36 protein-coding genes and 7 tRNA genes are annotated in these 45,887 nt (G+C 46.8%); 32 read left to right on the forward strand and 11 right to left on the reverse strand.

The features are described from left to right. The first annotated feature begins 46 nt into the window (after positions 1-46). From HPY28_RS28785 to mnmL, 8 genes are all read left to right on the forward strand, one after another. Positions 47-137 (forward strand) — tRNA-Ser (locus HPY28_RS28785). A gap of 10 nt (positions 138-147) precedes the next feature. Next, positions 148-224, forward strand: a tRNA-Met gene (locus HPY28_RS28790). A gap of 17 nt (positions 225-241) precedes the next feature. Continuing rightward, a tRNA-His gene (locus HPY28_RS28795) sits at positions 242-317 on the forward strand. Positions 318-326: 9 nt separating this feature from the next. Next, a tRNA-Cys gene (locus HPY28_RS28800) sits at positions 327-400 on the forward strand. Positions 401-405: 5 nt separating this feature from the next. Further along, positions 406-482 (forward strand) — tRNA-Arg (locus HPY28_RS28805). Positions 483-956: 474 nt separating this feature from the next. After that, a tRNA-Leu gene (locus HPY28_RS28810) sits at positions 957-1,041 on the forward strand. Between the two features lie 298 nt (positions 1,042-1,339). Beyond that, positions 1,340-2,578 carry a glycosyltransferase family 2 protein gene (locus HPY28_RS28815; RefSeq protein ID WP_007724131.1) on the forward strand — a complete coding sequence of 413 codons (1,239 nt, stop codon included), beginning with the start codon at positions 1,340-1,342 and terminating at the stop codon, positions 2,576-2,578. Positions 2,579-2,753: 175 nt separating this feature from the next. Beyond that, a complete protein-coding gene (gene mnmL / locus HPY28_RS28820) occupies positions 2,754-3,722 on the forward strand; it encodes a tRNA modification radical SAM protein MnmL/YtqA (protein WP_069852441.1) in 969 nt (322 codons plus the stop codon). Between the two features lie 47 nt (positions 3,723-3,769). Here mnmL and HPY28_RS28825 read toward each other — a convergent pair whose 3' ends face one another. Further along, positions 3,770-4,498 (reverse strand): glycerophosphodiester phosphodiesterase, encoded by a 729-nt coding sequence (locus HPY28_RS28825; RefSeq protein WP_083261745.1) that lies wholly within the window; start codon positions 4,496-4,498, stop codon positions 3,770-3,772. Positions 4,499-4,594: 96 nt separating this feature from the next. After that, positions 4,595-4,909: a sporulation protein YjcZ gene (yjcZ, locus tag HPY28_RS31020; protein ID WP_106836696.1), complete on the reverse strand. Its 315-nt coding sequence runs from the start codon at positions 4,907-4,909 to the stop codon at positions 4,595-4,597. Here yjcZ and ablB point away from each other — a divergent pair. Further along, entirely contained in the window at positions 4,857-5,711 is an 855-nt protein-coding gene (gene ablB / locus HPY28_RS28835; protein WP_017247766.1) for a putative beta-lysine N-acetyltransferase, read from the forward strand. The two genes, yjcZ and ablB, sit on opposite strands and share 53 nt — an antisense overlap. Positions 5,712-5,715: 4 nt before the next feature. Here ablB and HPY28_RS28840 read toward each other — a convergent pair whose 3' ends face one another. Beyond that, entirely contained in the window at positions 5,716-7,260 is a 1,545-nt protein-coding gene (locus HPY28_RS28840) for a PucR family transcriptional regulator (protein WP_174231881.1), read from the reverse strand. Between the two features lie 156 nt (positions 7,261-7,416). Between HPY28_RS28840 and HPY28_RS28845 the strand changes: the two genes are divergently transcribed. The 7 genes from HPY28_RS28845 to HPY28_RS28875 all read left to right on the forward strand — a co-directional run bounded on the left by HPY28_RS28845 (position 7,417) and on the right by HPY28_RS28875 (position 14,845). Next, positions 7,417-8,769: an aspartate aminotransferase family protein gene (locus tag HPY28_RS28845; protein WP_017247768.1), complete on the forward strand. Its 1,353-nt coding sequence runs from the start codon at positions 7,417-7,419 to the stop codon at positions 8,767-8,769. A 16-nt stretch (positions 8,770-8,785) separates the two neighbouring features. After that, positions 8,786-9,478: a 3-oxoacid CoA-transferase subunit A gene (locus HPY28_RS28850; RefSeq protein ID WP_174231882.1), complete on the forward strand. Its 693-nt coding sequence runs from the start codon at positions 8,786-8,788 to the stop codon at positions 9,476-9,478. Continuing rightward, complete coding sequence (locus HPY28_RS28855; RefSeq protein WP_174231883.1) at positions 9,460-10,137, forward strand: 3-oxoacid CoA-transferase subunit B; 678 nt, start codon at positions 9,460-9,462, stop codon at positions 10,135-10,137. Before HPY28_RS28850 ends, HPY28_RS28855 begins: the two co-directional genes overlap by 19 nt. A gap of 33 nt (positions 10,138-10,170) precedes the next feature. Then, positions 10,171-11,451: a peptidase gene (locus HPY28_RS28860; RefSeq protein WP_017247771.1), complete on the forward strand. Its 1,281-nt coding sequence runs from the start codon at positions 10,171-10,173 to the stop codon at positions 11,449-11,451. A gap of 96 nt (positions 11,452-11,547) precedes the next feature. After that, positions 11,548-12,966 (forward strand): aldehyde dehydrogenase family protein, encoded by a 1,419-nt coding sequence (locus tag HPY28_RS28865; RefSeq protein ID WP_026042998.1) that lies wholly within the window; start codon positions 11,548-11,550, stop codon positions 12,964-12,966. Between the two features lie 67 nt (positions 12,967-13,033). Beyond that, positions 13,034-13,122: transfer RNA gene (locus HPY28_RS28870), tRNA-Ser, on the forward strand. Positions 13,123-13,279: 157 nt separating this feature from the next. Next, positions 13,280-14,845 carry an acyl-CoA synthetase gene (locus HPY28_RS28875; RefSeq protein ID WP_174231884.1) on the forward strand — a complete coding sequence of 522 codons (1,566 nt, stop codon included), beginning with the start codon at positions 13,280-13,282 and terminating at the stop codon, positions 14,843-14,845. A gap of 66 nt (positions 14,846-14,911) precedes the next feature. Here the strand turns inward: HPY28_RS28875 and HPY28_RS28880 are convergent, their stop codons facing one another. Beyond that, on the reverse strand, positions 14,912-16,960 hold the full coding sequence (locus HPY28_RS28880) for an exo-beta-N-acetylmuramidase NamZ domain-containing protein (RefSeq protein ID WP_174231885.1): 2,049 nt from the start codon (positions 16,958-16,960) through the stop codon (positions 14,912-14,914). A 223-nt stretch (positions 16,961-17,183) separates the two neighbouring features. Here HPY28_RS28880 and HPY28_RS28885 point away from each other — a divergent pair, with 223 nt between their 5' ends. The 7 genes from HPY28_RS28885 (at position 17,184) to HPY28_RS28915 (ending at position 25,833) form a co-directional block, all read left to right on the forward strand. After that, positions 17,184-18,014, forward strand: a complete 831-nt coding sequence (locus tag HPY28_RS28885; RefSeq protein WP_173624254.1) for a copper amine oxidase N-terminal domain-containing protein — start codon at positions 17,184-17,186, stop codon at positions 18,012-18,014. A 75-nt stretch (positions 18,015-18,089) separates the two neighbouring features. Continuing rightward, positions 18,090-18,704: a YhcN/YlaJ family sporulation lipoprotein gene (locus tag HPY28_RS28890; protein ID WP_217368932.1), complete on the forward strand. Its 615-nt coding sequence runs from the start codon at positions 18,090-18,092 to the stop codon at positions 18,702-18,704. A gap of 122 nt (positions 18,705-18,826) precedes the next feature. Then, a complete protein-coding gene (locus HPY28_RS28895; protein ID WP_173624255.1) occupies positions 18,827-22,033 on the forward strand; it encodes an ATP-binding protein in 3,207 nt (1,068 codons plus the stop codon). A 129-nt stretch (positions 22,034-22,162) separates the two neighbouring features. Next, positions 22,163-22,732 (forward strand): TetR/AcrR family transcriptional regulator, encoded by a 570-nt coding sequence (locus HPY28_RS28900; RefSeq protein WP_026042999.1) that lies wholly within the window; start codon positions 22,163-22,165, stop codon positions 22,730-22,732. 44 nt (positions 22,733-22,776) lie between these two features. Continuing rightward, positions 22,777-23,967 carry an HlyD family secretion protein gene (locus tag HPY28_RS28905; protein ID WP_173624256.1) on the forward strand — a complete coding sequence of 397 codons (1,191 nt, stop codon included), beginning with the start codon at positions 22,777-22,779 and terminating at the stop codon, positions 23,965-23,967. Next, positions 23,957-25,135, forward strand: coding sequence for an ABC transporter permease (locus tag HPY28_RS28910; protein WP_173624257.1), 1,179 nt, complete (start codon positions 23,957-23,959; stop codon positions 25,133-25,135). The genes HPY28_RS28905 and HPY28_RS28910 overlap by 11 nt, the downstream gene beginning before the upstream one ends. A 185-nt stretch (positions 25,136-25,320) precedes the next feature. After that, positions 25,321-25,833 (forward strand): DUF3907 family protein, encoded by a 513-nt coding sequence (locus HPY28_RS28915; protein ID WP_173624258.1) that lies wholly within the window; start codon positions 25,321-25,323, stop codon positions 25,831-25,833. Positions 25,834-25,863: 30 nt separating this feature from the next. Here the strand turns inward: HPY28_RS28915 and HPY28_RS28920 are convergent, their stop codons facing one another. Then, positions 25,864-26,043, reverse strand: a complete 180-nt coding sequence (locus HPY28_RS28920; RefSeq protein ID WP_017247781.1) for an anti-repressor SinI family protein — start codon at positions 26,041-26,043, stop codon at positions 25,864-25,866. 198 nt (positions 26,044-26,241) lie between these two features. Further along, positions 26,242-26,571, reverse strand: a complete 330-nt coding sequence (locus tag HPY28_RS28925; protein ID WP_017247782.1) for a helix-turn-helix domain-containing protein — start codon at positions 26,569-26,571, stop codon at positions 26,242-26,244. A 618-nt stretch (positions 26,572-27,189) separates the two neighbouring features. Between HPY28_RS28925 and HPY28_RS28930 the strand changes: the two genes are divergently transcribed. The 8 genes from HPY28_RS28930 to HPY28_RS28965 all read left to right on the forward strand — a co-directional run bounded on the left by HPY28_RS28930 (position 27,190) and on the right by HPY28_RS28965 (position 38,310). After that, positions 27,190-28,032: a hypothetical protein gene (locus HPY28_RS28930; protein WP_174224863.1), complete on the forward strand. Its 843-nt coding sequence runs from the start codon at positions 27,190-27,192 to the stop codon at positions 28,030-28,032. Between the two features lie 22 nt (positions 28,033-28,054). Next, entirely contained in the window at positions 28,055-29,458 is a 1,404-nt protein-coding gene (locus HPY28_RS28935) for a glycosyltransferase family 2 protein (RefSeq protein WP_174224862.1), read from the forward strand. A 26-nt stretch (positions 29,459-29,484) separates the two neighbouring features. Further along, positions 29,485-30,297: a response regulator transcription factor gene (locus HPY28_RS31025; RefSeq protein ID WP_371736807.1), complete on the forward strand. Its 813-nt coding sequence runs from the start codon at positions 29,485-29,487 to the stop codon at positions 30,295-30,297. Between the two features lie 26 nt (positions 30,298-30,323). Beyond that, complete coding sequence (locus HPY28_RS28945; protein ID WP_173624262.1) at positions 30,324-31,685, forward strand: nucleotide sugar dehydrogenase; 1,362 nt, start codon at positions 30,324-30,326, stop codon at positions 31,683-31,685. A gap of 44 nt (positions 31,686-31,729) precedes the next feature. After that, positions 31,730-33,562 (forward strand): glutamine--fructose-6-phosphate transaminase (isomerizing), encoded by a 1,833-nt coding sequence (gene glmS / locus HPY28_RS28950; RefSeq protein ID WP_174231886.1) that lies wholly within the window; start codon positions 31,730-31,732, stop codon positions 33,560-33,562. 109 nt (positions 33,563-33,671) lie between these two features. Further along, positions 33,672-33,830, forward strand: coding sequence for a YwzD family small protein (locus tag HPY28_RS28955; RefSeq protein ID WP_017247788.1), 159 nt, complete (start codon positions 33,672-33,674; stop codon positions 33,828-33,830). Positions 33,831-33,852: 22 nt separating this feature from the next. Continuing rightward, complete coding sequence (gene glmU, locus HPY28_RS28960) at positions 33,853-35,229, forward strand: bifunctional UDP-N-acetylglucosamine diphosphorylase/glucosamine-1-phosphate N-acetyltransferase GlmU (protein ID WP_174231887.1); 1,377 nt, start codon at positions 33,853-33,855, stop codon at positions 35,227-35,229. Between the two features lie 39 nt (positions 35,230-35,268). After that, positions 35,269-38,310, forward strand: a complete 3,042-nt coding sequence (locus HPY28_RS28965) for a hypothetical protein (protein ID WP_174231888.1) — start codon at positions 35,269-35,271, stop codon at positions 38,308-38,310. A 129-nt stretch (positions 38,311-38,439) separates the two neighbouring features. Here HPY28_RS28965 and HPY28_RS28970 read toward each other — a convergent pair whose 3' ends face one another. From HPY28_RS28970 to HPY28_RS28990, 5 genes are all read right to left on the reverse strand, one after another. After that, on the reverse strand, positions 38,440-39,840 hold the full coding sequence (locus tag HPY28_RS28970; protein ID WP_174231889.1) for a S8 family peptidase: 1,401 nt from the start codon (positions 39,838-39,840) through the stop codon (positions 38,440-38,442). 85 nt (positions 39,841-39,925) lie between these two features. Next, positions 39,926-40,696, reverse strand: coding sequence for a Cof-type HAD-IIB family hydrolase (locus tag HPY28_RS28975; RefSeq protein WP_173624267.1), 771 nt, complete (start codon positions 40,694-40,696; stop codon positions 39,926-39,928). Between the two features lie 110 nt (positions 40,697-40,806). Beyond that, positions 40,807-41,922 (reverse strand): ABC transporter ATP-binding protein, encoded by a 1,116-nt coding sequence (locus HPY28_RS28980; protein ID WP_017247792.1) that lies wholly within the window; start codon positions 41,920-41,922, stop codon positions 40,807-40,809. Between the two features lie 112 nt (positions 41,923-42,034). Further along, complete coding sequence (locus HPY28_RS28985; protein ID WP_174231890.1) at positions 42,035-43,042, reverse strand: PucR family transcriptional regulator; 1,008 nt, start codon at positions 43,040-43,042, stop codon at positions 42,035-42,037. Positions 43,043-43,084: 42 nt separating this feature from the next. Beyond that, on the reverse strand, positions 43,085-43,984 hold the full coding sequence (locus HPY28_RS28990) for a metallophosphoesterase (protein WP_026043001.1): 900 nt from the start codon (positions 43,982-43,984) through the stop codon (positions 43,085-43,087). Positions 43,985-44,144: 160 nt separating this feature from the next. Between HPY28_RS28990 and acsA the strand changes: the two genes are divergently transcribed. Further along, a complete protein-coding gene (gene acsA / locus HPY28_RS28995; protein WP_026043002.1) occupies positions 44,145-45,860 on the forward strand; it encodes an acetate--CoA ligase in 1,716 nt (571 codons plus the stop codon). The last annotated feature ends 27 nt before the right edge of the window (positions 45,861-45,887 follow it).

Below are 45,887 nucleotides of genomic sequence, written 5' to 3' on the forward strand. Positions count from 1 at the left end.
TTCTTAGCAATCATGCATATCTAGTTTTGAAGGTGCATATAATCACGGAGAGTTACCCAAGAGGCCGAAGGGGACGGTTTGCTAAACCGTTAGTATGCGCAAGCGTAGCGAGGGTTCGAATCCCTCACTCTCCGCCATTTTTATTTTGGCGGCGTAGCTCAGCTGGTTAGAGCGTTCGGTTCATACCCGAAAGGTCGGGGGTTCGATTCCCTCCACCGCTACCAAACTACATAAAAATATGGCGGTCGTGGCGAAGGGGTTAACGCACCGGATTGTGGCTCCGGCACTCGTGGGTTCAAGTCCCATCGATCGCCCCATAACAACATGGGAGTATAGCCAAGGGGTAAGGCACGGGTCTGCAAAACCCTTATCCCCGGTTCAAATCCGGGTACTCCCTCCATTTTAGTCCCAGTAGCTCAGCAGGATAGAGCAACGGCCTTCTAAGCCGTCGGTCGGGAGTTCGAATCTCTCCTGGGACGCCACGCCTTTTCAAAAGATAGCCTCCTTAGGACGTTGTGGCGTCCGCAGGAGGTTTTTTTCGTAGAAGATATAAAGTGTCTTTCAGGATACAAACAAAAGCATGTGATGAGACAAATAGCCTATTTCAAAAAAAAGTTAAAAAACTTTCATCCAAAATTGGAAATATTTTGTCTGACTTGTCATAAATTATGTAAAAAAATCACAGAATATGGCTCCTTTTCTATTCGGAAAATGTGACGAAACAATGATATTTTTGTAGAGATGCGTTTGCATTCTTTCAAAATTTTTGCGACATGTAACTTTCTTTTTCGACAAACGTATCTACTAGAAGACTGAGCAATAAAAAAGATAGTTTGACAGGAAAAATATGGGCTCCATCAAATCGAAAACGATATTGACTTGCGAAAATTGATTGTGTATACTCAAAAACGTACTTCGTGTCAACAGAAAAACACGAGTAAAATCAGCGTTTATAGGCGGTCGTGGTGGAATTGGCAGACACACCATCTTGAGGGGGTGGCGGGGCGACCCGTGCGAGTTCGAGTCTCGCCGACCGCACCAATCCCGAAAACAATCAGGAAGAAATGGAAACGAGCGTTTGTATTTTTCTAAATAAATGGAGCCTTTTTCGACAAGGGCTTTTTTTTCTGCCAACTGCCAAGCACTGTCGAATAGAAAGAGAAAAAGGTGGGAAAGGTGATAGCAGTGCCTTATTTTTTCCCACTTTTGGGTCATTGCTTATGAATCGCATTTGATGTAAACTGCCAATTGAGAGAAAAACAATAGAGAAATGTTGGAAAAACAACACTACCTAAATTCAGATCAGACCCAATCTGGTTTAGGTCGAGGAGAAGAACCCATGAGTGTAATTAGAGAGATCATTGAGGGATTATTCATCGGATTTACGTCTGCGGTGGGTGTAATCGGCACATACCAAACACTGGTTTCTTGTGCAGGCCTGTTCCGCAAAAAAGAGCAAGTAACAACAGAGCCGCAAAAGACGTTTGCTGTGCTCGTGGCAGCTCACAATGAGAGCGCCGTAATTGCTCCGCTTATTGAAAACCTGAAGAAACTCGACTATCCACGTGAAATGTACGACATCTTCGTCATTTGCGACAACTGTACAGATAACACGGCAGAAATTAGTCGGGCGCATGGTGCAATTGCATGTGAGCGTTTTGACACATCCAAGCGTGGGAAAGGCTACGGCATCGAATGGATGCTGGAGAACCTCTGGGCAAGACCTAAGCAGTATGACGCTGTCGTCATGTTTGATGCTGACAACTTGGTTGAGAAAAACTTCCTGAAAGTAATGAATGACCGTCTCTCCAAAGGGGCGCGTGTAATTCAAGGCTACCTCGACTCCAAGAACCCGTTTGATTCCTGGATTACGCTGTCCTATGCGGTTACCTACTGGTTTACAAACCGTATGTGGCAGTTAGCTCGTCACAATTTGGGACTGCCGAACACTTTGGGCGGAACGGGCTTGTGCATTGAGAGCAACCTGCTCAAAGAAATGGGCTGGGGAGCAACCAGTCTCACGGAAGACCTGGAATTTGCAACACGTTGTATTGAACGCGGTATTTACCCGACATGGGCACATGACACCAAGGTCTGGGATGAAAAACCGATTGATTTAAAATCGTCGATGCGCCAGCGTTTGCGTTGGATGCAAGGGCACTACGATGTGGCAGGACGCTACATCCGCGCTGTCTTGTTTAATGGTTTGAAGTCAAGAAAGCTGGGAATGCTTGATGCAGCCTTCTACCTCTTCCAACCGATGTATGTGCTGATGGTGACGATGATGTCGGTATTGTTCTTGGCAAGATTTTTTGATATCGGTACGCTGACAACAGTATCCACGATCTTGCCTACATGGCTGGTATACGGTTCTACTGCCGTGTTCTACCTGTTGCCGATCTTGGCCCTCTATTTGGATAAAGTTCCGTGGAAGGGGTATTTCGGGCTCCTCTTACTACCATTCTTTTTCCTGACCTGGCTTCCGATTATGTTTTACGCGTTCTTTACGAAGAAAAACCAAGAGTGGAGTCACACCTCTCACACACGCGCGATTCGTATTGAGGAGATCCAGCAATAGTGACGTAAACAAGCAAAACCACAGGGGGAATATTCACCTGTGGTTTTCCTATTATCTTAAAGTAGCGAGACCGTTGCCGAATTTGGTATAATGACGTGATCAAGCAAGTAGCGTTCGCCAACGGGATTAAGGCACCAGCGCCAGACGTAGCGGTGCCCATAGGAGGAAAACAGCAATGAAGCTCGCGACAGATATTCACAACAACGACGTCCCATTGTTGTGGGGCGATAAACGATACCATACATGGAATAATCATTTAAGAGGAACTTTTCACGAAAAGATTTTTAAGGTTCCATTGGATGGCGGTTTTAGTTGTCCGAATCGGGATGGGAAAGTAGCGACAGGCGGCTGCACGTTTTGCAGTGCGAGAGGATCTGGAGATTTTGCTGGTGATCGCAGAATGGACCTGGAAAGACAGTTTCATGATGTGAAAAATCGCATGCATGAGAAATGGCCGCAAGCCAAGTATTTGGGCTTCTTCCAAGCGTACACGAATACGTATGCACCTGTAGAGGAGCTGCGGGAGATGTACGAAGTCATCCTCCAACAAGAAGGTGTAGTTGGGCTCTCCATTGCCACACGTCCTGACTGCCTGCCTGACGATGTTGTGGAGTATTTGGCTGAATTGAATGAGCGCACATATTTGTGGGTGGAGCTCGGTCTACAGACAGTTCATGAGCACACAGCCCAGTTAATTAATCGAGCACACGATTATCAATGCTACGTGGATGCTGTAGAGAGATTACGCAAGCACAACATTCGTGTATGCTCACATATCATCTACGGATTGCCAGGAGAGAGCCAAGAAGAGATGATGCAGACGGCAGATGCTGTGGCACATCTCGATGTGCAGGGGATCAAGATACACCTGTTGCATCTGCTGCGCAAAACGCCGATGGTGAAGCAATATGAAGCAGGTCTTTTGGAATTCCTGTCACAGGAAGAGTACACAAAGCTCGTTGTGGATACATTGGAAATTTTACCTCCAGAGATGATCGTCCATCGAATCACTGGGGACGGCCCACCTGATCTCTTGATTGGACCGATGTGGAGTCGCAAAAAGTGGGAAGTTCTGAATGGCATTGATGCAGAACTGAAAGCGCGGAATAGCTGGCAAGGAAAGTTTTTCGTGCCACGTACGTAAGGATGCAGCAACAAAAAGGGAGCCTTTTTAAGGGCTCCCTTTCTTTTTTATAAATTGCGAATCAGATTTCTCGCACGCTTCGGGTAATTGGTGATCAGACCATCTACACCACAGTCAATGGCTCGTTGAATTTGCCGACCACTGTTCACCGTCCAGCTCAATACTTCAAAATGATGCTCCTTTGCTTGTTTGACCAAGTCTTCCGTCAATTGATCATAAGGGACGTGCAATTGATCAGCTCGATAGCTGCTGGCTACTTCCCAGGGCTTGACGAGTGGTCCAACGTATAAAAGTCCCGTCCTTTGCGTGGCATCCAATTGCTTAATTCGTAAAAGGCTGTCGAAGTTAAACGCTGAAATGATGGTTCGCTCTGTTAGCTGATAACGTCTGATTTGTTCGATGACGAGCTCCTCTAAGTGGGGTTGATCGAGGAAGAAATTTTTCAGCTCGATGATGAAGCGCAGTGGTGTGTCGACAAACGTCTGGAATACCTCCTGCAAGGTTGGGATGTGGGCTTTTGGTACTCGCATAGACGAGTCTTTATCCGCACGTAGCTGACGCAGTTCACGCAATGTGTATTGGCGCACCATACCGGAACCATTGGTCGTGCGTTCCAGGCTATGGTCATGAATGACAACCAGCTTATTATCACTGCTGAGCTGGACGTCCAATTCGATCCCATTAGCTTTTCGTCGGACGGCTGCTTGAAAGGATCCCATCGTATTTTCCGGAAACAGGCCGGAAGCGCCACGATGGGCATAGATAAGTGGGGGCACGAGGGCTTCCTCCCTTCTCGAGCGTGTGATTCCCTATTACCATGATATGTAAAAGGCCCCTCGATACGACCTGACATGAGAGGCATCTCCAGAAGTCTATCCGATTACGACGAGTACGATGACCAAAAGGACAAAGAGGACAAGGATCAGGGCAAAATTGTTATTGCAGCTCACAAAAAACACCCTCCTTCTCGCACATGAAGCATCTACTTTTATGGTATGAAGAACGAGTAAATATGACCCAACAGAATGCCCACCCTGTGTTTTTTTGTGCATGAGGAACGCTTTTTTATACAGATTGGCAGATGACGGCTTTACTTGTTTTGCTACAATGAGAGGAGGAGTACTGTAGGGGAGGATGAAGACCGTGATAAATGTTGTAGGCGCACAGGACGCTGGCGACCTGATCATTGATCGACAAAATCGCCGGGTAAAGCTGCACGTATATGAACCATCACAAATCGAGCAGTGGGATCGGGTCATGAAGGAGCTGGCCGAAGAGTCAGAGGCAACAAAAGTGATTGTGTACGGGAAGAAACAAGATGTTTCACAATGGCAATCCCTTGGTTACGAGCTGGAGGGAACCATCGATGGTTTTTTTCAAGGGGAAAACGCACAGATGCTCACCTGCTATCTGACAAAAGAGCGGGCCACCTCTGGTGCAGCAAAACTTGCCGAGGAAATTCTTACGTTGAGCTTGTCACGAGCGGGGGGTACGATAGAGAAAACTTTACCCGAGGGATACCACCTGCGTGAAGCAACGGAGGCAGACACGAAGGAATTGGCTTTTTTGTATGGACTGGTATTCGCGACGTATCCTACACCGATGAACGATCCGTCCTACATTCTAAAAACCATGCAAGAAGGCACCATCTATTATGTCGTTGAATTTGACGGCAAGATTGCATGTGCTGCGTCAGCTGAAGTATCCGAACGATTTGGTTCAGCGGAAATGACGGATTGCGCGACCGATCCAGACCATGCGGGGAAAGGTCTCCTCCAACCGTTGTTTATCGCGCTGGAACAAAGGATGGAGGAGGCGGGGATTTACTTTTTATACACCTTGACCCGGGCACAATCTGCAGGAATGAATGTGACGGCTGCCAAAATGGGCTATGCTTACCGCGGGCGGTTGATTAACAATTGCACGATTTTTTCAGGATATGAAGACATGAATATATGGGTAAAGCCACTTCGTCCGACGAGGGAATAACAGGCTACCTGTTTGTAGGATACAACTGCTGTTGCAGACGACGGGCCATCAGGGCCAACTGAAGCTGCCAGCGTTGATGAGCATCCTCCAGGCGGTAGCCTGTTTTTTCTTCAATCTGGGTCAACCGGTACTTGAGCGTATGTCGATGGATATACAAGGCTTGCGAAGTCTGTAGACCGTTTCCATTTTGGGCCAAATACACTTCAAGTGTTTCGAGAAGCTGTTGATTGTATTTCGTATCATAGCGAATTAATGGCTCTAGCAATGGGTTCCACAGGCGGAGCAAGCTATCTTTTTCACGATGGTACGGAAATAAAAACTGATAGCCCTGCATATCCCGGTATCGCAGAATTTGCGGGGATTGGGCCAACAGCGGATACGCTTGGAGAGCAAACATCGCTTCTTCGGAGGCACTGACGACGTTTGGCAATTGCTCACAGGGATTGCTCAAGGCGATCTGTAGGTCAAGAGAAGGGTGCAACCCTCTCCAGCGGGAAGTGAGCTGTTCCAACAAGCGCAGGCTCGTCTCATCATCCGGCAAAATAAATAAGAGGCAATGTGGACGCTCGCGTAGTAAATAAGAGCGCTGATGACGGTCGCTAAGCCTCCGCATCAATGTAATGACACTTTGATGCATGTCTCCAAGCAGCGTCTGATCGGCTACCTCTACGCGAACAGCGACACAGAGATGATGTCCAGCAAGCGGGTACCCCAGCATGCGACAACGGCTCTCCAGCTCCGTATGGGTCATCTGCTGCCCGTTTAGCAACTCCTCCACAAAATCCCCTTTTAACCGCCATTCCGTTGCGGCTACTGCCCTTTCCTTTACATATTCGAGTGCACATAAGGTAGAGGCATGCTGTAGAGCGACGTCATCGAGCTCTTTCCAGGTGTGCTCGGGCTTCGTTAAGGTCAACGTGCCAAAATGCTCGCGATTGGCGCGAATCGGTACACGATGCGAGATTTCCTGGGACTGCTCATGCGGCAGTGCTTCCGAGCTGCCATGCTGTGTGACTTCGAAGCCTAATGCATCGATGAGCGACACGACGCCTCCGGTAAGTGTAGCGAGCTCGCCAGCGATGGCGGGAAGGCCTCCTTTGGACAGGGCAGCGTCAATCATTCGATTGTGAATCGCCGAGGAATAGGCCAGCGTCTCAAATTGGCGATTCATGATCGGCTGCAAGATAGCTTTGGTGATGATCGAAAAGTTAATCTCCGTGGGAATTTCAATCAATGGAAGTTGATAGTGATCCGCCAAAGACAAAAACGTCTCGGGAATTTCTCGTAAGTAAAAGCCCGTATGAATCGCAACGCCACTCAGCTTTTGCTTCGCCAACGAAGGAATAAAAGAAGCGAGCTTTTCCATGTTTTCAGCCAGCCCAAAGCCGGTTGTAATCAAAAATTCGCCTTCCTGCAAGCGACTCGTATCCTCCAGCACCTCGACAATAGTCACCCAACGAATCGGATTGTCCAGTCCGCCTGCTCCTGCGATCAGCCTGGTGTGAACCATGTCCGGCAGTTGTAGTGCTTCTTTTATCGTGATGGTCATCAGGCATCTCCTCCAAAAGCCTCGGTAAAGGTTCTCTTATACAAAATGTACAAAAGATTTTGTCTCTTTGCCATGTTTTTTTGCCAGCACGTAGGATGGCTCTTGCGTGCTGCTCAGCTAGGATAGAGGTAGAGAATAAGCGAGGTGGCGACGAAAATGACGAAAAGCTATGTAATCAAGCCTGAATTGGGCAAAGAGTATCCGGTAATTTCTCACGGAAAAGGCATCTATCTTTACGATAAAGAAGGGAATCGTTACATCGACGGTTCCAGTGGAGCGGTGACGGCAAGCATTGGTCACGGTGTAGAAGAAGTGGCTGAGGCGATGTATGCGCAAGCCAAGGAGGTTTCCTTTGTATACCGCTCGCATTTTAGCAGCGATGCTGTGGAGAAACTGGCTGCGAAGCTGGCTGAGTGGGCACCAGGCTCACTGAACTGGACATTTTTTGTCAGCAGCGGTTCGGAAGCAACAGAGACTGCACAAAAAATCGCGATTCAGTACTGGCAAGAAAAAGGAAGACCTACGAAAAATCGGATTATTTCCCGCTGGATGAGCTATCACGGGATTACAATGGGTGCACTTTCGATGTCTGGACATGTCTTGCGCAGAAAGCGGTTCACCTCATTATTGGCTGACTATCCGGCGATCACAGGACCATATCCGTATCGTAAACCAGAAGACATGTCCCTCGAAGCGTATGCGCTTGCGTGTGCAAACGAGCTGGAGACCGCGATTTTGCGCGTCGGACCTGAGCAAGTAGCGGCATTCATCGCTGAGCCTGTCATCGGCGCTTCTGGTGGGGCTGTAGTGCCGCCAAATGGTTACTTCCAACGCATTCGCGAGATTTGCGACAAGTATGAGGTTCTGTTTATCGCAGATGAAGTGATGACAGGGGTAGGTCGCACGGGGAAAGCATTTGGGATCGACCATTGGGACGTCGTACCTGACCTGATGGCATTGGGTAAAGGGATGAGTGCCGGTTATACGCCAATGGCTGCTACGATTGTCTCGGACGAAATCATTGAGACCATTACAAAAGGCAGCGGCTCGATTATGGCAGGACATACGTATAGCGCCAATCCACAATCTGCTGCTGTTTCTCTGGCTGTCCTCAACTATGTGGAGAAGCATCAGCTAGTCGACAAAGCAGCAGAACAAGGTGCCTATTTGCTTGCCCGCCTAAAAGAACTGGCTGACGAGCTCCCGTTGATCGGAGATGCACGTGGTCTTGGTATGCTGTGCGCGCTGGAATTAGTGAAAAACAAGCAGACAAAAGAGCCGTTTGCACTTTCACAAGGGGTAGGCGGGAAGGTCATTGAAAAAGCATTTGAAAAAGGCTTGCTTATTTATCCGGCAATGGGCGGAATCGAAGGGGTGGCAGGAGACGCTGTCATCATCTCACCTCCACTGACCATTACTACGGAGCAAATCGATGAGCTGATATCTCTGCTGAAAGAAGCGGTGGTAGCTGTTCAGCAAGAGCTCCAAGACAAGGCACTGATCGGATAGAGGAGGAGGAACGAGAATGACAAACCGATTTGAAAAGGTCGTCTCCCTGTCCGAAGTGCTCACCCATTTTCACGATGGGATGACGCTGTTGGCAGGGGGCTTCGGTGGGGTAGGGAACCCGCCTACGTTGATTCAGGGGATTTTGGATAGGGGCGTGCGTGATCTGACGTTGATCAGTAACGATACTGCTTTCCCGCATATCGGAATCGGCAAGCTGGTGACCGAAAAGCGCGTTAAAAAAGTCATTGCTTCACACATTGGCTCAAATCCGAACGCAGGGGCCCAAATGACGGCTGGAGAGCTGGAAGTAGAGTTCTGCCCGCAGGGGATACTTGCAGAGCGTGTACGGGCAGGTGGAGTCGGTCTGGGAGGCATTCTATCGGATGTCGGTATCGGGACGATCGCGGAAAAAGGGAAGCAGAAGGTCGTTCTGGATGGAAAGGAATACCTGTTGGAGACACCGCTTACTGCCGAAGTGGCTATCGTACATGCGAAAAAAGCGGATCGCTTTGGCAATTTGGTGTTTGATACAAGTGCACGCAATTTCAATCCGTTAGTGGCGATGGCGGGAGACATTACTATCGTGGAAGCGGATGAGATTGTAGAGGTAGGCATGATCGACCCGGAAGAAATCGTCACCCCGGGCGTTTTTGTGAACTTTATTGTCCAAAGTGAAGGGGTGAACTGGCAATGGGCATGGGAGAAGTAAAAGAAACAGAGAGCTATCGTGAACGAATTGCCCGCCGCGCAGCGTTGGAAGTAGAAGACGGCATGATTATTAATCTGGGAATCGGCATTCCGACATTGGTTGCGGATTTTATCCCAGCTGACAAGCGGGTCATGTTTCATGCTGAGAACGGCATTCTCGGTACAGGACCAAGCCCTGCGAAAGGCGAGGAGAACGCCATGCTATGCAATGCTGGCGGTTTTCCTGTCACGCTCGCCACAGGGGCATCCTTTTTTGACAGTGCGACTGCTTTTGCCATCATCCGTCGTGGACTGTTGGACATGACGATTTTAGGGGTCCTGGAAGTAAGCCAAAATGGTGACATTGCCAACTGGATCGTTCCAGGCAAACGCGTCCCAGGCATGGGAGGAGCTATGGAGCTGGCACAAAAGGCCAAGAAGGTCATGGTTGTGACCACGCATCTGGATAAAAACGGACGTTCGAAAATCGTTCGGGAATGTTCACTGCCGTTAACTGCGACAAAAGCAGCGGATTTGATCATCACGGATATGGCAGTAATGGAGGTCATGCCAGATGGGTTGTATCTGCGAGAAGTCATGTATCCTTACAGTGTCGCTGACGTGATTGGAACAACGGAAGCAGAGCTCAAGATGGACGGAGAGGTTGGCGTTTTCCGCTAAGCAAAGACAAAAACCATGGAACGGGGGAAAAACATGGCAAACTGGCAGGTGCTTATTCGGGAGCAATTGGAAAAAGATCGCGAGGCGGCTGTTCAACTGCTACAGCAATGGGTAAAAAGCCCGAGCGTACAAGGCGAAGAGCAATCCATCCAGCAAAGCATTGCAGAGCTTTTGGGGCAGATGGGGCTGGACGTTGACTTATGGGTTATGGAAGGCGAGGAGCTGGTGTCACATCCGTATTTTGTCTCCCCGCGCACAACGTTTGAAGGTAGCCCGAATGTCGTCGGTGTGTGGAAGGGTCAAGGAGATGGGCGTTCCATCATTCTAAACGGACACGTGGATGTAGTGCCTGAGGGCGATCTGGCACAGTGGAGCGATGCTCCGTTTAGCGGGAAGGTTGTGGACGGCAAGCTTTATGGACGTGGAGCAACAGACATGAAGGGTGGAAACCTATCTTCACTGTTGGCGATCCAGGTTCTACAGAAGTTGGGTGTGCAACTGAAAGGCGACGTCATTTTTCAGAGCGTCGTAGAAGAAGAAAGCGGCGGTGCTGGAACATTGGCGACCATCATTCGCGGGTACAAAGCGGATGCTGCCCTGATTCCAGAGCCGACCAATATGAAAATTTTCCCGAAGCAGCAAGGCTCCATGTGGTTCAGACTGACCGTCAAAGGGCGTTCTGCTCACGGAGGGACCCGCTACGAGGGAGTCAGCGCCATCGAAAAGAGCATGCTCGTCGTTCAAGCAATTGGTCAATTGGAAAAAGAGCGAAATGATCGACTCGACGATCCGCTCTACGCCAAGCTGCCCATTCCGATCCCGATTAATCTGGGGGTGATTGAGGGTGGCAAGTGGCCTTCGTCTGTAGCTGACCTCGTCAAGCTGGAAGGAAGGATGGGGGTTGCCCCAGGAGAGCAGATGGACAATGCCAAAGCCGAAATGGCAGCAGCACTCAAAAAGCTGGCTGAGATCGACCCGTGGTTTGCAGAACAGCCCGTCGAGCTGGAGTGGTTCGGAGCTCGTTGGGTTCCGGGAGCAGTGGAGCTAGATCATCCGTTGATGGAAATTCTGCAAGCACAGTTTGAAGCTGTGACAGGAGATCGTGCCATTGTGGAAGCATCGCCTTGGGGAACAGATGGCGGTTTGTTGACGGCTTTGGCTAATACCCCAGCGATTGTTGTCGGACCTGGAGTCACACAGGTTGCACACTACCCGAATGAATACATCGTTTTGGATGAGGTATTCCGTTGTGCTGAGATCTTTGCGCTTACGTTACTGGAATGGTGCGGTGTAGCTAAAAGTGTGAAAGAGTAAAAAGATATCCAAATATTTCAAAATCAAGACAGGAAGGCATGCGCATGAGGGAGAATGTTTGGAGGTGAACTCCAATCAATGAGAGTGGGGATACCAATGAAAAAAACGTGCTTTATCGGGGGAGAGTGGGTGCCAGCCACTGCTCATGCACCGCTATTCTCTCCATGTACGGGTCAAGAGATTGCACAAATTTCGCAAGCAGACTCATCATTGGTTGAAAAAGCAATTGCTGCGGCCCACGAAGCGACAGCCGTCATGCGGCGTCTTCCTGCCTATCAACGCTCCTTCCTGCTTGAAAAAATCTCAATTTTGATGAATGAACGTTTGGAGGAAGCGGCACGGATCATCGCAATAGAAGCGGGAAAACCAATTAAAACAGCCCGCGGTGAAGTGATCCGAACCATTCAGACGTATAAGTTTGCGGCAGAGGAAGCCAAACGCCTCCATGGAGAAACTGTACCACTCGATGCAGCTATCGGCGGAGAGGGGCGCCTGGCTTACACCGTGCGTGAACCACTGGGAGTCATCGGTGCCATTACACCCTTTAATTTTCCCATGAATCTCGTCGCCCATAAGGTCGGACCTGCTCTCGCTGCTGGTAATACTGTTGTTCTCAAGCCTGCATCGCAGACACCACTTAGCGCATTGTTTCTCGCAGAGCTCGCAGAGCAAGCGGGTGTGCCTGCAGGAGCCCTAAATGTGATCACAGGCAGTGGTGCGAGTGTTGGCGATAAAATCGTGTCTGACCCGAGAGTCAGGGCGGTGACGTTTACAGGGAGCCCAAGTGTTGGGCTGGATATACGCAATCGAGCGGGCATGAAAAGAGTCACGCTCGAGCTGGGATCGAATTCGGCAGTGATCGTTGATCGCGATGTGCAACTCAATGATGTGATACCCCGATGCGTTTTTGGCGCATTCGCCTATTCTGGGCAGGTATGTATCTCTGTGCAAAGAATTTATGTGGTCAAAGAAATCTATCATGATTTCGTCCAACAGTTTGTTGAACACACACGAGCACTTCGCGGTGGTGATTCGCTCTCTGAGGACGCGGACTATTCCGCTATGATCAATCCACGCGAATCAGAACGTGCGATGGCGTGGATTCATGAGGCGCTCCAGCAGGGGGCACGTTTGGAGTGTGGGGGACAGATCGTGGATCGGATGCTCCAACCTACGGTGTTGACGGGTGTTCCGGCAGAGGCAAAAGTTTCTTGTCAGGAAGTATTTGGTCCTGTCGTTCTGATTAATCCAGTGGAGTCTGTCCGGCAAGGCATTACGTTGGTCAATGATTCCCGCTATGGATTACAGGCTGGTGTCTATACCAACAATCTGTCGTTGGCTCTGGAAGCGGCAGAAGAGCTGCGCGTGGGTGGTGTGATGGTAAATGATATTCCGACTTTTCGCGTGGACCATATGCCCTACGGTGGCGTAAAGGAAAGCGGACTTGGTCGGGAAGGGGTCAAATACGCGATAGAAGAAATGACGGAATTGAAACTCGTTGCCTTCAAACGATAAAGGAAATGGATACAGGGCTCTTGCAAAAAATAGTAGAGCTGTGATATAGTAAGTATTGTTGAAATACGGAGGGATACCGAAGTGGTCATAACGGGGCGGTCTTGAAAACCGTTAGAGTGCAAGCTCACGCGGGTTCGAATCCTGCTCCCTCCGCCATAAATACAAATGAACCGACTCCAGTTGAGAAGCTGGGGTCTTTTTTATGGTTGAGAGCTTTGAGTGTAAGTTGTCGTTTCTTTATTGTAAAAATATCAGAAAATAAAGAAAACTATTATATAATGGAGAGGAGACTAAAAGTGATGGGGGAATTTGCATGCTCGAAGCGCAACGGGTTCGTAGAAATGCACTAGGCGATATTTTGCGAAGAAGTCGTGGGCGAAATCCTGATAAGCCTGCCCTGTACTTTGAGGAAGAAGTATTGACCTACACGCAGCTTGATCAGCTTGCAAATAAGACGGCTCATACGCTTCTTTCCAAAGGCTTGCAAAAAGGGGAGCGGGTAGCTGTACTTTCACGCAACTCGATGGATTTTGCGATTCTGAACTTTGGGCTAGCGAAAGCAGGAGTCATCATGGTGCCGATCAACTTCATGTTGAATAAGGAAGATGTCGCCTATATTTTGGGTCATGCGGAAGTGAGTGCGTGCTTCGTATCCTCTGAATTCCTGCAGCTCGCTCAAGACGGACTCCAATTAGCTGGAATTTCCCCCAAGCTGCTTTCCCTCATGTCCAAACCTACAGTACAAGCAGGGGAATGGTTGCCTTTTCGCACGCTGATGGAAGCGGCAGACGACCATGAGCCTGAAGTAGATATAGCGGAAGAAGATGTTGTACAGATTTTGTATACCAGCGGAACGGAATCAAAGCCAAAGGGCGTTATGCTCACGCATAAAAGCATTATCTCCGAATATGTCAGTGCGATCATTGAAGGCGGGATGACGCAGGATGATGTGGCTGTTCACGCGCTTCCCTTGTTCCATAGTGCGCAGCTTCATTGCTTTTTGGGACCGTACGTGTACCTAGGTGGGAGCGGTATTATTTTGGAACAGGCAACCCCTGCGTTAATGCTGCAGACGGTAGAGGCGTATAAGGCTACTCAGTTGTTTTGCCCGCCAACCGTATGGATTGCAATACTGCGTTCTCCCGATTTTGCCGTGCGCAATTTGAGTTCTTTGCAAAAGTGCTATTACGGTGCTGCGATCATGCCTGTAGAAGTGTTAAAAGAGCTTGGTCAACGTCTCCCGAACGCACAGTATTACAATTTTTACGGGCAGACGGAAGTGGCTCCATTAGCAACTGTTTTACAGCCGAAGGATCAGATGAGAAAAGCGGGCTCTGCAGGCAAGCCAGCGTTACATGTAGAAACGAAAATCGTCGATGATGATGGGAATGAAGTCCCGCGTGGAAGTGTTGGTGAGATTGTACACAGGACCAGTCATGCGATGCTGGGGTATTTCCGAGATGAGGAAAAGACACGGGCTGCTTTCCATGGTGGGTGGTTTCACAGCGGGGATTTGGGCATCATGGATGAAGAAGGCTATATCACGGTCGTTGATCGGAAAAAGGATATGATTAAATCGGGGGGAGAGAACGTTGCAAGCAGGGAGATTGAGGAGCTTATTTATCAACATCCGAAAGTGTCTGAGGTCGCAGTGATCGGAGTTCCCCATCCGTACTGGATCGAAGCAGTGACGGCTGTCGTTGTGCCAAAAGCAGGTGAGTCACTGACTGCTGACGAGATGCTTGCTTTTTGCAAAGACCGTCTTTCCTCCTTCAAAGCACCCAAATATGTAGTGATTGCCGACAATCTTCCTCGAAACCCTAGCGGAAAAATTTTGAAAAGAGAGCTGCGCCTCCGATACGAAAAACTGACGACTTAGCCAGTCACAAGGTCTAACATACAAAATAACCCGCTCTATTACAGAGCGGGCTTTTTGCTGCTGTGATTATTTTACGTTGGAAACAGTTGGACGATCGGCTTGAATGACTTCAAAACGATAGCCTTTTTCTTTCAAGTACGAAATGATTTCTGGGAGAGCTTCAGCTGTTGGTGACTTGGTACTGGAATCATGCATCAAGACGACGATTTCTTTTTGTGACTTTACTTGCTGCTTTATATTGGCCAGTGTTTGAGCGGCTGTGTATTTGTTGCTTCTTGCATCGCCGTTTGTTACATTCCAGTCGATAAATGAATAGCCACGTTGTTGCGCCTCTGCTTTGATCGCATGCATGACTGTATGCTGCTTGTTATAACGTTTGGGATCTTGATATTTCAAACTGACGGTATTCGTGCTGCCACCTGGATAGCGGAATACTGCTGGTTTTACGCCGGTTGCTTTTTCAATCATTTGACTGCCTTTTTCTAGGTCTGCAAAAAAGCTCTCCATGTTTTTGTAAACAAGTTGATAATTATGGGAATACGAATGTCCTCCCAACGCATGCCCTTCAGCTACAATCCTTTTGAGAATGGCCTCATGACCAGCTACCTCACGGCCTACTATAAAGAAGGTAGCTTTAACCTGATGCGTTTTCAGCGTATCCAAAACACGTGGAGTTACTGAAGAAGGTCCATCGTCAAAGGTTAAATAAGCGATCTTCTCAGAAGACTTCGGTGTCTGAGGAATCGGTTTTGTAGCTGGTTCAGGTTTCTTCGCTGGATTGGTCGTTCCATTATTATTGCCAGGCTGCTGTGGAGTCGGTGTCTTTGGCTTTTCTGGCTTAGATGGTTTCGGTTGTTCTGGTTGTTCAGGCTGCTTTGATTGCTTCGGTTGTTTCTGTTGAATCGGCTGCATTGGGATAAACGGTTCATCGCCATAGATCAAATATTTTTGCCGCAGCTCTACAAATTTCTTAAGATCCGCTTCATAGGAAGAAACAATCTCCTGCGGGGATTTGCCTTGTTCGAGAAGCAGACCGATTTTGTTGGTACCCATCACCTTGTCGAACATAGAGATTTGCATACTTGTACTTTTTGGCATAGGGAATGGCTGCAATTGCTTGGCATAGGTCAGCGCGTAAATACCTGTTTTTACAGGGTTAAACTGATGTAGATCGTTGATCTGAAGGCGTACGCCCCCGGCAGTTCCTTTATTCTCAGGAATAAAGATGACACCAGGCAGAAGACTTCCATTTAACAGATCGGCGTACTTGTGCGAATCCAGACCCTCAGCCCCGATCCAGGTGAAATGGTCGCCTTGACGAATGGGGGTACCCTCACCCAAACCAGTTGCCATATACCCGAAAACCGAGGTCAAGTTAGGGATATGCGGAGAACTCGGAATCCAGGCTAAACCTGTCTGTTGATAAATCATGCTGCGTGCATACCCTTGCATCGGAATGACGGTAAGGTCTACACCGATGGTACGGTTGAAAAACAATGCCAGCTCTCCGATCGTCATGCCATGTGCAAGCGGGAGGGTGTCCACTCCGATAAAGGAGCGGTAAGGCAGTTCAACTACAGGACCCTCGACAATTGTTCCGCCGAGAGGATTCGGTCGATCCAATATCATTACTTCTTTTCCTTGTTCCTTTGCAGCTGTCATGGCGTATTGCAAGGTAGATATGTATGTGTAGGTTCTCGATCCGATATCTTGCAAATCGATGAGAAGAATATCAATGTCTTTCAGCATTTCTGGTGTCGGCTTGCGAGTTGATCCAGACAAGCCGTAGACCGGTATAGCGTAAACGGGATGAACAAAGCTCGTTACTTGTTTTCCTGCGACCGTTTTTCCGTCGAGGCCATGTTCAGGTGCATAGAGAGTGGTTAAATGCACGGAGCGATCACGTCGTAACATGTCGATCGTGCTAACCATTTGACTGTTCAGACCTGTTTGATTCGTAATCAACCCGACTTTTTTGCCTTCAATGAGATGGTGGAACTGATTGAACAGTACATCACTTCCCAATTGGATGGCCGTCGTATTGGCGGAGCTTCCTACTGGAGGAATTAACGTTAAGATAAGTGCCAGGATGAGGAAAGGGAGAAATTTATTCATCAGTCATTGCCTCTTTCAAGATAAAATACTGTCGCTTCTTGTCTATTGTAACGGTTTTGGAAAGCAAGATGGTTGCATTTTTGTAACAATTTGAAATTAGGTCAAAAGGAGGAGGAAAAAGTAACGAGATGGAAGAGAACTACTAGGAAAGAACGATCTTTTGAAAGGGAGACTGTAGGAAATTCTTGAAACAGTCCTCATCCTATAGTAGATTAAGAATCGTATGAACTTTTTTGGAAATGGAGTGAATGTTTTGCTTAAAAAAGTAACCTCATTACTGCTAGCGATCGCCCTGGTACCAATGGCAGCGTTTTCTGCAGCGGCAGCATCTGCACCTGTTGCGCCGAAAGCAGTACAGACTGCTGTTAAAGTGGAGTACAATAAAAAACAAATCGCGTTTCCTGACCAAGCACCTATTATCAGCCAGGGGCGTACACTGGTTCCGATTCGTCCGATTGCAGAAAGCCTCGGTTTTGAAGTGCAGTGGAACGAAGCTACTCGTACCGTAACGATTAATAAAGGGAAAGATAACATCAGATTGGTCGTTACACAAAAAATTGCCAAGAAAAATGGACAAACGATCAACCTGGACGTGCCTGCACAGATTGTGAACAAGCGTACTGTAGTACCTGTTCGTTTTATTGCGGAAGCGCTGAGTTACAAAGTAGAGTGGGATCCAAAAACGCAAACCGTTTTGATTGCGGATAATGTGAACCCTAATCAAGTCGGACAACAGGAAAAGCCAAAAGATCCGACGAAACCAGCAACAGACGAGAAAAAGCCTGAGCAGGTTGCATTTATTGACAAGGAAAGTGTTAAAGGTAAGACCTTTTCTTTAGCCAATTTGGGAGTTTACCAAATCGTCGGTAAAGTAAAACCTGGAACAGAGGTTACCGTAACGTTGGAAGACAAAACATACGAAGTGGAAGTAACTGCTGAAGGTACTTTTGAGTTTTACCAATCCACGAATGATGGAATCAGAAGCTACACGCTCAAAGCTGAAAAAGACGGCAAAAAAGATACATTTGAAGGTGACTTCCAAAAGGCGAATTAAGGCAGCTACTTCCTGAGTAAGAACACCTCCTGCACATCACACTAAGTGCAAGGAGGTGTTTTTGTTGTGAGACGAATGAGTGGGAGTATCATTGCTGTGCTCCTGTTTGCCGGCTTGCTGACAGGGTGTTCGCCTAACAAAGAACAGGGCACCGAAGATCAGAACGGAAATCAGGCCAAATTTGAATCTCTCGGGATTAACTTCCAGAACGATAACGTCGCTAGGGATAAAGGACCGGCAGCCATGATTAGCCAAAAGATGGTTCATCAGCGTGAGCCGCAGCTCGTGACACACTTGGAAGGGCATGCGGAAAAGCTGCCCGGTGTAACCGATATCAAGGTGTTAGCGTACAAGGATAACTTGATTGTAGGTGTGCTGCCAGTCGATACTCCGAAGCCTGACGAAGTCAATCCGCGGACGTCGATCCCGTATACACCTGGAAAAATTGTGCGAGTCGATAATGGACATCCAGATTCGCTGCATAAACGTGTCGTGGATCGGATGAGGTCACGCTTGCAGGCAGAAACACGCTTCAACATATTATACGTCTCCACCAATCGCGCTGTTTATGACCGAATCGCAAATTTGCATTCACGAATTACACACGGAGAGCACATTAGTGACGAAGAATTCCAAGTTTTGTTAAATGATATTGGATATACTGTTATTGGATATAATTTAGTGGATTGAATGAGCACCACCTGGACTCCCGGGTGGGCTTTTTGTTGATTAAGAGTCAATTGGCAGGAGAATAGTTAGAAATGGGGAAATAGTCAAAGAAGAGCAGGAGAACGGCAAGGAGTGCACATTTTATGATTCCAATCCACATCCCTATATCCAAAATAACTCCTCCAGGACAGAAGCCATATGTCTTACGGCGACCTGCATTGGCAAAAAAATTACGCCTGTTGAAATATACGCAGCTTTGTCTCATTCATGCAGGGACAGGCTATGGCAAAACGACTTCTCTGGCTACATTTTTGCATGATGAAGCACTGGCTGCATCCTGGTATACGATCCAGGATGGAGACGATGCCCTTCTTGCGTTTGTCATCTGTCTCGTCGAAAGCGTTCGTCAGATTCATTCCGATTTTGGACAGGTATTGCGAGAGCGACTCATACGTATCACTGAGCAAAGTCCGGTGCCCTCCATTGACAGTAAGGTATTGGTCGACTGGTTCGTCGGGGAATGTGTACAACTCCAGGTGGACCACATACTTGTTTTGGACCATTACCAACGAATAGATGATGGTAGTGACGTCGATCGATTTATTCAACGGTTAGCCGAGGCTCTCCCACAAAAAGTCAAGCTGGTCATCTTAACGCGCTCTCGACTGAAGTGGTCTAATCTCGACTTGTTGTCCGCAAGAGGCGAGTGTCTGGAACTTACAACAAATGACCTTTCTTTTACGTTGGAGGAGAGTGAAGCCTTTTATTCAGATCAATACGACATAACGCTGTCCGAAGACGATTGGGGCCGTGTAGAAGAGGTGGCGCAAGGCTGGGTGATGGCGCTGCGCACTTTTGGTGAAATGGTAACGAGGGGGCAGACGGTTTCTGACAGTCTGCGTGAGTTATCGCGATTGCTGCATTTGCTGGAAGTGGAAGTCTGGACACAGCTGGATGCAAGTATGCAATGCTTCTTGATGGAGGCAGCGGTTCTCGAGCAATTCGACCTGGAGGATTGCAAGCAAATACTCGGGGAAGGATACATCGAGCACCTGTATGAAGCACAGCGTTGTAATCTTTTTTTGCATGTCCAGGCAGGATCTCATTATTCCTTTCATCCGCTTTTCCAGCGTCTCCTGTCTAGTAAACTGGCTGCGAATCAAGCGACGTACGTGCATGTCAATCATAAGGCCGCAGGCTGGTACAGACGTAAAGGGGACGAGGCAAAAGCTTTTGGGCGGTTGCGGCTCGTCGAGCAGTGGGAGGTGCTGGGTGAATGGTTGTGCCAAGCATCGGAAAGGTTGCTGCAAGCAGGGAAGCTGGATTTTTTATACGAGTGGATAACACTGTTACCAGAGAACATCAAGTGCGAACAGCATTGGCTGCTGTTTTATCAGGGTGAAGTAGAACGCTATCGCTGTCTGTATGCGAAGGCCTTTTCTTCTTATGAGCAATTTTTGAAACAATGTGAACACAAGCAAGATCAAATCGGATTGTGCCGCGGGCTGGAAGGGCAAGCACGCGTTCATCTGGACAGCGTACAAGGCGTCCGGGCAGAAGAACTGCTTAAGAGAGCGATTCAACTTTTGCCCCCATTTGAACAAGAGAATGAAATGGCACCGAGGCTATACCGTTTGCTGGCAGAAATTTATACGAATCGCGGAGATGCCAAACAGGCGGCAGCTTGGTATGAACGGAGTCAGGAATTAGAGCAGCAGACGGAGGTTGAGCTGGAATCGCGCCTGTTGTTCCGTACTGGCCGATTGCAGTCCTCCATTCAGCTCCTGGAGAGTAAGTGGCAGGTAGAACAGAGGAAGCATCCTCCGCTGACCAGATCGTATCGGGAAACCTCTTTGCTGCTATCTTTTGTGTATGCATTGAATGGCGAATGGGAGCGGGGGTGGGAAGCCGCAGAAACTGCGATCCAACTCGGACGTGCAGCGCATTCACCATTTGTAGAGGCAAATGGCTATGTTCGAAAAGCCCATGCTGCCCTCATCAGTCAAACATTACCTATGGATGAGATTCGCCAGCTTTATGAAAAAGGTTTGCAGATCATGGAGGAGCTCCAGTCGACACGCGGAAAGTCAGAAACGCTTCTGGGACTAACCCTGCTTCACGCAAGAGAAAAGGCACTCGACCAAGCCCTTTTGTATGGCAACAGGGGGATACAAGAGACAGAGGCAATGCGCGACGACTGGTTAGGCAGTCTGGTACGGATGGCGATTGGGATTGCTTATGCGAAATATGGTAAAGAAGAGGAAGCATGGGCTACCTTTATCGACTGTGCCGACCGACTTAGTCACTGCGGGGATAGCTACAGTGTAGTCATTTGCCAATTATGGCTGAGCTTCTTGGCTTATCGCAAAAAACAATGGGATTTGTTTGTACCTGCGGTGACGCAAGCTCTGTCCTTGATGAAGTCCGGTGAATATCAATTCCTTTTGCAGCGACCGACCCTGCTTACCCCACATGATGTACAACAGCTTATGCCGATTTTGATTGAGGCAGAGCGACGGAAGGTATCACCGGATTACGTCTCTCAGCTGTTAAATGATTTGGGCTTGCAAAACGTGACCTTCCACCCCGGCTATACGCTTCGTATTCAGACGCTGGGCGCGTTCCGTGTATGGCTGGGAGAGCGGGAGCTGAGCGAAAAGGCATGGCAGCGTGGGACGGCCAAGCTGTTGTTTCAGCTTTTATTAACGAAGAGACATCATTTGTTAGCCCGGGAAGAAATCATGAACCGACTTTGGCCAGACAGTATCGAGGAAGCGGCAATCCGCGATTTTAAAGTGTCGTTGAATGCGTTGAACAAAGCCCTCGAGCCAGATCGTGCCGCCAGAACAGATACATTCTTCATTCAACGCCATGGCAGCTCTTACGGATTCAATCTGGCATCGGGCTACCATATGGACGTCGAGGAATTCGAGAAGCTCGTTACATTGGGCTTGGCAGAATCAGACCGGCGTCAGGGAGCCATCCTTTTGGAAAAAGGGCTTGCGTATTACTTGGGCGATTACATGCCGGAATGCCGTTATGAGGATTGGTGCGTAGAAGAGCGTGAGAGAGTGCAGGCACTGTTTTTACGCGGAGCAGAGAGGGTAGCCAAAATCATGCTAGAGGATGGGCAATTGGAAAAAACAATCCGCTGGTGTGAAGCGATTCTGCGGGTGGATGATTGCTGGGAGGAGTCGTACCGCTTACTAATGACTGCGTATTATCAGCAAAATAATCGGACACAGGCCATTCGCTGGTACGAGAAATGTGTAGCAAAACTGAGGGAGGGCCTCGGTGTCGCGCCAATGCCTGCAACCATGGAAACATACCTTCAAATTATCGAGAAGTAAAAGATCGCCCACAAAGCGATCTTTTTTTTATACATAGAAGGAATGGCTGCTTGACAAAACTAGGAAGTATTCGTAATATAATCTTTGTACTGACCAGTCAGTTCAAAAAATTGAAAGGGGACAGGAGTGATGGCACCATCTAAAAAAGATCAAATTGCAAATGGAGCTTTAACCGCATTTGCCCAATTGGGATATAGCGAAACGACCATGGATGCAATCGCGGAAATGGCGCAGGTGGCAAAAGGAACACTCTATTATCACTTTTCCACAAAGGAAGAGCTGTTTTTGTACGTGATAGAAAAAGGCGTGAAGATGCTGATTTACCATGTAGATAATGTAATGCAAAATGAAGAGCTTTCCTTGGAGGATCGCATTCTGAATGTGCTGGATGAGCATCTTCGCTTCTTTTCCGAGAATCAAGATTTGTGTTTCCTGTTGCTGAGTGCGTTCTCAGGAGATGGACAGCGCGACAGGATGGTTGGCAATCTGTTAGGTGGCTATTTCAGCACAATGGAGTCACACATGCTGGAATTGCAGCAGCAAGGGTATATCCGGGCAGATATCGATATTCGTACACTCGCTTCCGCATTGTTCGGCATGGTTGGTTTTACCGTGCTTCGCAAGCAATTTCGCAAAGAGCCAGTGAACAGTGCCGCAGATAAACAGACGCTTCGTTACATGCTTTCAGGAATGTTTTAAACCAAATAACGTCTAGAGAAACGTAAAACAAGAGGAGAAGACAGATGAACAAACGTGCATGGATCGGTATAGGTAGCTTTGTAGTCAGTATTGCAGTACTTGGAACCGTATTGTTTGGTTCAAATGTGAGTAGCATGGCTGGTAAGAACACAACGAAATTAGCAGGTGTAATCGAGGGAACAGAGGTAGATCTCTCTTTTAAAATGGGCGGTTCCATCGAACAGCTCTCCCTAAAAGAAGGGGACGAAGTAAAGGCAGGGCAAGTCGTTGCCACGCTAAACAGCGCAGAGATTCTCGCGAAGAAAGAGCAGGCTGAAGCTGCTTACAAGCTCTCTCTCGTCAAGCTTGATCAGGCGAAAAAAGGAGTATCCGTGACAGATAACTCCAGCAATGCTCAAGTCGACCAAGCAAAAGCAGCAGTCAGCTCGGCGCAAGCGCAGCTTGACGCGAACAAAAATGGAGCGCGTTCAGAAGAAATTACGCAGCTCAAAGCGAAATTACAAGCAGCACAAACTTCGAATCAAATTGCCGCGACGAATTTGGAACGAATGAAAAAATTAATGGCGGAGGGTGCCGTTCCACAAGTGAAAGTGGAAGAGGCGCAGATGCAAGCAGACAAGGCGCAAGCGGAGTTTAAAGCAGCAGAAGAACAGTTGAAAATGGCTCAAACTGGTTCGCGCAAAGAGCAGGTCGATGCCGCACAAGCACAACTGGATCAAGCAAAAGCTGCATACAACCAAGCTGTAGCAGGGAGAGGCCAAGTAGGCTTGAAGGAGCTGGATGTTAAATCCGCAGAAGCGAACGTCATGCAGGCAAAAGGTGCGCTGGCTGAAATGGAAGCCTATGTGAACAACACCAAGCTGTCAGCTCCAGTAGACGGTATTGTAAAAGCAGTTGCTGTTCAAAAGGGAGAGCTGGTTTCGCAAGGTTTCACCGTTTTGACGCTCCAAACGAAATCAGACAACTATGTCAAATTTTATGTGAATGAATACATGCTCGCGAATGTGAAAACAGGCGATCAAGTGAAATTGTTTGTCCCAGCTCTGAACAGAGAAGTAGACGCCAAAGTGGTTACTGTAGCTCCTGCTGCTGACTTTGCCGTAAAAAAAGCGACACAAGAACTCGGTGATCGTGACATTCGTTCCTTCCAAGTGAAGTTGTTGGTGTCCGATCCGGAATTGCGTCCAGGCCTGACAGTTGAGTGGCAACTTGAAGGAGCTGGTAATGGTGAATAGTTTCTCTCACCTGTTCTGGAGCGAATGGAAAAATCTTTTTGCAAACAAAACCATTCGTAATATTCTCTTCCTCGTTCCGCTGATTTATTTAACAATGTTCGGTTTTCTGTACAGTGAGAAAAAAGTGATGGAGATCCCTACTGTGATGGTGGATGCCGATCAAACCGAATTGAGTCGTGAGCTCTATCGCGCCTTTGAGGTCGATCATACATTTCGGATCACGTCCGTTGTAGGAACAGAAGAAGAAGCAATGAAATTGGTTGACAAGGGCGAAGCAAATATCGCCCTGATCATTCCTGCTGGATTAGAAAAGGATGTGAAGGCTGGGAGAGAGGCAGAGGTACTGACTGTTATCGACGGCAGCAACATCATGATTTCGAATACGGCAGTTCGAGCGGCGAATACTGCGATTAAATCTGTTTCAGCAGGAACCACGCTGAAGAAGATGGAAGCAATTGGCGGATGGGGAGAAAAAGGGAAAAACATGTTTACGGGTATCGACTATCGATACAGAGTGCTGTATAACCCGACCTTCAGCTATTTGTCCTTCATGGTATTCGGACTCGCAGGTACAGTGCTACAGCAAGTGCTGTTTCTTGGAATCGTATTGTCGGTTGCCCAACAAAAAGAAGAGGGTACCTGGAAGGATACACTCTCTCGCCATAGCTTCTTCGCGATCACGGCGAGCAAATTGTTGCCGTACTTTCTGGCAGGAACCCTCAACATGTTCCTAGCGTTTACATTGATGTTAAAAGGTTTCGATATCCCTTATTACGGAAGTACGTTCGACCTGATGCTACTGGCTACCATGTTTAACTTGGCGGTATTGGCTATTGGTTATGCCATCTCCTTTGTGTCCAGCAGCCAGCTCCAAGCTACTCAGATCGGGATGATGATTGCAGTACCTTCGTTTATGTTATCTGGCTATACTTGGCCACTCATGTCGATGCCGACTGGAATTGTCGCGATTGCAAAATCTTTGCCGCTGACGTATTTCTTGAATGGTGTCAGAGAGATTTTGACGAAGGGACATGGTCTGTCAGCTGTCATGAATGACTTTGTCGTTCTCGGCTTCATGACTCTCATCGGGTTGTTCGCTGCCTACCTCATTTATTTGTTGCAGATAAGGAAAATGAAGGGAAAAGTTAGTGAGCAAACGGCGGTTTAAATGGCAATTGAATAGGAAAACTTGGCTACGCTAAACCTTTGGCGTAGCCTTATTTGCGCTTATACGATGCTATCTATCATCTTGTGAAGCGGTCTGGTTGTATAAAAATAACCCTTGTGTAATAAATAATCTTTCCTTTATACTTATTATAAAAAAGGCAGATTCTTCAACATTAGGGGGACTTTATGTCAGCGACTCATCTAAAGCAATTGTGCGAGGAGACGTACACCAAGTTGAAAAAGGTCAGCATGGAAGTGGAACGTTTTTTGAATCAGGTTACTCTAGCTGGTCTCGTATCCACGTCAGGTGATCCTGAAGAATTTGAAACATATTACCGTAACTATCTTTCCGACTTGCGCCACCTTTTGGTTTACTGCGAAAATGCATACGAAAGGCTGGGAGTATCCCTCCGGCGCGCACGATTTCATGAGGAGTTTGCCGAGGAAGTATTGTATCAGGTCTACCATACCTGTATAAATAACTTCTATTATCCCAAAGGTGAGGTTTACGAAGAAGATGGGCGATTGGCCTATACGGGTCAGGACTGTATCGTTTTCCGCAAGCAGGTCACCCCTGAATTGCAGCAGTTGACCTTGTCCCTGTCCAGAGTGTTCGAACAGATGCGTAATGATTTGCAATATTACGAGTCAGACTATATCGCGAAAAAGCAGATGCAAAATGAGAAAGCACAGGTCTAATAAACCTGTGCTTTTTCTATGATTTTCTAATTAGTAAGGAACCCTGTCGGAAGTCCTATTATAATCATTTTTCTCCTGCTCTAAAGAAAGAGGAGCGTTCACGAGAAAAAAACGAATTTCCTCAATAGATATCCCCAGTTTGCGTGCAGTAAATATAAGATCAATCCATTCTTTATCCAGGGGATCTTTAGGAGATGAAGTGGTTTTCATGTTCGTTCCTCTTTACCCTCCTTTTGTAAAAAACAAATAAAATACCCAAAAAATGGTTGGAATAAAATAGAAGGTAAACAGCTTATATGAGAAATGATACTTAATTCAGTTTCAGATGTAAATCTTGTATTTGTGACTTTTGTTTTAAATTATTGCAAAAAATAAAGAGCCAGCACTATTCCAGTGCTGGCACCAATTTTATTTATCTCGATTGATTCGCCATTTATTGTACTCCAAAAACTCTCGAAACTGTTCTTTACTTACCCCGGATTTCATAGCCTCTTCGATCAGCTCATACCATTCTTCATCAACATTCTCAATGGAAGGAATCTCTTTATCCTGAAGCAATGTGTCTACCGTCACATTTAATACTAGTGCAATTTTCTCAAGAAATTGAATCGAAGGATTACGCTGAATGCCGCGCTCGATTGAGCTTAGATAAGACTTGGCGACACCAGCGCGCTCAGCTAAATCAGAAAGAGAAAGGCTTTTGTCTATTCTAAGCTGCTGGATACGCGAGCCGATCATGTCATAGCCACCCCTTTAAATCTCTTCGTTTATTATAACGGTAAAATAACTGGAACACAACTTTTTATGGGACTAGTCCTGTGTCGTTTGACTCATTTGTACAGTATAAGTTTACTGGAAATGCCAAAAAATTACTTTCCTACTAGATGAAACGATGGGTCGGTATGGCTTAGTATCTATATCTTTGATTGTTCTTTATAAGAAACGTAATGTTCGTTATTAATGTCGAGAAAATGCGAGATATTCAGACGATATTCTACAATAAAGTCGATTTTCGGCTATTTTTGGCCTATTTTTAGAGGAAATTGATATTTTACATTCCGTTGTCCGTGCAGGATACTAATCCCAAGTTGTTCTTTATACAGAACGAAAAGTAAAATTTGTTCTTTATAAAGAAAATGAGAAGGGCGAAAGAAACAAGCCGGAACTACGTTTGCACCTGCCAATTTTAAAAGCAACATGGATAGGAATGCACAGAAAAACTTACAAAAAATTGGAGAGGAGAGATCCATTCTGCAAGCTAATTTGTCTGAAGCAGTTGCGGTAATCTGTCTGTTATTTGTAATAATTATACTATTTTTTCTGGCAATCTTGGTGATTAAATCAAGGAACTTGTGGTTGGAAAGGAAAACAAACGTTTACGCGGGACAGTTTCAAGACTACTTCACCTATATCCAGTCGCACATGGACTCGCCGGAGAGACTGAACCCGCCTTACTGGCAATTAAATCGCTTGGAATTGCGCGTTCTGCAACAAAAACTCATTGAATGGATCGAATCACTTACAGGGAGCCACCAAAAGAAAATCATCGCACTTTGTGAGGATACAGGGCTCGTCAATCAAAATATCCAAAGGCTGTACAGTCGCTTCCATTGGATAAGAATTGACGCTGCCTATCATGTAGGAGCCATGCGATCTGGGGAAGCTGTACCAAGATTACTGCAATTGCTGCATACAAAAAAACTCGATCCCACCCATTTTATCATCGCGAGATCTATCTCGAAGTGTGCGAGAAATCTGGACGATGTAAGGAACATGTTATTTCTCCTCGTAAAGCATCGAAAAAGCAATTGCCATCTTGTCGTTGACATCATGAAAGAGACAGAGCTGGATTGTACTCCTTTATTGCTTGATTGTTTGCGAAGTACGGACAAGGATTTGATCAAAATTGCTTTGATTGGATGGACTGCTCCTTTAACTGCGGAGATTGCAGATTTGGTATATCGACAAATCGATTCGAGAGATAGGGAAGTACGGATCCAGGCAGTAAAGCTGCTATTCAAATATGATCCTGTATTGGCAGCCGAAGTGATTGAGTCCTTGATGAAGGCTAACGATACGGTAGTTTGTCAGGATGCTGAAATTGTTGAGATGTATACCGTGAACCAGGTGCGGTACAAAAAGCGGATGAATGAGGAAGAACAGTTGAACAAGAAAAATCGTTACGTTCATGCAGTGTAACTATAGCTGAAAGGAGACAAACATGAGGGACTTTTTGCAAGCATACGGGATCTTTGCTATTTATTACGTGATCGTTATTGAGACGCTCTATTTAACGATTCTATCCTTGTCCGTCAAAAATATATTTTCCATCATAAAAAGCTCTATGTATTCTCGCTTTCAGTCACTCTCTGGATCAGAGTATGCTCCGCAGATTTCGATTCTTGTTCCTGCTTATAACGAGGAATTGACTATTATCGAAAACGTTCGTTCCCTTCTTGCTCTGGATTATCCCAAGTACGAGGTCGTTGTTATTAATGACGGTTCAAACGACGAAACGTTGCAAGTTATGCTAAATGAATTCCAGTTGACGCGTACGGAGCATGCGAAGGGTTCCGGAGTATTGGAAACATCTAAGGTACGAGGCGTTTATTACAATCCGCAGTATCCCAATTTATATATGATTGATAAGGAAAACGGAGGAAAAGCAGATTCGCTAAACGCCGGAATTAATCTTTCCCATTATCCTTTGATTGCTTCCATCGATGCTGATTCGTTATTGGAAAAGGACGCATTGATCCGTATCGCCAAGGTATACATGGAAAACCCAGAAGAAACAGTCGCGATTGGTGGCATCGTCCGAATTGCAAACGGCTGTGAAATTGAAGATGGAATGGTAAAAAAAGTGAACCTTCCCAACAAAATTTTGCCCATGTTTCAATGTGTTGAATACTTAAAGGCATTCCTCGGGGGAAGGATCGGTTGGAGTTCGATCAACGGACTGATTATTGTGTCAGGTGCCTTTGGCGTATTTCGAAAAGATTTCGTTGTCCAAGCCGGTGGTTATCGAGGGGGATATCCCGGTGAGGACATGAACATTATCATCAAGCTGCATAAATATATGCTCGAAAAAAAACTTCCGTATCGTGTGGCTTTTTGTCCGGATGCCGTATGCTGGACGCAGGCTCCTGATACGCTGAAAATACTGGGTAGCCAGCGAAGGAGATGGGGACGTGGTAACCTAAAAAACATGCTGGAGTATGGCATTCATATAGTCGGCCGACCCAAGTATAAAGTAGTGGGATTGATTACCTTTCCCTATAACATTATCTTCGAAACTTTGAATCCTTATTTCAGGTTTACCGGTTTTTTAGCTCTGCTGGGATATACAGTCATGGACATGACCCAGTGGAGGCTCCTAGCTATCTATGCGTTGCTGAATCTCTTGTTTGGTGTGTTGCTCGGGATCGGTTCCCTTTTTATTGAAGAGCTGGCCTTCAAACGTTACACAAGAGTTCGCGATAATTTCAAAATGTTGGCATTTCTCTTCTTCATGTTTTTGGGGTATCAGCAGTTAGGAGTCATTTGGAGATTTTTGGGACATATCGAATTTATGCGTAACAACAACACATGGGGGACCATGACGAGAACAAGCTGGAAAACATAGAGAAAAGGGCATAGGAGGGAGATAGTGTGAGTCAGATTGCAAAAGCGTATTCGTTTCCTTTATTTCAAGCCTTTGAACATGTGCTTACCTTCTATGAATCGAGTCAGTTGCCGTGCGGGATTATTCTGGCTGTAACGAATGGAAGCAATGAAGAAAAGGTCCAAAATTTGAAAAAGTCTTTGGCAAAAGAAGAGGGACTTAGCGATATCCATTGTTTTTACGACAAGCAAAGCAGCACGCTGGGAATCCTGTTAGGCGATCAAATGCTTGGTAATACTCACTTTCATTCTCTTTTCATCAAGGAACATTTACAGGCCCGACATATGTTGGCAGGTCCTGTATTCATCGCAAGCTTTCCTGAACAGGGGGAATCAGCAGCACAAATCCTAAGTGGTATGGTACAGGAGATTACTGCTGGTAAGGGAATCGCTGGTGACATTCACATATATGGCGGTAAAAGATCATCTGAAACAAAGAAAAGTCTTTTGCTTGTTTCGCAAGATGAGACCGTGAATGAGTTTTTGCGCATCTATTTACAAAGAAAAGGTTACTGCATTTATTTGGCTGAAAACGGAAGAGAAGCACTGGAGCAATACCAGCGATTTTTACCAGACGCTGTCATCACCGATTTGAATTTGGCCATTGAGGACGGTTACCAGCTCATCAGCAAAATCAAGAAGAGCAATGCGGTTCCGCATAGTACGAAAATCGTGGTGTTAACCCACAAACGGTTGGAAGACGACAAGAAAAGATCATTCGAGCTAGGAGTCTCAGATTATATAGGAAAGCCATTTTCACCCGTAGACTTGGAAGCACGAGTGAGAGGTCTATTGTCTTAAACACAGAGAAAAGGGAGGAACAAAAAATGAGCTACTTCACAAAGTTGAAGCAAAAAATGGAATCAAAAACCGTAAAAGTGGGGGTAATCGGGCTAGGATATGTTGGTCTGCCCTTGGCTATGGAAATGGCAAAAAGCGGTTTCTCTGTTTATGGCATCGATTTGGACCAACGAAAGGTGGAAACTTTGCTCGAAGGCAAGTCGTATATTCAGGACGTTCCGGACGAATTGGTCCAATCAAGCCTTTCTGCTCAACGCTTCTTCCCGACCACTGATTACCGGGTGCTCAAGGAGCTGAATGCGGTCAGCATATGTGTTCCGACACCACTCAGTGAAAATCAAGACCCGGATACGTCCTTTATTAAGGGAGTCGTCCGAGAAATAATCAAATACAAAAAGAAAAACCTTTTGATCACCCTAGAAAGTACAACGTACCCAGGAACGACAGAAGAATTGATTCAATGGGAGTTCGAAAAGCTGGGCCTAACAGTCGGAAAGGATTTCTTCCTTTGCTTCTCTCCTGAGCGAGTAGATCCAGGTAATCATTCATTCAATACACATAATACGCCAAAAGTAATCGGGGGAACCACACCGAAGTGCTTAGAGCTGGGTGCCCTGCTGTATGGAAACCTAGTTACAAATGTAGTAACGGTTTCTTCACCAAAGGTAGCTGAAATGTCGAAATTATTGGAAAATACATTCCGGAGTGTAAATATTGCCTTTATCAATGAAATGGCTTTAATGTGCGACAAAATGGGGATCAATGTGTGGGAGGTTATTAAAGCGGCTTCTACCAAACCGTTTGGCTATATGCCGTTTTATCCAGGCCCTGGAATTGGCGGACATTGCATTCCTCTTGATCCGATGTATCTCTCCTGGAAAGCAAAAGGATTCCGCTTTCATAGTAAATTCATCGAACTGGCGCAATCGATTAACGACAATATGCCGGACTATGTCATCAACAAGACTGCACAAGTACTGAATCTCTATGCAAAATCGATTAAAAACTCACGAATTCTTATTTTGGGGATGGCTTACAAACCTGATATCGATGATCTTCGTGAATCTCCGGGCTTGCATATATACGAGTTGTTCCAGGAAAACGGGGCACATGTAGATTACTACGATCCGTATGCACTAAGCTTTGTGGACAAACGTGGGAATACGGTCCGTTCCATTTCATATGACGTGGATCAAATGAAAAATTACGACTGCATGGTGCTCGTGACGAATCATAAGAGCTTTGACTATCAGAAGTTTGCTGACTTGGGAGTAGCCATCATTGATACACGAAATGCTTTTGACAGCATAACGGGTCAACACATTTACAAGCTGGGGAATCCGGCAAAGATGCACGTCGAGGAAGAACGATTCGTACTTCTGGCTTAACTTGAGAAACTGGCTGAAGATTACGTAACAGGGGAGGCAATCGTATGTGCGGAATTGTTGGATACATTGGTGAGGGGCAAGCCCAAAAAATCCTGACAAATGGTTTGCAGAAGTTGGAGTACCGCGGCTATGACTCGGCTGGTGTCGCGATATTTACCGGAGAAAAAATGAAGATTTGCAAATCGAAAGGACGACTGGCCGTTTTGGAAGAGCGGCTCGACCATTCTCCGATTCAAGGTTCTTTGGGAATTGGACATACGCGATGGGCCACACACGGTCGCCCATCAGACGAAAACTCACATCCGCATGCGGATGAATCGGGAAAGTTTTCTGTTGTCCACAACGGTATTATCGAAAACTATCTGGAAATCAAACAAGATCTTTTGGATCATGGGGTCACGTTTACATCGGAGACCGATACAGAAGTCATTGCTCATCTCATTGCTGTATTATACGAAGGCGATCTCATCGCTGCGGTTCAAAATGCAGTACTTCGGATGCGAGGGGCATATGCTCTCGGCGTTGTTTGCGAGTACGAGCCAGATAAAATAGTGGCAGTCCGATTGGCAAGTCCATTAATTATCGGGGTGGGCAAAGGAGAAAACTTCATTGGCTCGGATATCTCAGCCGTTCTTGAGCACACGCGTGATATTGTTATTTTGGAAGATGGGGAAATGGCAGTTCTTAAAAAAGACAGCGTTTCTCTCATGAAAGTGGAAACAAGCGAACCGCTTCAACGTGATTTATTCCGTGTAGATTGGAATGTGGAACAGACGGAGAAGGATGGTTTTGAACACTTCATGCTAAAAGAAATTTACGAACAGCCAAATGCATTCCGAAATACCCTGGTCAACCGGATTGACGAGGACGGAAAGCGTATTGTTTTGAAAGATTTACAATTGCAGCCAGAACAAATCAAAGGCTTTGAGAAAATATTCATCGTAGCGTGCGGTACCGCCTATCATGCAGGGCTGATTGGCAAGCATGTGATTGAAGAATTGGCAAGGATACCGGTAGAGGTCGATGTCGCTTCAGAATTCAGATATCGACGCCCTATATTATCTGAAAAAACGCTGGTCATCGTCGTGAGTCAGTCGGGTGAAACGGCTGATACACTCGCAGCCTTGCGGGAAGGTCAGCGACTAGGAGCAAAGGTTTTGGCTATTACTAATGTTCAGGGCAGCTCTATTGCCCGTGAAGCTGATCATGTGCTTGCTACCTTTGCTGGACCGGAAATTGCTGTCGCTTCAACGAAGGCGTACACCTCACAGGCAATTGTTTTCTATCTGCTCGGATTGTATCTGTCTCAAGTGAAGGGGACTCTTGCGGAAAACGAGAGAGAATTCATGATTGCCCATCTGAGACAGTTGCCGGAACAGGCTGAAAAGGCACTCCTGCATGCGGATGAGATTCGTGTTTATGCCGAATCCATAAGAAATCACACCAGCCTGTTCTTTATCGGTCGAGGCATTGATTATGCTGTGGCACTGGAAGGGTCCCTAAAGCTGAAGGAAATTTCCTACCTTCACTCAGAGGCATACGCTGCGGGGGAATTGAAGCATGGTACGCTGGCTTTGATTGAAGAAGGTACTCCTGTCATTGCCTTGGTGACACAAAAAGAGCTGGAAGAAAAAATGGTTAGCAATATCACAGAAGTCAAAGCACGAGGTGGGAATGTGTTAGCGATCACGCTGGAAGGGAATGTCGAGCTGCACAGAAATGTAGATGACGTATGCTTTGTGCCTGCTACCTTGCCAGTGTTTACCCCCATTTTGTCCGTTATTCCGCTGCAATTGATCTCGTATTACACTTCACTGGCATTAGGCAATGATGTTGACAAACCACGGAATCTTGCCAAAAGTGTAACCGTTGAATAAGCAAAAATGATTTGGAAGAATCCCGAACCGTCTGCTTATAGAGGTCGGGATTCTTTCCACATTTCGACTTGTTGGATTTACATTCATTCCGTAAGGGGCTGAAGTGTCCATGATGGATTCCACTGACCAAATTCTTGATCAAAAAACATTGATAGAGATCATGATTCAAGTTTACGAGAAAGGTCAACAGACAACAACAATGGGAACGCGAGAGATTGTCCAGGATCTTGTTAACAGAGTAAAGCCGTACTTCAATGAAGGCAAATAAGAGGATAGGATGGGAGGATCATATGAGTAGTCGTTATGCAATCGTATTGGCAGCGGGAAAAGGAACACGCATGAAATCTACGCGTTGCAAAGTGCTCCATGAGGTTTGTGGAAAATCGATGATTCAGCATATTGTCGACCGATTACATGCTCTTGGAATCCACGAGATTATTTTGGTTGTCGGTCATGGAGCCGAGCAAGTAGAAAAGCAGATCGGTGCTTCGGTGCGCTATGCATACCAGCAGGAGCAATTAGGAACTGCCCACGCAGTGTTGATGGCGGCTGACCTGTTGCATAACAAACAGGGGACAACGATCGTGTTGAGCGGAGATACGCCATTGGTGAGGGAGAAAACGCTGGTGCAACTGCTTGAGCAGCATGAAACCCAACAAGCAGCCGCAACTGTATTAACTGCACGAGTAGACGACCCGGTAGGATATGGACGATTGATCCGCGACGCAAAGGGCTTTGTGAAACGGATTGTGGAGCACAAGGATGCAACGGCAGAAGAACGGCAAGTGTGCGAGATCAATACAGGCATGTATTGTTTCGACAACCAGAAGCTGTTTCAAGCTCTTTCCCGTGTGAAAAATGATAACGCTCAGAAAGAGTATTATTTGCCTGATGTTTTAAGCGTTTTAAAGGAGCAAAACGAACGGATTGCCGCTTACATGACCGATGATGCGGCAGAGGGGGGCGGCGTAAATGACAGAATCCAGTTAGCTGCTGCCGAGAGAGTGCTCCGTATGCGAATCAATGAGCATCATATGCAAAACGGGGTGACGATCATTGATCCAGCCACTACCTATATTGATGTAGATGTGAGTATCGGACCTGATACGGTTCTTCATCCGGGAACGTACCTCCGGGGGAAAACAATAATTGGACCCGCTTGTGTCATCGGACCGAATGCAGACTTAAGTGATTGCGTGGTAGGAGGTAAGGTAGAACTTCGTTACTCGAATGCATGTAATAGCACGATTCGTGACGGTGCAACGGTTGGCCCTTATGCCTATATTCGTCCAGGGTCAGATGTAGGTGAGGAGGCGAAGGTCGGAGATTTTGTGGAACTGAAAAATTCGCGTCTCGGGAAAGGTGCAAAGGTTGCTCACCTCTCGTATATTGGTGATTCTGATATTGGTGAACATGTAAACGTAGGGTGCGGTACAATCACTGTCAACTATGATGGCGTCCGCAAGCATAAAACGATCGTTGGCGATCACGCCTTTATTGGTTGCAATGCCAATTTGATAGCTCCAGTTACCATCGGGGAGGGTGCTTATGTAGCCGCAGGCTCTACGATCACAGATGATGTTCCGAACGACGCTTTGGCCATCGCCAGAGAACGCCAAAGCATCAAAGAGCAGTATGCCAAACGGTTGATGGCAACCCGAACATAATCGCAGTCAGTAGGAGGATGTCTTATTTTTACAGACAGCATGGAACCAGAACAGAATCGATCAAACACAAAAAAGCTACTGCTTGGTTTTTTGATCATCATCATACCAGTGATCGCAATCATCGCTTATTTGTATAGGACTCCGCCGATCATCGCAACCTGGATTTGGAATACGCAGCTTATTGTTACAGAAAGAGAAGAAATCATTGCATTTGCCAAGGAACATGGCGTCAATCTCATTTATTTGCATATTGACCAAGAAAATGTTGCCCATCAAGATTATCGTTCCTTTATTAAGGAAGCAAATGCATCTGGAATTGGCGTGGATGCTCTTGCAGGAGATCCGGTATGGTCTCTCGTTTCCAATCGAAAAAGTATTACCACCTTTTTTGATTGGGTTCAGACCTATAATAAATCAGCAGGAGAAGGTGAAAGATTTAGCGGCCTCCATCTCGATATTGAACCTCACGTACTACCCGAATGGAATGAGAACAAGGAAGTAATCAAAAACGAATGGGTAGCCAATATCGAGTACTTGTCCGCGGAAATCAAAAAGGACCAGGCTTTGGAGCTAAGTGTCGATATCCCGTTTTGGATGTACGAGCTGTCGCTGGCAGATAAATCGGAAACTGTCAGCAAATGGCTGGTCAGCACGCTAGATCATGTAACGTTAATGGCCTATCGCGACAGGGTAGAGGGACCGAACGGGGTATTGGAAATTGTAAATCCGATCATGAACGAGACTAACGATCAAAAAAACAAAGTGGTCGTAGGCCTTAACCTGCTGCAAAGCGCAGAGGGAGAAAACACAACCTTTTATGAGGAAGGGCATGGCGGATTGGAGGAGCAACTGGCCGTTCTCGAAGATAACCTCGAAGAATTTGGAGGCTACGCCGGATACGCCATCCATGATTACGAGAAGTGGAGGGAACTGGTCAAAAAAAGCGAAGCACAAATGGAAGCAAGCAAAGCGTCAAAACCGATGCCTGTATTTGAAGGTGAAGGCAAGAAGCTAGTTGCCAAAGTAGACGGTGGGGATATTGCTCTCTATACCGGGCAAGGCTGGGAACCCGTGTTTTGGGCGGGAATCAATCTGGGTGCAACGACACCAGGGCACTATCCTGGAGAGCTCTCCCCGACCCGCGAAGATTACTTGCGCTGGTTTTCGCAGATGAAGGAAATGAATAACAAAGTCGTCCGCATTTATACGATTCTACCTCCGATTTTTTATGAGGCTTTACACGAATTCAACCAAAAACAGGAAGAGCCGCTGCTCTTGCTGCAAGGAATCTGGTCGCCGGATGAAGCACTGGCGGGTGAAGATCGAAAAGGACGGGATGCATTTACTCCCGAGATAACCAACGATTTTCGCCAAGAGATAAAAGACGCTGTACAAGTAGTCCATGGAGACGTGACTCTCCCAGAGCGGTACGGTCGTGCAAGCGGTGAATACCGAACAGATGTGTCGGAATACTTGGTAGGATGGATACTCGGTACAGAGTGGCATCCGTATACGGTACAGGTGACGAATGCCTCTCATCTGGACAAGCCTCCTTACCAGGGAAAATATATCATGGCAACGGAAAAAGCGTCTCCTTTTGAAAGCTGGCTTGCCTTCATGCTAGATGATTTGGCTGAGGAAGAGATGAAATACGGCTGGCAGCATCCAGTATCGTTCACAAACTGGCTGACGACTGATCCTCTGTCGCATCCCAATGAGCCGCTGCCGCAAGAGGATATGGTCTCGATCGACCCGATGAATCTGAAAGCATCGGCGGAATGGACAGCCGGTTACTTTGCCGCTTATCATGTCTATCCGTATTACCCAGACTTTTTGCGATATGAGGAAAAGTACCAAAAGTACCGAGATTCCAGCGGCAAGATAGACCCGTATGCCGGATACTTGCGTGATCTGCGTGCCCACCATAAAGGAATCCCGTTGTTGGTTGCCGAATATGGCGTACCTAGCTCACGGGGAATGACTCATTATGGGCCTGCTGGACGGAACCAAGGAATGCATACGGAACAAGAGCAAGGCGAGATGAACGCCGATATGCTGCGCAATATTTATGAAGAAGGTTATGATGGCGCACTTTTATTCGCATGGCAGGATGAATGGTTCAAATTTACCTGGAATACGATTGACCTGGAGCTGCCTTGGGAGAGGAGGGCGATGTGGAACAATCCGTTGACGAACGAGGAAAAATTCGGCGTCATCGCGGTGGAACCGGGTAATTACGCCTCTGACCAGATCATCCTAGATGGGAAAACAGCAGATTGGGAAAAAAGACTTCAGCGAGTCAAACGTGCTTATCCGGGATTTGATCTATCTGTTTCACACGATGAAGCGTATTTGTTTCTCATGCTAAAGAAGAGCGAAGGAGATTGGGATTTCTCAAAGGACAGGGTGGACATTGGCTTTGATACGCTAAGTGGTGGGAGTCGAACTGCTGATAAAGCACCAGGTATTACATTTTCCCAAGAAATCGAATTTTTGTTGCGAATGCAAGGGGACAGCAATTCTCGCATTTTTGTCAACAGCGCCTATGATCAGCATAGTTGGCTATATGGGTACATCAAGGGAATGCTGCCTTGGGACGAGCGATATGATCAAGCAGATAGGGGCATATTCTTGCCATGGAAGCTGGCACTCAACAAAGCATTGTATTTACCGGAAACCAAGAAAACAGTACCTTTCGAAGAGCTGGAAGTGGGCATCATGAAGCCAGGGATTTCTGATCCGCAAGATCCGGCGTACAACTCACTGGCAGATTGGTATGCAAAGGGCAATGTTTTGGAAATACGCATTCCTTGGATGCTTTTGGGTTATACTGACCCGAGCAGCAAACAGGTTTGGAAATATCCGTATGAGGCGAATGGAATCGTACCAACCGAAAGTAAAGGTGTTGGAGTGGAAGTATTTGCACATTCCAATCAGAAGCCATTCTCGCGGGAAGCTTCCAAGCCACTCTTGTACCAATGGGACAAATGGGATCTGCCAACGTACCATGAACGAAAAAAGCAAAGCTTTGAGATTCTGCGCAAAGCCTATGAAGCATATGATACGCCAAAGTTTGACTGAGTAACAAAAAAAGGTGGTCAACAGCCACCTTTTTTCTATTCGAACTGCACCGAAAATAAATATAAAAAAAGGCGTACAAACCTTGGATGGGTAAGTACGCTTTTTAGTTTACTGAAGTTATTACTGAACTTATTGCCCACCAAAGCGCAGTCGTTGAAAGAATTTATTAAGCAAGCCGCCGATTGTTTTCGGAGGTTGTTCTGTTTTGACTTGCTCGACCGGCTGGGCTTGGCGAAGGGCCTGGTTCACATTGATCATACCGTACCCGTATAACTGATCGTGCCCAGGAGCACCGAGGTCAGTCGAAGATTGTCTAATGAGATTCATCACATCTTTGGAATTCATATTGGGATGAATGGAACGGATGAGCGAAGCGAGTGCAGCGACATGAGGGCACGCCATCGAAGTACCTGATAGCGAGGCATAGTCGCTAGAAATGTACGTGCTCGGAATATCGACCCCAGGAGCAGATACATCCACATAATCACCAAAGTTGGAAAAATCAGCGCGTTCTTTACGATGATCGACAGCGGCAACGGCGAGAACTTCATCATAGGCAGCAGGAAAGCTAGGCTGATCACTCGCATCGTTTCCGGAAGCCGCGACTAACACGACATTTTTATCAAAGGCATAGCGACAAGCTTCCCGCAGAGCAGCAGAGGAGGTGTAGTTGCCTACACTCAAGTTGATGACATCCGCTCCGTTATCAGTCGCCCAATAAATGCCTTGTGCGATGTCCACGGCTGATCCCGAACCGTCTGCGCCAATGGCTTTGATCGGCATGAGCTTGCTTTTCCAGGACATCCCGGCTATACCATCTGCGTTGTTCGTTTTCGCGGCAATGACGCCCGAAACGTGGGTTCCATGACCATTATCATCCTCAGGTTTGTTACTTCCATCCAAAACGTTGTAGCCTTTGACTAGCTTACCAGCAAATTCTGGATGCTTCATATCCACACCTGTATCGACGACTGCAACGATGACATCACTGCTGCCTTCGCTAACGTCCCAACTTTGCTCCATGCCAATCAGAGGAAGGTTCCACTGGTATTCTTTGTAATACGTATCGTTTGGTTTCACGTTCGGGAGTAAGAGGTAATTTGGCTCGGCAAATACGGAGTCAGGATGTTCAGCCAGTTTTTTCATGAGCTGCTTGGTAGTCATGCTCTTTGATTTGATAATGAGAAATTTGTCAAAATCACGTTTGATCTTGGCATCTAAAGAAGAAACGAGCTGATCAATTTTTTCTTGCTCGGGGCGTGGTGAAAAGCGCACGACGACTTCATTTTCTACATAATGACTGCGATCACGCTGGTTATGATGAAGCGTTTGAATATGGCTTTTTTTCTCCAGGTCACGACGAATGTCTTTCACCTGTTCAATGTAGTTAATACGAGGAATTCTCGATTGAACCGATGTCACGCGGGGATGAGGTTCGCGCATTTCTTGTTCTGCATTCTGATTCATCCGATACGGGACAACTACGAGACCGACCAAGGCAACAACGGCAACAAAAGGCCAGACGCGCAAAAAAACTCACTCCCTCCAGTGCTGTTGTCTATAGCGTGCACATGAAGGGAGTGATTATGAAGGAAATAGCTTACAGTTAACGTGTCTAGATTAAACCAAGCTTTGCTAAGCCATGTTGGATGCCACTATCGTTTACGTGGCGCGTAATCATATTGGCGAACGGCTTCAGCTCTTCATGAGCATTACCCATCGCTACCCCCATGCCAACATAGGAGAGCATCTCTTTGTCGTTCAATCCGTCTCCAAACGCAACAGCATCCGCAGGAGTTAGTCCCAAATGTTTTAAGACGGCTTCAATTCCTTTTGCCTTGGAGCCATTTGGGGGCAAAATATCCATGCAGTGTTCATGCCAACGAATGTAAGAGACGTCATGGAATTCACCCGTATATCTCGATTCATCAGCGCCACAGTAAAGAAATGCTTGATAAATCGGCGTTTGCTCCCAATAGCGATGGCGATATGCCGGGGATTCCAGTCGCAACCAATCAAAAGACTCGATGATATGTGGGTGGTCCATGGCATTGGCATAGCAGTGATCTGCGCTCAAAAATACCATGGGATGGGAATGACCCTCAGCCATTTGTTCGAGCTTTGCCAATGTATCTGTAGCAATTGGCGTGTGATGGATGATCTTCCCTTCGCTCTTCACATACGACCCGTTAAAGCCCACGAATGTCTCAATGCCAAGCTGTTCAGCGATTGGCATCAAATGATAAGGAGCTCGGCCGGTTGCGATCGCGACATGGACACCGTTTTGTTTTAATGTTTGTACGGCGTCCACCGTTGTTTGTGGAATGATGTGATCGGTGTTCAGTAAGGTTCCGTCAATGTCAAAAAAGACGATTTGATAAGCCACTTCTTATCCGCTCCTCTCCACGCTACCTCTAGTTGTTCTCTCTATAAAAGGTTTTGCACAAAAAAATAGGAAAAGGAATGCCGGATGGGACACTCCTTCTCATATCGCTATTAGAATACAGCTACTTCTGTCTCGCTGTCAAACACATGACATTTGGCAAGATCCATCGCTAGTTTTACCTTCATCTTTGGTTTTAGCGCTTCACGAGAATCCACGCGCGCTACCATCTGGGTATCCCCGATATTGTGGAAATAGACGTACAATTCGGAACCCATGTTTTCTACGACTTCAACTTCTGCTTCCAGCGAGCTCTCAAATGGATTTGCTTCCATAAAAGAAGCGTCGCTGTAAATGTCCTCAGGGCGAATACCAAAAATAACCTGCTTGTTAACATAACCTTTTTCCCGTAAAGTCTTTGCTTTATCTTCTGGGAAGCGTACATGAATATTTTGCGCATCAAAATAGAGTGCGCCGTCTTTCTCGGAAAGATTCCCTTTCACAAAGTTCATCGCAGGCGAGCCAATGAAGCTCGCTACAAACAGATTGACTGGATGATTGTAGATTTCAGTCGGGGTTGCCACTTGTTGGATAAGGCCGTCCTTCATGACGACGATCCGGTCTCCCATGGTCATGGCTTCTGTTTGATCGTGCGTCACATAAATGATCGTGGTATTCAAGCGTTGATGCAGTTTCAAAATTTCCGTGCGCATTTGTACACGCAGCTTCGCATCGAGGTTGGACAACGGTTCATCCATCAAAAATACTTGCGGTTCCCGTACGATCGCGCGACCCAATGCGACACGCTGTCTTTGTCCCCCTGACAGCGCTTTTGGCTTGCGGTCTAGCAAATGCGAAATATCGAGGATTCGAGCTGCATCTTGAATTCGCTTATCAATATCGGATTTGGAGAATTTGCGCAATTTCAGGCCGAAAGCCATATTCTCGTATACATTCATATGCGGATAGAGTGCATAGCTTTGAAAAACCATGGCGATGTCGCGATCTTTGGGAGCCACATCGTTGACACGGCGATCGCCTATGTATAAATCACCTTCCGAAATCTCTTCCAGACCTGCAATCATGCGCAGCGTGGTAGATTTTCCACAACCAGATGGTCCGACTAGAACGAGGAATTCGCGATCTTGAATTTCCAAGTGAAAATCGTCAACTGCCGTAACGTTGTTTCCATATCGTTTATAAATGTGGGAAAGACTTACCTTTGCCATGAAAAAGGCACCTCCTCGGGTTTGTGAAGAGAGCAAATTCTTTGATGACTGTAAGGATAGGGTACCAATTCACTTGCAAGCTGGATACGGACAGTATATACAAAATGTTTTGTTAATTTTGACGAAAGAGAAGGTAGAGCTGAAGCATGACGGCATCAGGAAACAATCGCGGGTCTAATCCGGTTTGTTCCGTCAGCTTGTCCAATCGATACAACAGGGTATTCCGGTGAAGGAAAAGCTGCCGTGCTGTATCGCTTACATTCAATTGTCTGGCGAACAACGTATCTAATGTTTCCAATTGTTCATCTGTCATGTGCGGAATGGTTATGGCAGCGGCCAGCTCGTTGGCGATAGCGGCTGCTATTTCTTTTGGGAGAGAAGCTGCCCATCGTTCTAACGGATAAGACCAGTCCCCAGCGACCATCATTTGTGGTCGATAGGATTGAAGGGCACGGGCGAGTGATAATTGCCGTAAAAGAGTGTCGCCCAATGCAAGTGGACTCGTGAGTGGCGATCCGACAACAAGGCGAACGGACTCCATCCATTCCATCGAAATCAGATCATAGAGGCCAGATGCCCACTCCAAAAGCTCTGAAGCCATTTTTTGATGATCGAGCATGGAGACAGGGACGATGAGAAGGGCATGTGTTTGCGTCAACGGAATGAAATCAGGTAATCCTTCAAAAAAATCATGCAACAAGGGCTGCAAGGAATCCCATTCTCCCTTGCGATCCGGTCTGCATCGCTCTAATAAAAAGGAGACGCGCGCTTCTTTCCACGGCCATTTTGCTTCCAGTTGAGCAGGGATTGCAACAGGAGAGCCAGAGACAATGCCCAAGAGCCAATTGGATATCTGTTTTGGGAGGGGAAGCGTTGCTGGATCATCCACATGAGGAAAAATCAGATCCAACAACGCTCGGGCTGAAGTATGCCATGATGCCGTTTCGATAAGGATCAATGTCATCACACCGTTACTCGAATGGAGGGCTACTTGCTCCCAGCCATTTTTTAGCCAATCCTGCTGGGCTTGTGCTGTTTCTATTTGTGAGACTTGTACATATTCGATAGGTAAATTTGTCGCTTGTCGGATGTGCTCGACATCTCTCTTCCATTTTTCCACAAGGTGACCCCCATCTCGACACGAAAGTAAGGCTATTATACCTTAGTCGAGGGCGAGCGTGGCAGCTGTTTCTTGTAGAGCAACAGCTGGAGCGGCCATCTCGTTGAATGGAGCATCACTGCCCAATACATGCAACGTAATCTCGGGACGGGAACGCAGACGGATGTTTGCCCCTGTTTGCCCCAGGCCCTCACTGATGTAAAAGGGTCGACCATCCATCTCGTGAAGACCTTTCACGATATTCAGCTTAGGCAGTTTCCCCATCGTTGCGAGATGAAAGGGGCGAGGCCAATGGATCTGTCCTCCGTGAAAATGCCCTGACAACAAATAATCGTAAGCATACTCTTTCATGTGCAAAACGATATTAGGATCATGTGTTAAGACGAGCCTTGCTCCTGTCTCGGGTACACCGAAGAAAGACTTGGCCAGGTTGCTATGGCGCGTGCTGAAATCATCCACACCTATAATGTGCAGGGGCTGCCCCTTGTGATAGACAGTTTCATTTTCGTTAATAAGAACACGACAGCCAATACGTTCTAACTCTGATTTCAACTGTGCGAGCTTGAAAGGGGTAAGAACATAGTCGTGATTGCCAAAAACTACAAAAATTCCGAGTGCTGGCTGTAATTGCTGGAGGCATTGTACAAAAGCAACTGCCTTCGGAATGTTTATTTCACGGTCAAGCAAGTCACCAGTAATGGCAATCAGGTCTACCTGTCGCTGCGAAAAGTCAGCGACAATGCGCTGGGGCAGTACAGATAAGTTTTCCATGTGCAAATCAGACAAATGTAAGATGGAAACCGGCTCAAACTCATGCGGTTGTTGAAGGTGCCGGGATTTTTGTAAGGGTATCGCTACTTCTTTTATTTGAACATCAAATGTATTGCGATAGGCTCGAAAAAGCAACAAGGCGATAGCCCCAAGTAACATAAGCCAGAACATCATGGACAGCCATCTCCTTTGCAGTAGAGTACCGTCATTATACAAGAAAATGTTCGCAATCGAATAAGTAGGTTCTGGTAGGAGGAATTACTCGAAAAGTGTAGAAATATTATGAATGTTGTGTAGTGAGAAAAACGATGTTGAGTGGGAGAGTGAAGACATGAACGTGGAGAAAATTCCAGCAACGGAAGGCCCTTTTAATCTGGAAAATTATGACGAAACATATGCGAGTTTTGATTGGTCGGATGTGGAGAAGCAATTCTCTTGGTATGAGACTGGGAAAGTGAACATGGTGTACGAAGCCATTGATCGACATCTCGCTACTGATCGGAAAGACAAAATCGCTTTGATGTACAGTAATGCGACGAGAGACGAGACTTATACTTTCGCGCAATTAAGCGAGTTATCCAATAAATTCGGAAATGTTTTGCGGAATCTGGGCATTGCGAAAGGGGACCGCGTATTCGTCTTTATGCCGCGTTCGCCCGAGCTTTATGTAAGCGTTTTAGGCACGATTAAGGTTGGCGCAATCGTAGGTCCGCTGTTTGAAGCGTTCATGGAAGCGGCTGTGCGTGATCGTTTGGAAAATAGCGAAGCCGTTGCGATTGTTACGACACCTGCACTCTTGCCACGCATTCCAGTAAGCGACCTGCCTGCATTAAAACACGTGATTGTTGTAGGGGCAGAAGAGGAGCTAAAAGAAGGTCACATCAGCTTTGAAAAAGCAATGGAAGAAGCCTCCACCGAGCTGGAAATCGAATGGGTGGATCGTGAGGATGGAATGATCCTGCATTACACCTCAGGCTCAACGGGCAAGCCAAAGGGTGTTCTGCATGTTCACAATGCCATGATCCAGCACTACCAAACTGGGAAATGGATTCTCGACTTGCAAGAGGATGATATTTATTGGTGCACAGCAGACCCAGGCTGGGTAACGGGTACTTCTTACGGCATTTTTTCACCTTGGTTGAATGGAGCAACGATTGTCGTACGTGGCGGACGTTTTACTCCCGAAGACTGGTATAAAGTCATTGAGAAAAACAAAGTATCCATTTGGTTCAGTGCTCCGACTACGTTCCGCATGTTCATGGGGGCAGGGGATGAACTCGTCAAGCAATTTGACTTATCCAGTCTGCGTCACGTCCTGAGCGTTGGCGAACCACTCAATCCTGAAGTCGTTCACTGGGGTATGCGCGTATTCAATCAACGCATTCACGACAACTGGTGGATGACGGAAACAGGTGCGCAGCTGATTTCTAACTATCGCTGTATGGCGATCAAGCCTGGATCGATGGGTAAGCCGTTCCCAGGTATTTATGCAGCGATTATTGACGACCGTGGAAATGAGCTGCCACCGAATCGAATGGGGAATCTGGCTATCCGTACAGGTTGGCCATCCATGATGAGACAAATCTGGAACAACCCAGCGAAGTACGAAGAATACTTCAGCATCCCAGGCTGGTACGTGTCCGGGGATTCTGCATACAAGGATGAAGAAGGTTACTTCTGGTTCCAAGGCCGTATTGATGATGTGATCAATACTTCCGGTGAGCGAGTCGGTCCGTTTGAAGTAGAGAGCAAGCTCGTGGAGCATCCAGCAGTAGCGGAAGCAGGCGTCATTGGCAAACCAGATCCGGTACGTGGTGAGATTATCAAAGCGTTCATCTCGCTGCGAGCTGGCTATGAGCCAAGTGAAGCGTTGATGGATGAAATTCGCAAGTTTGTGAAAGAGGGGCTGGCTGCACATGCTGCTCCTCGTGAAATCGAATTCCGCGACAAGTTGCCAAAAACGCGTTCCGGAAAAATCATGCGCCGCGTCTTGAAAGCATGGGAATTAGGTCTACCGACGGGTGACCTGTCTACCATGGAAGATTAATCACAAGAAAAACCATCTCTCGAAAAT

The organism is Brevibacillus sp. HB1.2 (assembly GCF_013332495.1).
In the GTDB taxonomy this organism is placed as follows: domain Bacteria; phylum Bacillota; class Bacilli; order Brevibacillales; family Brevibacillaceae; genus Brevibacillus; species Brevibacillus porteri.

Bases quoted from the DNA above. Each gene is read 5' to 3' on its own strand.
- HPY28_RS28815 (WP_007724131.1), top strand. From the start codon at position 1,340: ATGAGTGTAATTAGAGAGATCATTGAGGGATTATTCATCGGATTTACG.
- mnmL (WP_069852441.1), top strand. From the start codon at position 2,754: ATGAAGCTCGCGACAGATATTCACAACAACGACGTCCCATTGTTGTGG.
- ablB (WP_017247766.1), top strand. From the start codon at position 4,857: ATGAAGACCGTGATAAATGTTGTAGGCGCACAGGACGCTGGCGACCTG.
- yjcZ (WP_106836696.1), bottom strand. From the start codon at position 4,909: ATGATCAGGTCGCCAGCGTCCTGTGCGCCTACAACATTTATCACGGTC.
- HPY28_RS28840 (WP_174231881.1), bottom strand. From the start codon at position 7,260: ATGACCATCACGATAAAAGAAGCACTACAACTGCCGGACATGGTTCAC.
- HPY28_RS28845 (WP_017247768.1), top strand. From the start codon at position 7,417: ATGACGAAAAGCTATGTAATCAAGCCTGAATTGGGCAAAGAGTATCCG.
- HPY28_RS28850 (WP_174231882.1), top strand. From the start codon at position 8,786: ATGACAAACCGATTTGAAAAGGTCGTCTCCCTGTCCGAAGTGCTCACC.
- HPY28_RS28855 (WP_174231883.1), top strand. From the start codon at position 9,460: ATGGGCATGGGAGAAGTAAAAGAAACAGAGAGCTATCGTGAACGAATT.
- HPY28_RS28860 (WP_017247771.1), top strand. From the start codon at position 10,171: ATGGCAAACTGGCAGGTGCTTATTCGGGAGCAATTGGAAAAAGATCGC.
- HPY28_RS28865 (WP_026042998.1), top strand. From the start codon at position 11,548: ATGAAAAAAACGTGCTTTATCGGGGGAGAGTGGGTGCCAGCCACTGCT.
- HPY28_RS28875 (WP_174231884.1), top strand. From the start codon at position 13,280: ATGCTCGAAGCGCAACGGGTTCGTAGAAATGCACTAGGCGATATTTTG.
- HPY28_RS28880 (WP_174231885.1), bottom strand. From the start codon at position 16,960: ATGAATAAATTTCTCCCTTTCCTCATCCTGGCACTTATCTTAACGTTA.
- HPY28_RS28885 (WP_173624254.1), top strand. From the start codon at position 17,184: ATGAACTTTTTTGGAAATGGAGTGAATGTTTTGCTTAAAAAAGTAACC.
- HPY28_RS28890 (WP_217368932.1), top strand. From the start codon at position 18,090: ATGAGTGGGAGTATCATTGCTGTGCTCCTGTTTGCCGGCTTGCTGACA.
- HPY28_RS28895 (WP_173624255.1), top strand. From the start codon at position 18,827: ATGATTCCAATCCACATCCCTATATCCAAAATAACTCCTCCAGGACAG.
- HPY28_RS28900 (WP_026042999.1), top strand. From the start codon at position 22,163: ATGGCACCATCTAAAAAAGATCAAATTGCAAATGGAGCTTTAACCGCA.
- HPY28_RS28905 (WP_173624256.1), top strand. From the start codon at position 22,777: ATGAACAAACGTGCATGGATCGGTATAGGTAGCTTTGTAGTCAGTATT.
- HPY28_RS28910 (WP_173624257.1), top strand. From the start codon at position 23,957: ATGGTGAATAGTTTCTCTCACCTGTTCTGGAGCGAATGGAAAAATCTT.
- HPY28_RS28915 (WP_173624258.1), top strand. From the start codon at position 25,321: ATGTCAGCGACTCATCTAAAGCAATTGTGCGAGGAGACGTACACCAAG.
- HPY28_RS28920 (WP_017247781.1), bottom strand. From the start codon at position 26,043: ATGAAAACCACTTCATCTCCTAAAGATCCCCTGGATAAAGAATGGATT.
- HPY28_RS28925 (WP_017247782.1), bottom strand. From the start codon at position 26,571: ATGATCGGCTCGCGTATCCAGCAGCTTAGAATAGACAAAAGCCTTTCT.
- HPY28_RS28935 (WP_174224862.1), top strand. From the start codon at position 28,055: ATGAGGGACTTTTTGCAAGCATACGGGATCTTTGCTATTTATTACGTG.
- HPY28_RS28945 (WP_173624262.1), top strand. From the start codon at position 30,324: ATGAGCTACTTCACAAAGTTGAAGCAAAAAATGGAATCAAAAACCGTA.
- glmS (WP_174231886.1), top strand. From the start codon at position 31,730: ATGTGCGGAATTGTTGGATACATTGGTGAGGGGCAAGCCCAAAAAATC.
- HPY28_RS28955 (WP_017247788.1), top strand. From the start codon at position 33,672: ATGATGGATTCCACTGACCAAATTCTTGATCAAAAAACATTGATAGAG.
- glmU (WP_174231887.1), top strand. From the start codon at position 33,853: ATGAGTAGTCGTTATGCAATCGTATTGGCAGCGGGAAAAGGAACACGC.
- HPY28_RS28965 (WP_174231888.1), top strand. From the start codon at position 35,269: ATGGAACCAGAACAGAATCGATCAAACACAAAAAAGCTACTGCTTGGT.
- HPY28_RS28980 (WP_017247792.1), bottom strand. From the start codon at position 41,922: ATGGCAAAGGTAAGTCTTTCCCACATTTATAAACGATATGGAAACAAC.
- HPY28_RS28990 (WP_026043001.1), bottom strand. From the start codon at position 43,984: ATGTTCTGGCTTATGTTACTTGGGGCTATCGCCTTGTTGCTTTTTCGA.
- acsA (WP_026043002.1), top strand. From the start codon at position 44,145: ATGAACGTGGAGAAAATTCCAGCAACGGAAGGCCCTTTTAATCTGGAA.